60 protein-coding genes and 1 pseudogene (1 of these 61 only partly in view) are annotated in these 54187 nt (G+C 69.8%); 30 read left to right on the top strand and 31 right to left on the bottom strand.

Annotated features, from left to right (window positions below):
- Nucleotides 1-81: 81 nt before the first annotated feature.
- From B0I29_RS30465 to B0I29_RS30450, 4 genes are all read right to left on the bottom strand, one after another.
- Nucleotides 82-1320 carry a VanW family protein gene (locus B0I29_RS30465; RefSeq protein WP_111652561.1) on the bottom strand — a complete coding sequence of 413 codons (1239 nt, stop codon included), beginning with the start codon at nucleotides 1318-1320 and terminating at the stop codon, nucleotides 82-84.
- A 156-nt stretch (nucleotides 1321-1476) separates the two neighbouring features.
- Nucleotides 1477-3090, bottom strand: a complete 1614-nt coding sequence (locus tag B0I29_RS30460) for a xylulokinase (protein ID WP_245972825.1) — start codon at nucleotides 3088-3090, stop codon at nucleotides 1477-1479.
- A 116-nt stretch (nucleotides 3091-3206) separates the two neighbouring features.
- Nucleotides 3207-3881, bottom strand: a complete 675-nt coding sequence (locus B0I29_RS30455) for a response regulator (RefSeq protein ID WP_111652559.1) — start codon at nucleotides 3879-3881, stop codon at nucleotides 3207-3209.
- On the bottom strand, nucleotides 3874-5091 hold the full coding sequence (locus tag B0I29_RS30450) for a sensor histidine kinase (protein ID WP_111652558.1): 1218 nt from the start codon (nucleotides 5089-5091) through the stop codon (nucleotides 3874-3876). Before B0I29_RS30450 ends, B0I29_RS30455 begins: the two co-directional genes overlap by 8 nt.
- A 110-nt stretch (nucleotides 5092-5201) precedes the next feature.
- Here B0I29_RS30450 and B0I29_RS30445 point away from each other — a divergent pair, with 110 nt between their 5' ends.
- The 3 genes from B0I29_RS30445 (at nucleotide 5202) to B0I29_RS30435 (ending at nucleotide 7764) form a co-directional block, all read left to right on the top strand.
- Nucleotides 5202-5882 (top strand): ABC transporter ATP-binding protein, encoded by a 681-nt coding sequence (locus B0I29_RS30445; RefSeq protein WP_111652557.1) that lies wholly within the window; start codon nucleotides 5202-5204, stop codon nucleotides 5880-5882.
- Entirely contained in the window at nucleotides 5882-6640 is a 759-nt protein-coding gene (locus tag B0I29_RS30440; RefSeq protein ID WP_111652556.1) for an ABC-2 transporter permease, read from the top strand. Before B0I29_RS30445 ends, B0I29_RS30440 begins: the two co-directional genes overlap by 1 nt.
- 80 nt (nucleotides 6641-6720) lie before the next feature.
- Nucleotides 6721-7764: an NAD(P)-dependent alcohol dehydrogenase gene (locus B0I29_RS30435; protein WP_111652555.1), complete on the top strand. Its 1044-nt coding sequence runs from the start codon at nucleotides 6721-6723 to the stop codon at nucleotides 7762-7764.
- Between the two features lie 12 nt (nucleotides 7765-7776).
- On the opposite strand, the gene B0I29_RS30430 is transcribed toward B0I29_RS30435, so the two are convergent.
- The gene (locus tag B0I29_RS30430) at nucleotides 7777-8649 is read right to left on the bottom strand and encodes a helix-turn-helix transcriptional regulator (RefSeq protein ID WP_111652652.1); all 873 of its coding nucleotides are present in this window, start codon (nucleotides 8647-8649) and stop codon (nucleotides 7777-7779) included.
- Between the two features lie 55 nt (nucleotides 8650-8704).
- Nucleotides 8705-8854: a hypothetical protein gene (locus B0I29_RS45990; protein WP_181558048.1), complete on the bottom strand. Its 150-nt coding sequence runs from the start codon at nucleotides 8852-8854 to the stop codon at nucleotides 8705-8707.
- 167 nt (nucleotides 8855-9021) lie between these two features.
- Between B0I29_RS45990 and B0I29_RS30425 the strand changes: the two genes are divergently transcribed.
- Nucleotides 9022-10977, top strand: coding sequence for an elongation factor G (locus B0I29_RS30425; protein WP_245972851.1), 1956 nt, complete (start codon nucleotides 9022-9024; stop codon nucleotides 10975-10977).
- A gap of 102 nt (nucleotides 10978-11079) precedes the next feature.
- Here B0I29_RS30425 and B0I29_RS30420 read toward each other — a convergent pair whose 3' ends face one another.
- Nucleotides 11080-11499: a VOC family protein gene (locus B0I29_RS30420; protein WP_111652553.1), complete on the bottom strand. Its 420-nt coding sequence runs from the start codon at nucleotides 11497-11499 to the stop codon at nucleotides 11080-11082.
- Between the two features lie 95 nt (nucleotides 11500-11594).
- Between B0I29_RS30420 and B0I29_RS30415 the strand changes: the two genes are divergently transcribed.
- On the top strand, nucleotides 11595-12545 hold the full coding sequence (locus B0I29_RS30415; protein ID WP_111652651.1) for a helix-turn-helix transcriptional regulator: 951 nt from the start codon (nucleotides 11595-11597) through the stop codon (nucleotides 12543-12545).
- A gap of 139 nt (nucleotides 12546-12684) precedes the next feature.
- On the opposite strand, the gene B0I29_RS30410 is transcribed toward B0I29_RS30415, so the two are convergent.
- From B0I29_RS30410 to B0I29_RS30390, 5 genes and pseudogenes are all read right to left on the bottom strand, one after another.
- A complete protein-coding gene (locus B0I29_RS30410) occupies nucleotides 12685-13008 on the bottom strand; it encodes a hypothetical protein (protein WP_111652552.1) in 324 nt (107 codons plus the stop codon).
- 170 nt (nucleotides 13009-13178) lie between these two features.
- Nucleotides 13179-13379 (bottom strand): annotated as a pseudogene (locus B0I29_RS46990) (helix-turn-helix domain-containing protein); the annotation flags it as partial.
- 151 nt (nucleotides 13380-13530) lie between these two features.
- Nucleotides 13531-14283, bottom strand: coding sequence for a carbon-nitrogen hydrolase family protein (locus tag B0I29_RS30400; RefSeq protein WP_111652551.1), 753 nt, complete (start codon nucleotides 14281-14283; stop codon nucleotides 13531-13533).
- On the bottom strand, nucleotides 14280-14849 hold the full coding sequence (locus tag B0I29_RS30395) for an AAA family ATPase (protein WP_111652550.1): 570 nt from the start codon (nucleotides 14847-14849) through the stop codon (nucleotides 14280-14282). Before B0I29_RS30395 ends, B0I29_RS30400 begins: the two co-directional genes overlap by 4 nt.
- Nucleotides 14850-15443: 594 nt before the next feature.
- Nucleotides 15444-16949 carry an MFS transporter gene (locus B0I29_RS30390; RefSeq protein ID WP_111652549.1) on the bottom strand — a complete coding sequence of 502 codons (1506 nt, stop codon included), beginning with the start codon at nucleotides 16947-16949 and terminating at the stop codon, nucleotides 15444-15446.
- Nucleotides 16950-17083: 134 nt separating this feature from the next.
- Between B0I29_RS30390 and B0I29_RS47550 the strand changes: the two genes are divergently transcribed.
- Complete coding sequence (locus tag B0I29_RS47550; RefSeq protein WP_111652548.1) at nucleotides 17084-17704, top strand: TetR/AcrR family transcriptional regulator; 621 nt, start codon at nucleotides 17084-17086, stop codon at nucleotides 17702-17704.
- On the opposite strand, the gene B0I29_RS30380 is transcribed toward B0I29_RS47550, so the two are convergent.
- Nucleotides 17701-18132: a hemerythrin domain-containing protein gene (locus B0I29_RS30380; RefSeq protein WP_111652547.1), complete on the bottom strand. Its 432-nt coding sequence runs from the start codon at nucleotides 18130-18132 to the stop codon at nucleotides 17701-17703. The two genes, B0I29_RS47550 and B0I29_RS30380, sit on opposite strands and share 4 nt — an antisense overlap.
- Nucleotides 18133-18292: 160 nt before the next feature.
- Between B0I29_RS30380 and B0I29_RS30375 the strand changes: the two genes are divergently transcribed.
- The 4 genes from B0I29_RS30375 to B0I29_RS30360 are packed head-to-tail and all read left to right on the top strand — an operon-like array spanning nucleotide 18293 to nucleotide 22092.
- Nucleotides 18293-19300 (top strand): ABC transporter substrate-binding protein, encoded by a 1008-nt coding sequence (locus tag B0I29_RS30375; protein WP_181558046.1) that lies wholly within the window; start codon nucleotides 18293-18295, stop codon nucleotides 19298-19300.
- Nucleotides 19281-20291: a FecCD family ABC transporter permease gene (locus B0I29_RS30370; protein ID WP_111652545.1), complete on the top strand. Its 1011-nt coding sequence runs from the start codon at nucleotides 19281-19283 to the stop codon at nucleotides 20289-20291. The genes B0I29_RS30375 and B0I29_RS30370 overlap by 20 nt, the downstream gene beginning before the upstream one ends.
- Nucleotides 20288-21322 (top strand): FecCD family ABC transporter permease, encoded by a 1035-nt coding sequence (locus B0I29_RS30365; RefSeq protein ID WP_111652544.1) that lies wholly within the window; start codon nucleotides 20288-20290, stop codon nucleotides 21320-21322. The genes B0I29_RS30370 and B0I29_RS30365 overlap by 4 nt, the downstream gene beginning before the upstream one ends.
- Nucleotides 21319-22092 carry an ABC transporter ATP-binding protein gene (locus B0I29_RS30360; RefSeq protein ID WP_111652543.1) on the top strand — a complete coding sequence of 258 codons (774 nt, stop codon included), beginning with the start codon at nucleotides 21319-21321 and terminating at the stop codon, nucleotides 22090-22092. The genes B0I29_RS30365 and B0I29_RS30360 overlap by 4 nt, the downstream gene beginning before the upstream one ends.
- Before the next feature lie 170 nt (nucleotides 22093-22262).
- Here B0I29_RS30360 and B0I29_RS30355 read toward each other — a convergent pair whose 3' ends face one another.
- A complete protein-coding gene (locus B0I29_RS30355; RefSeq protein WP_111652542.1) occupies nucleotides 22263-23186 on the bottom strand; it encodes a DMT family transporter in 924 nt (307 codons plus the stop codon).
- Between the two features lie 42 nt (nucleotides 23187-23228).
- Here B0I29_RS30355 and B0I29_RS30350 point away from each other — a divergent pair, with 42 nt between their 5' ends.
- The gene (locus B0I29_RS30350) at nucleotides 23229-23741 is read left to right on the top strand and encodes a MarR family winged helix-turn-helix transcriptional regulator (RefSeq protein ID WP_111652541.1); all 513 of its coding nucleotides are present in this window, start codon (nucleotides 23229-23231) and stop codon (nucleotides 23739-23741) included.
- Here the strand turns inward: B0I29_RS30350 and B0I29_RS30345 are convergent.
- Together B0I29_RS30345 and B0I29_RS30340 are read right to left on the bottom strand one after the other, a co-directional pair.
- Entirely contained in the window at nucleotides 23730-24461 is a 732-nt protein-coding gene (locus B0I29_RS30345; RefSeq protein ID WP_111652540.1) for an FKBP-type peptidyl-prolyl cis-trans isomerase, read from the bottom strand. The genes B0I29_RS30350 and B0I29_RS30345 overlap by 12 nt on opposite strands.
- A 43-nt stretch (nucleotides 24462-24504) precedes the next feature.
- Complete coding sequence (locus B0I29_RS30340) at nucleotides 24505-25953, bottom strand: Ig-like domain-containing protein (protein ID WP_146616924.1); 1449 nt, start codon at nucleotides 25951-25953, stop codon at nucleotides 24505-24507.
- A 130-nt stretch (nucleotides 25954-26083) separates the two neighbouring features.
- Between B0I29_RS30340 and B0I29_RS30335 the strand changes: the two genes are divergently transcribed.
- Nucleotides 26084-26470, top strand: coding sequence for a VOC family protein (locus tag B0I29_RS30335; RefSeq protein WP_111652538.1), 387 nt, complete (start codon nucleotides 26084-26086; stop codon nucleotides 26468-26470).
- On the opposite strand, the gene B0I29_RS30330 is transcribed toward B0I29_RS30335, so the two are convergent.
- From B0I29_RS30330 to B0I29_RS30300, 7 genes are all read right to left on the bottom strand, one after another.
- On the bottom strand, nucleotides 26467-26724 hold the full coding sequence (locus B0I29_RS30330; protein ID WP_111652537.1) for a helix-turn-helix domain-containing protein: 258 nt from the start codon (nucleotides 26722-26724) through the stop codon (nucleotides 26467-26469). The two genes, B0I29_RS30335 and B0I29_RS30330, sit on opposite strands and share 4 nt — an antisense overlap.
- On the bottom strand, nucleotides 26721-27485 hold the full coding sequence (locus B0I29_RS30325; protein ID WP_111652536.1) for an enoyl-CoA hydratase-related protein: 765 nt from the start codon (nucleotides 27483-27485) through the stop codon (nucleotides 26721-26723). Before B0I29_RS30325 ends, B0I29_RS30330 begins: the two co-directional genes overlap by 4 nt.
- On the bottom strand, nucleotides 27482-28459 hold the full coding sequence (locus B0I29_RS30320) for an NAD(P)H-dependent flavin oxidoreductase (protein WP_111652535.1): 978 nt from the start codon (nucleotides 28457-28459) through the stop codon (nucleotides 27482-27484). The genes B0I29_RS30325 and B0I29_RS30320 overlap by 4 nt, the downstream gene beginning before the upstream one ends.
- Nucleotides 28456-29202, bottom strand: coding sequence for an SDR family NAD(P)-dependent oxidoreductase (locus B0I29_RS30315; protein ID WP_111652534.1), 747 nt, complete (start codon nucleotides 29200-29202; stop codon nucleotides 28456-28458). Before B0I29_RS30315 ends, B0I29_RS30320 begins: the two co-directional genes overlap by 4 nt.
- A gap of 72 nt (nucleotides 29203-29274) precedes the next feature.
- Nucleotides 29275-29889: a TetR/AcrR family transcriptional regulator gene (locus tag B0I29_RS30310; RefSeq protein ID WP_111652533.1), complete on the bottom strand. Its 615-nt coding sequence runs from the start codon at nucleotides 29887-29889 to the stop codon at nucleotides 29275-29277.
- A gap of 19 nt (nucleotides 29890-29908) precedes the next feature.
- Nucleotides 29909-30499, bottom strand: a complete 591-nt coding sequence (locus tag B0I29_RS30305; protein WP_111652532.1) for a TetR/AcrR family transcriptional regulator — start codon at nucleotides 30497-30499, stop codon at nucleotides 29909-29911.
- A gap of 21 nt (nucleotides 30500-30520) precedes the next feature.
- The gene (locus B0I29_RS30300; RefSeq protein WP_111652531.1) at nucleotides 30521-31282 is read right to left on the bottom strand and encodes an SDR family NAD(P)-dependent oxidoreductase; all 762 of its coding nucleotides are present in this window, start codon (nucleotides 31280-31282) and stop codon (nucleotides 30521-30523) included.
- 83 nt (nucleotides 31283-31365) lie between these two features.
- Between B0I29_RS30300 and B0I29_RS30295 the strand changes: the two genes are divergently transcribed.
- The 5 genes from B0I29_RS30295 to B0I29_RS30275 are packed head-to-tail and all read left to right on the top strand — an operon-like array spanning nucleotide 31366 to nucleotide 39146.
- Entirely contained in the window at nucleotides 31366-32523 is a 1158-nt protein-coding gene (locus B0I29_RS30295) for an acyl-CoA dehydrogenase family protein (protein ID WP_111652530.1), read from the top strand.
- On the top strand, nucleotides 32520-33527 hold the full coding sequence (locus B0I29_RS30290) for a phosphotransferase family protein (RefSeq protein WP_111652529.1): 1008 nt from the start codon (nucleotides 32520-32522) through the stop codon (nucleotides 33525-33527). Before B0I29_RS30295 ends, B0I29_RS30290 begins: the two co-directional genes overlap by 4 nt.
- 2 nt (nucleotides 33528-33529) lie before the next feature.
- Nucleotides 33530-34726 carry an acyl-CoA dehydrogenase family protein gene (locus B0I29_RS30285; RefSeq protein WP_111652528.1) on the top strand — a complete coding sequence of 399 codons (1197 nt, stop codon included), beginning with the start codon at nucleotides 33530-33532 and terminating at the stop codon, nucleotides 34724-34726.
- Nucleotides 34727-34736: 10 nt separating this feature from the next.
- Complete coding sequence (locus tag B0I29_RS30280) at nucleotides 34737-35849, top strand: hypothetical protein (protein ID WP_111652527.1); 1113 nt, start codon at nucleotides 34737-34739, stop codon at nucleotides 35847-35849.
- An 18-nt stretch (nucleotides 35850-35867) separates the two neighbouring features.
- The gene (locus B0I29_RS30275) at nucleotides 35868-39146 is read left to right on the top strand and encodes a PAS domain S-box protein (protein ID WP_181558045.1); all 3279 of its coding nucleotides are present in this window, start codon (nucleotides 35868-35870) and stop codon (nucleotides 39144-39146) included.
- 14 nt (nucleotides 39147-39160) lie between these two features.
- Here the strand turns inward: B0I29_RS30275 and B0I29_RS30270 are convergent, their stop codons facing one another.
- Complete coding sequence (locus B0I29_RS30270) at nucleotides 39161-39910, bottom strand: class I SAM-dependent methyltransferase (protein ID WP_111652525.1); 750 nt, start codon at nucleotides 39908-39910, stop codon at nucleotides 39161-39163.
- A gap of 4 nt (nucleotides 39911-39914) precedes the next feature.
- Entirely contained in the window at nucleotides 39915-40187 is a 273-nt protein-coding gene (locus tag B0I29_RS30265) for a hypothetical protein (RefSeq protein WP_111652524.1), read from the bottom strand.
- A 63-nt stretch (nucleotides 40188-40250) separates the two neighbouring features.
- On the opposite strand from B0I29_RS30265, the gene B0I29_RS30260 reads away from it, so the two are divergent.
- On the top strand, nucleotides 40251-41300 hold the full coding sequence (locus B0I29_RS30260) for a zinc-binding dehydrogenase (RefSeq protein ID WP_220091432.1): 1050 nt from the start codon (nucleotides 40251-40253) through the stop codon (nucleotides 41298-41300).
- A 17-nt stretch (nucleotides 41301-41317) separates the two neighbouring features.
- On the opposite strand, the gene B0I29_RS30255 is transcribed toward B0I29_RS30260, so the two are convergent.
- Entirely contained in the window at nucleotides 41318-42076 is a 759-nt protein-coding gene (locus tag B0I29_RS30255) for a hypothetical protein (protein WP_146616923.1), read from the bottom strand.
- 170 nt (nucleotides 42077-42246) lie between these two features.
- On the opposite strand from B0I29_RS30255, the gene B0I29_RS30250 reads away from it, so the two are divergent.
- Nucleotides 42247-43275: an NAD(P)/FAD-dependent oxidoreductase gene (locus B0I29_RS30250; RefSeq protein ID WP_181558044.1), complete on the top strand. Its 1029-nt coding sequence runs from the start codon at nucleotides 42247-42249 to the stop codon at nucleotides 43273-43275.
- Nucleotides 43276-43290: 15 nt separating this feature from the next.
- On the opposite strand, the gene B0I29_RS30245 is transcribed toward B0I29_RS30250, so the two are convergent.
- Nucleotides 43291-43923, bottom strand: coding sequence for a hypothetical protein (locus tag B0I29_RS30245; RefSeq protein WP_111652521.1), 633 nt, complete (start codon nucleotides 43921-43923; stop codon nucleotides 43291-43293).
- 251 nt (nucleotides 43924-44174) lie between these two features.
- On the opposite strand from B0I29_RS30245, the gene B0I29_RS30240 reads away from it, so the two are divergent.
- Complete coding sequence (locus B0I29_RS30240; RefSeq protein WP_111652520.1) at nucleotides 44175-44678, top strand: gamma carbonic anhydrase family protein; 504 nt, start codon at nucleotides 44175-44177, stop codon at nucleotides 44676-44678.
- Nucleotides 44679-44738: 60 nt separating this feature from the next.
- Here B0I29_RS30240 and B0I29_RS30235 read toward each other — a convergent pair whose 3' ends face one another.
- On the bottom strand, nucleotides 44739-44990 hold the full coding sequence (locus tag B0I29_RS30235) for a KRAB domain-containing protein (RefSeq protein WP_111652519.1): 252 nt from the start codon (nucleotides 44988-44990) through the stop codon (nucleotides 44739-44741).
- Nucleotides 44991-45028: 38 nt separating this feature from the next.
- Nucleotides 45029-45355 carry a hypothetical protein gene (locus B0I29_RS30230; RefSeq protein ID WP_111652518.1) on the bottom strand — a complete coding sequence of 109 codons (327 nt, stop codon included), beginning with the start codon at nucleotides 45353-45355 and terminating at the stop codon, nucleotides 45029-45031.
- 422 nt (nucleotides 45356-45777) lie between these two features.
- Between B0I29_RS30230 and B0I29_RS30225 the strand changes: the two genes are divergently transcribed.
- Complete coding sequence (locus B0I29_RS30225; RefSeq protein WP_111652517.1) at nucleotides 45778-45981, top strand: cold-shock protein; 204 nt, start codon at nucleotides 45778-45780, stop codon at nucleotides 45979-45981.
- 61 nt (nucleotides 45982-46042) lie between these two features.
- Here B0I29_RS30225 and B0I29_RS30220 read toward each other — a convergent pair whose 3' ends face one another.
- A complete protein-coding gene (locus tag B0I29_RS30220; RefSeq protein WP_111652516.1) occupies nucleotides 46043-46864 on the bottom strand; it encodes a class I SAM-dependent methyltransferase in 822 nt (273 codons plus the stop codon).
- Between the two features lie 64 nt (nucleotides 46865-46928).
- On the opposite strand from B0I29_RS30220, the gene B0I29_RS30215 reads away from it, so the two are divergent.
- The gene (locus tag B0I29_RS30215; protein WP_245972823.1) at nucleotides 46929-47564 is read left to right on the top strand and encodes a TetR/AcrR family transcriptional regulator; all 636 of its coding nucleotides are present in this window, start codon (nucleotides 46929-46931) and stop codon (nucleotides 47562-47564) included.
- 4 nt (nucleotides 47565-47568) lie between these two features.
- Here B0I29_RS30215 and B0I29_RS30210 read toward each other — a convergent pair whose 3' ends face one another.
- Nucleotides 47569-49290, bottom strand: coding sequence for a methyl-accepting chemotaxis protein (locus B0I29_RS30210; protein ID WP_111652515.1), 1722 nt, complete (start codon nucleotides 49288-49290; stop codon nucleotides 47569-47571).
- Between the two features lie 206 nt (nucleotides 49291-49496).
- Between B0I29_RS30210 and B0I29_RS30205 the strand changes: the two genes are divergently transcribed.
- The 8 genes in view from B0I29_RS30205 to B0I29_RS30170 are tightly spaced (at most 36 nt apart) and all read left to right on the top strand, a layout consistent with a single transcriptional unit that may run on beyond the window.
- A complete protein-coding gene (locus B0I29_RS30205) occupies nucleotides 49497-50075 on the top strand; it encodes a chemotaxis protein CheW (RefSeq protein WP_245972822.1) in 579 nt (192 codons plus the stop codon).
- A complete protein-coding gene (locus B0I29_RS30200; RefSeq protein ID WP_181558043.1) occupies nucleotides 50072-50908 on the top strand; it encodes a CheR family methyltransferase in 837 nt (278 codons plus the stop codon). Before B0I29_RS30205 ends, B0I29_RS30200 begins: the two co-directional genes overlap by 4 nt.
- Entirely contained in the window at nucleotides 50901-51389 is a 489-nt protein-coding gene (locus B0I29_RS30195) for a chemotaxis protein CheD (RefSeq protein ID WP_111652513.1), read from the top strand. The genes B0I29_RS30200 and B0I29_RS30195 overlap by 8 nt, the downstream gene beginning before the upstream one ends.
- A complete protein-coding gene (locus B0I29_RS30190; protein ID WP_111652512.1) occupies nucleotides 51386-52468 on the top strand; it encodes a protein-glutamate methylesterase/protein-glutamine glutaminase in 1083 nt (360 codons plus the stop codon). The genes B0I29_RS30195 and B0I29_RS30190 overlap by 4 nt, the downstream gene beginning before the upstream one ends.
- Nucleotides 52461-53489, top strand: a complete 1029-nt coding sequence (locus tag B0I29_RS30185; protein ID WP_111652511.1) for a methyl-accepting chemotaxis protein — start codon at nucleotides 52461-52463, stop codon at nucleotides 53487-53489. The genes B0I29_RS30190 and B0I29_RS30185 overlap by 8 nt, the downstream gene beginning before the upstream one ends.
- 36 nt (nucleotides 53490-53525) lie before the next feature.
- Nucleotides 53526-53894 carry a response regulator gene (locus B0I29_RS30180; protein WP_111652510.1) on the top strand — a complete coding sequence of 123 codons (369 nt, stop codon included), beginning with the start codon at nucleotides 53526-53528 and terminating at the stop codon, nucleotides 53892-53894.
- A complete protein-coding gene (locus tag B0I29_RS30175; RefSeq protein WP_181558042.1) occupies nucleotides 53891-54172 on the top strand; it encodes an STAS domain-containing protein in 282 nt (93 codons plus the stop codon). The genes B0I29_RS30180 and B0I29_RS30175 overlap by 4 nt, the downstream gene beginning before the upstream one ends.
- Nucleotides 54172-54187 carry the start of a chemotaxis protein CheA gene (locus B0I29_RS30170; RefSeq protein ID WP_111652508.1) on the top strand. It continues 2141 nt past the right edge of the window, so 16 of the gene's 2157 nt are visible here — the first part of the coding sequence; it begins with the start codon at nucleotides 54172-54174; its stop codon lies off the right edge, out of view. The genes B0I29_RS30175 and B0I29_RS30170 overlap by 1 nt, the downstream gene beginning before the upstream one ends.

Here is a 54187-nt window from a genome sequence, read left to right as displayed (position 1 = left end):
ATGGGCAGGGCAGCGCCGTAGCGCCGCCTGAACTCGGTGAAGCCGGGCAGCACGACCGGCGTACCCGATCTCATGTGACGGTCAATCCAGGCCGCGGTAGGTCCAGCGCAGCGTGTCGGTGCCGGCTGACGCACCGTCCTGATGGATCGTGCGCTGTACCCGCACGCTGAAGCCACCGCTGTCGCCTGCCTGCGCCTGCCGGGGCCCGGTCACCGAGTCGACCACCCGGTCGCCGGTGTGGCCGTAGAGGCCGACCGTGACCGACGTGTCGGTGGTCCGGGCGCGGATCACGATCGGGGCCTCCGTGTTGTTGACGAAGACCTGGTCGATGGACCGCCAGTCCAGCGTGGCCTCCCGGCCGGGCGGGTACCGGCTGATGTACAGGCTGTGCGGCTGGTGCCGGCGCAGGTCCAGCCCGGCGAACCAGGTGGCGTTGAACAGGGTGGTGGAGAACTGGGAGACCCCGCCGCCGAGCTGATCCTCGAGTTCGCCGTCGACGATCGCCGGCGCGGCGACGAAGCCGTTCGCCGCGGTGCGCTCACCGGCCGCGTCGTTGAGCGAGAACGTCGCGCCGGGCGCCACCACGGTGCCGTCGATCAGCCGGGCGATCCGGTGGATGTTGGTGACCCGTGGCGCGCAGCACGGGTGGTACGTGGTGAACGTCCCGATGAGCTGGTCCACGCCGGCCAGTTTCGGGGTGTCGTCGCCCGGAGCCACCCGGGTGACCGGCAACTGGACGGTGGTGTGCCCGGCCCGGACCGCCGTGGTCAGCAGGTCGGCCGCGGCCGCGGTGTCGACGGCCTGCCCCGCCGCGCCCTCGTCGACCGTCACTCCGCGTTGTGATGCGGTGTAGGACAGGTCCTGTTTGCCGTCGAGCACCACCTCCGGCGCCGCGAGCACGACCGACCGGTTGCGGGCCGGCCGCTGGAAATCGCGCAGCCGTTCGTCCAGCTCCGCCCGGGTCACGGTGGCGTCAACCGTGACGACCGGGGTCACGTCCCGTCGTTTCGAGGTGGGCCAGCGCAGCCACGACCGCTCGAGGGCGCGGCGGGTGGCGTCGGCGTCGAATCGGATGCCGAGCGTGTCCGGTCGTACCTCGATGTGGGTCTTGCCCACCCGGACGCGGACCGGCCGCTCGACCTGGCGCCGCACCGGGCCGTCGAGGGCCGCGCGCAGGGCGGCATCGCCCAGGCCACCCACCGCGACCCCGGCCACGAAGGTCTGCGACGGGACCGCCGCCGACGGGCGCACCAGCACGGCCGCGGCCGCGATCCCGGCCAGCAGCAGCGCTGCGGGCACTATCACCTTCGGTTTGATCATGAGTCGATCATGAAGGTCTGCCGGGGAGCGGGCATCGGTCAGTTGACTGCTACCAGCCTTGCGGAGGCGATCGGTTATTTCACTGATGGCAGCGAGCAGAGCAGTAGAGGCCCGGCCCGGCCATGCCAGGCCGGGCCGGATCATCCGCTGTCCGCGTCAGCTGTTGTCGACGGCTGCCTGCTGGATCGGCAGGGCGGCCACGTAGCGCTGCATGAACTCGTTGAAGCCGGCCACGTCGGCCGGGTCCGGGTTGGCGGTGTCCAGCTCGGCGCCGGCGAAGACCGCCGTGGTCAGGAAGTCGTCCAGGGACTGACCCTCAGCGCGGTCGCGGACGAATCCCGCCAGCACCGCGATGCCCCACGCTCCGCCCTCGGCGGCCAGGTTGCCCACCGAGACCGGGGTGTTGATCGCCGCTGCCAGCAGGTTCTGCGCCACGCCCTCGGTCTTGAACAGGCCGCCGTGGGCGAACATCCGGTCCAGCTGGACCGACTCGGACTTCTGCAGCACGTCCATGCCGATGCGCAGGGTCGCCAGGGCCGCGTACAGCTGAGTGCGCATGAAGGAGGCGAGCGACAGAGCACTTCCCGGCGTACGGAAGAAGAGCGGCCGGCCCTCGTGCAGTTTGGTGATCGGCTCGCCGGAGAGGTTGTTGAACGCCATCAGGCCGCCGCCGTCGGGGGCGCCGGAGAGGGCGGAGCGGAACAGCGTCTCGAAGATGGTGCCGCTGTCCGCCTCTACGCCCAGGGCCGCGGTGAACTCGGCGAACAGGCCGGCCCACGCGTTCAGCTCGGAGGCGCCGTTGTTGCAGTGCACCATCGCGACCAGGTCGCCGGCCGGGGTGGTGACCAGGTCGATCTCCGGGTGGACGCGGCTGAGCTCGCCGTCCAGGACGATCATCGCGAAGATGCTGGTGCCGGCGCTGACGTTGCCGGTACGCCGGGCGACCGAGTTGGTGGCGACCATGCCGGTGCCGGCGTCGCCCTCGGGCGGGCACAGCACGACGCCGGGCTGCAGGGTGCCGCTCGGGTCGAGCAGCAGGGCGCCGGCCTCGGTGAGCGTGCCGGCCTGCTCGCCGGCGGGCAGCACGGCAGGGAGCAGCTCGGCCAGCTTCAGCGGGAGGCGCCCGGCGGCCAGCTCGTCGAACTGGCTGAGCCGGCGGGAGTCGTAACCGCCGGTGGCGATGTCGATGGGGAACACGCCGCTGGCGTCGCCGACACCGAGGACCTGGCGGCCGGTGAGCTTCCAGTGCACGTAACCGGCGAGCGTCGTCAGGTGGTTGATGCTGCCGAGGTGCTCCTCGCCGTTGAGAACGGCCTGGTAGAGGTGGGCGATGCTCCAGCGGTGCGGGATGTTGTAGCCGAACAGCTCGCTGAGCGCCTCGGACGCGTCGCCGGTGTTGGTGTTGCGCCAGGTGCGGAACGGGGTGAGCAGCTCGCCGTCGGCGTCGAACGCCAGGTACCCGTGCATCATCGCGGAGACGCCGAGCGCGCCGGTGGTGCGCAGCTCGGTGCCGTACCGGGTGCGGACGTCAGCGGCGAGGGAGGCGAAACAGGCCTGGAGCCCGGACCAGATGGCCTCCTGGGAGTACGTCCAGACCCGGTCGACGAACTGGTTCTCCCAGTCGTGGGTGCCGACCGCGATCGCCTCGTGGTCCGGCCCGGTCAGCACGGCCTTGATCCGGGTCGAGCCCAGCTCGATCCCGATCGCCGTCCGGCCGCTTTCGATCGTGTTACGAATGCCGGCCGCCGGCCGTGCTTGTGTGTCGCTCATCGTCATGTTCTACCGCAGGCACCCCGGCCGGCGGGAGGGGGCCGGCCACACTTTGTTAACGCGAACCATAAGCCCCCGGCGTGCGAGACGGTTCCGCGATTGTGAACGCGAACATTTCACGCTGACCCCGGTGTGATCAGCCCGGACTCGTACGCCGTGATGACCAGCTGGGCCCGGTCCCGGGCGCCCAGTTTGTGTAGAAGACGGCCGATGTGGGTTTTCAGCGTGCCGACGGTGACGAACAGCTCCTCCGCGATCTCCTGGTTCGACCGGCCGCGGGCGATCAGGGCCAGCACCTCCCGTTCCCGGTCGGTGATGGTGTCCAGCGCCTGCGACTGCGATTGGGGCTGAGCCTGCCGGGCGAACGCCGAGATCAGCCGGCGGGTGATCCGGGGCGCCAGCAGCGCGTCACCGCCGGCGACGACGCGGATCCCGGTGAGCAGGTCGGCGGCGCTGCCGTCCTTGACCAGGAACCCGCTGGCGCCGGCCCGCAGAGCGGCGTAGACGTACTCGTCCAGGTCGAACGTCGTGAGGATCAGGACCCGGACCGCCGAGGTGTCCGGGGCGGCGCAGATCTGCCGGGTCGCCTCGATGCCGTCCATCCGTGGCATCCGCACGTCCATCAGCACCACGTCGGGCCGGTGCTGCCGAGCCAGGCGGACGGCTTCGGCGCCGTCGCCGGCCTCACCCACGGCAGTGAAACCGGGGGAGACGTCGATCAGGGCCCGGAAACTCTCCCGCATCAGCTGCTGGTCGTCGGCGAGGAGCACCCCGATGTCCGCGTCACTCACCGGCGGCGCCCGTCGCCTGAGCGGACGGAGACTCGGCGTACGGGATCTGGGCCTTGATCTTGAAGCCGCCCTCCTGGAGTGGGCCCGCGCTCAGCGTCCCGCCGAAGGCGGCGACGCGCTCGCGCATCCCGATCAGGCCTCGCCCGGTGCGTTGCCGGCCCGAGGCGGGAGTCCCGCGCCCGTCGTCGATGATCTCCACCAGCACTCCATGATCGTGTGAGGCGACGATGACCTCGCATCGTCCGGCATTCGCGTGCCGCAGCACGTTGGTCAGTGACTCCTGCACGATCCGGTAGACGGTGAGGCCGACCGACGATGGCAGCGGGTCCGGTGTGTCGGCACGCAGGTCCACCCGCAGGCCGGCCGAGCGCAGCGGCTCGGCCAGGCTCTCCAGATCGGCCGTCCCGGCGACCGGAGCGAGATGGGCGACCGGACCGAGCTCGGCGGCCGGATCGTCGTCGCGCAGCACGTCGAGCACCCGGCGGATCTCGGTGAGCGCGGCCCGGCTGGTCTGCTCGATCGTGACGAGGGCCGCTCGCGTCTCGGCCGGCCGCTGCTCGGCGATGTGGTTGGCGATCGTCGCTTTCACCGCGATCAGGCTCATGCTGTGCCCGACGATGTCGTGCAGTTCCCGGGCGATGCGCAGCCGCTCGGACATCATCGCGTCGCGGGCCAGCCGCTGGTCGGCATCCGCCCGGGCCAGCCGCCGGGACCGCACCACCCGGCCCGCCGCCCAGGCCGCCGTGACCATCACCGCGACCACACCCAGCTCCACCTGCCACCACAGCGGCACCTCGCTGGCCTGCTGATCCGCCGTGGTGATCACGGTGTGCCGATAGAGCCAGGGAATCGTGGCGGCCGGTGCCGCGAGGGCGGCGGCGAGCGCGCCCGAGGCGGTGGGCAGGCGCGCGGAGGCCGCCACCGTGTATGCCGCGAGGGCGACCGGCGCCCACATCGTCGCGACCACACCGATGCCCGCGACACCGGCGGCGGTCACCACCGCGGTGCAGAGCAGGACCACGGCGAGGACCGGCAGCGGCCATCTCCTGCGGGCCGCGAGCGGGAGCCCGACGGCCGCGCCGGCCAGCCACGCCACCCACGCCGGGCCGGTGAAGGCCGGGCCCGGGGGATCCAGCGCCGCCGACGCCGCGAACCAGGACAGCGCGACGGCGACCGCGACGTCCACAGTGGCCGCGCTGACTTTTGCCATCCGCCGACGCTATATCGAGGCGGTGCCGTCGCGCGTCTGACCCTGGTAGGACATCCGGGTCCGACCGCGGTCGGACGACCCGGGGCGGCGGAGTGGCGATCGTGGTAGCCATGATTGAGGTACACGAGCTGACCAAGCGGTTCGGGCCGGTGACCGCCCTCGACCGCCTGTCGTTCCAGGTCCGGCCCGGACAGGTGACCGGTTTCCTGGGCCCGAACGGCGCCGGCAAGTCCACCGCCCTGCGCATCATCCTCGGCCTGCACCGAGCCACCAGCGGCGAGGCTCTGATCGGCGGCCGGCGCTACGACCAGATCAAACACCCGCTGCACGAGGTCGGCGCGGTGCTCGACGCCGACGCCGCCCATCCCGGCCGGACCGCCCGCAACCACCTCGCCTGCCTGGCCCGCACGCACCGCATCGGCAGCGGCCGGGTCGACGCGGTCCTCGACCAGGTGGACCTGGCGACCGTGGCCGACCGCCGGGTGGGCACCTACTCGCTCGGCATGCGTCAGCGCCTCGGCATCGCGGCGGCACTGCTCGGCGACCCGGCCGTGATCGTGCTCGACGAGCCGGTGAACGGCCTCGACGCCACCGGTATCCGCTGGATCCGCTCGCTGCTGCGCGACCTCGCCGAGCAGGGCCGCACGGTGCTGCTCTCCAGCCACCTGATGAGCGAGATGGCGGTGACCGCCGACCACATCCTGATCATCAGTGCCGGGCGGCTGCGCGAGGACGTCGCCATGGACGAGGTCCGCGACAGCCTCGAAGACTTCTACCTGGGAGCGTTGTGATGCCGGCTGAATGGCTCAAGCTGCGTACCGTCCGGTCCACCTACGCGTTCCTGGCCGCCGCTGTCGCGGCCGGCCTGCTCGGGATGCTGATCCTGGTCCTGCTGATCGGCTCGTACGACCAGGCGCCGGCCGCCGACCGGGCGAACTTCGAGACCGCCGACATCACCGTGGTGGTGATGCCGTTCGTGACGTTCTTCCTCGCCGCGATCGCCGCCCTGTCGATCACCGGTGAATTCGCCACCGGCACCATCGGCCCGAGCCTGCTCGCGGTCCCGCGGCGGCGTGACCTGCTGCGCGCGAAGGTGGCGGTGGCGATGACCGGCGGGTTCGGCGCCGGCCTGCTGATCGCGGCGGCCACCACGGCCGGGGCGATGCTGCTGCTCGGCGCCCGCCCGGCCCCGCTCAACCCGTGGCCGCACTGGTCGGACGCGGTGCCGACGGTCCTGAGCGCGGCAGTGGTCGTGATGGTGACCAGCGCCGTCGCGGCCGGGCTCGGCACCATCCTGCGGTCCACCGCGACCACGCTGGTCACCCTGGGTGGCCTGATCCTGGTGGCGCCGGTCTTCGCGCACTTCCTGCCCACCGTGTGGCACCTCAGGTTCGCCTCGGTGCTGCTGCCGAATCTGACCCCGCAGCTGGCCGGTGGCGAGCACCCGTACGTGTTCTCCCCAGGCGGTGCGGCCGCGGTGGCCGCCGGCTACCTGGTCATCGCGCTCGGCGCGGCGGCGATCAGCCTCCAGCGAAGGGACGCTTCCTGAGTGGTGTACCACCAGTGACTCCCAGCCGTCCGCGACCTGTGATTTCGTAGAGGTGACCGCTTCAAGTCCGGAGGAAAACCATTCTCACCGTCAACGCCATCGCCGCTGTCTCCGCCACCGAACCGCTGGTCCGCACCACGGTCGAGCGCCGTGACCTCGGCCCGCACGACGTTCTCATCGAGATCGCGTACGCCGGCATCTGCCACTCCGACATTCACACCGTTCGCGGCGAATGGGGCACGATCGCCTACCCGCAGACCGTCGGCCACGAGATCGTGGGGCATGTCACCGAGGTCGGTGCCGAGGTCACCAAGCACGCCACCGGCGACCGGGTCGGCGTCGGCTGCATGGTCAACTCGTGCCGGGAGTGCGACAACTGCCAGGCCGGCCAGGAGCAGTACTGCCTGAAGGGCAACACCGGCACCTACGCCGCGGTCGACCGGGACGGCACCGTCACCCAGGGCGGGTACTCCACGCACATCGTCGTCGACCAGGACTTCGTGCTGCGCGTACCGACGTCGATCCCGCTGGAAGCGGCCGCGCCGCTGCTCTGCGCCGGCATCACCACGTACTCGCCGCTGGCGCACTGGAACGCCGGGCCGGGCAAGAAGGTGGCAGTCGTCGGCATGGGCGGCCTCGGCCACATGGGTGTCAAGATCGCTGTCGCGCTCGGCGCCGAGGTGACTGTGCTGTCGCAGACCCTCAGCAAGAAGGCCGACGGCGAGGCCTTCGGCGCGCAGCACTACGACGCGACCAGCGACCCGGCCACGTTCACGACGCTGAAGAACAGCTTCGACCTGATCATCAACACGGTCAGCGCGCCGATCGACATGTCCGCGTACCTGGGCCTGCTGCGCCTGGACGGCACCTTCGTCAGCGTCGGCGCCCCGCCGGAGCCGCTGCCCGTGCAGGTGTTCTCGCTGTTCAACAACCGGCGCTCGTTCGCCGGCTCCAGCATCGGCGGCATCGCCGAGACCCAGGAGATGCTGGACTTCTGCGCCGAGCGCGGCATCGCCCCCGAGGTCGAGGTCATCGACGCCGGTGCGGTGAACGAGGCGTACGAAAGGGTGTTGAAGTCCGACGTCCGCTACCGGTTCGTCATCGACATCGACACCCTGCGCTAAGAGGTCAAAGCCTCAGCGAGCCGGGGCGATCAGCTCCGGCTCGCTGGCCGCCCAGGACGCCAGCAGGCTCAGCCCGTGCGCGCTCGCCGACCCCGGGTCGGCCGCATAGATCGTCAGGGTCAGGTCCGGCTCAGCCCGGAGATCCATGCTTTCGTACGCGAGCTCGAGCCCGCCGACGACATGATGATGGAACGTCTTCACCCCGGTGCCATGCGTGCGGACGTTGTGCGCGCCCCACCGGCGGCGGAACTCGTCACTGCGCGTCGACAGCTCACCGACCAGGTCCTGCAGACCCTTGTCGTGCGGATCCTTGCCGGCGGCGGTCCGCAGATTGGCGACAAACATGTCGGCGGCCAGCGCCCAGTCGGGATAGAAGCGCCGGGCCGCGCTGTCCAGGAACGTGAACCTGCCGAAGTTCGGCGCGCCGCCCGCTCCGGCATAGAGATCGGCGAACATGGCCCGGCCCAGCAGGTTCGACGCGACCAGGTCCTGCCGGTTGTTGGCCAGGATTGCCGGGCTGGTGATCGCGTCGAGCGACCACTGCAGGCTGGGCCGCACGGTCCACTGTTTCGGCCGGCGCACCGGCCGCAGCAGTGCGCCGCTGCCGTTCGCCTCCTGCGCGAGCCGGACCAGGTGGGCGCGCTCCGCCTCGTCGAGCTGCAGCGCGCGGGCGATCGCGTCCAGCACGCTCGCCGACACACCGGCCAGCTGGCCGCGCTCCAGCTTGGCGTAGTACTCCACGCTCATCCCGGCGAGCGACGCCACCTCGCTGCGCCGCAGCCCGGCGACCCGCCGCTGGCCGAACGCCGGCAGCCCGGCCCGCTCCGGAGTGATCTTCGCGCGGCGGGTGGTGAGGAAATCCCGCACCTCGGCTCGGTTGTCCACGCTCACGACGGTACGTCGAACGGCCGTGACCTGCGATGCACTGCCGGTACACCCCTCAGTGCGCGGCCACCCGGATGACCCAGAACAGGGCCGCGCCGCCGACCAGCATCGCCAGCATGGTCAGCGCCACCATGGCGACGAACGCGCTGCTCAGCGAACTCTGCTGCGCGGGCTGATCCTCGGGCTCCGGCTCAAAATCGAACACAAACCTTATTGTACGACAAACCGGCTGAAATTTAATCGGTAGCGGTCCCACCGGCGGCCGTGCCAGGGTGGGTTGTCAGACAGCCTGCGACAAGGAGAAACCAATGCGAGCAGCTTCCACGCTCCGGACCCCTTTCCGTCCTACCGTGGAGTTCTGCTTTGTCATTGATGAACCTCGGCATCGTCGCGCATGTTGACGCCGGCAAGACCAGCCTGACCGAACGCCTGCTCTTCGAGGCCGGGGCCGTCGCCCTGCCCGGCAGCGTCGACGACGGCACCACCCGCACCGACTCGATGGATCTGGAACGCCGCCGCGGCATCACCATCCGCGCGGCCGTCACCACCATCCGCCTCGGCGCGCTCACCGTGAACCTGCTCGACACCCCGGGCCACCCGGACTTCATCGCCGAGGTCGAGCGCTCGCTCGCCGTCCTCGACGCCGCGGTGCTCGTGGTGTCCAGCGTTGAGGGCGTCCAGCCGCAGACCGTCGCCATCTGGCGGGCGCTGCGCCGCATCGGCGTACCCACCGTGTTCTTCCTCAACAAGATCGACCGCCGCGGCGCCGACGTCGACCGTGTGCTCGGCCAGCTTCGCCTGCGGCTCGCGGCAACCCCCGTCCCGCTCACCGCGGTCACGGGTCAAGGTCAGACCACAGCGAGGGTACGCGCCATCGCGCTGGACTCCGACCCCGTGGTCGAAGCCGTGGCGGAGGCCGACGACACCGTGGCCGCACGCTGGCTGGACGATGACCCGGGTGTGCCGGTCCGGGTCCGCGACGTCCGCCGCGCGATCCGCACCGGTGTCCGTGGCGGTCAGCTCAGCCCGGTCGTCTGCGGCTCGGCGATCACCGGTGCCGGCGTGCGGCAACTGCGCCACGTCCTCGCCGACCTGCTGCCGCGCTGCGACGAACCCGGCGGCCCGGTCGCCGGAACCGTCTTCGCCGTCGATCGGGACAGCCACGGGCGGCGGGCATGGTTACGGCTGTGGTCGGGGCGGTTACGCGTACGAGATCGGGTGGATCTAGGCGGAAGCCGGCCGCAGACCGTGACCCAGGTCGGGGTGAGCGCGCCGGAAGGCGTGCTCGTGCGCCCGGAGGCGACCGCGGGGCAGATCGTCGCGGTGCGCGGGCTGACGGCCCGGATCGGGCAGCACGTGGGTGACCCGCCGCGCCGGCATCTCTATCGATTCCCGCCACCGACCCGGCAGGCACTCGTCGAACCGATCGAGGCGTCCCAGCGGCTCGCGCTCTTCGCCGGCCTCGCCGAACTCGCCGACGAGGACCCGCTGGTCGACCTGCGCCTCGACGAGCACGAGGGGCAGGCGGTGATCCGGCTGCACGGCGAGGTGCAGAAAGAGGTGATCGCGTCGCTGCTGGAGGATCGGTACGGCGTCAAGGTCCGCTTCTCCGGCACGCTGACGGCGTGTATCGAACGTGTCGCCGGCAGTGGTGAGGCGGTGGATCGGGTGCGGGAGGGCGGCAATCCGTATCTTGCCGGTATCGGCCTTGGGATCGCGCCGGCGCCGGTGGGGCACGGGATCGAGTTCCGCGCCGGCATCGAACCGGGACGGCTGCCGCCGGCGTTCATCGCGGCGACCGAGGAGGGTGTGCGGGCGGCACTGCGGCAGGGTTTGCGCGGCTGGCCGGTCACCGACTGCGTGGTCAGCATGGTGTCGTCGCAGTACTGCCCGCGGCAGAGCAGGTCGCACCAGAAGTTCGACAAGTCGCTCTCCAGCGTCGGGGCGGATTTCCGGTACCTCGCCCCGGTGGTGGTGACCGCGGCGCTCCGCCGGGCGGGGAGCCGGGTTTGTCAGCCGGTGGAGCGGTTCGAGGTGAACATTCCGCACCATGTGTTCGACGCGGTGGCGGCGTTGCTCGGGCGGCACGGGGCTGTCGTCCGGGAGACCGTTGCTGCTGGGGGATATCTGGAGGTCAGCGGCGTGTTGCCGTCGTCGAAGGTGCCGCAGGTGGTGGCCGCTCTGCCGGATCTGACGGGTGGGGAGGCGGTGCTGACGGCGGAGTTCGACCACTACGCGCCGGTGGTCGGAGAGGGGGCGCCGGTGCTGCCGCGGCGCGGGCCGGACCCGGGGGATCGGGAGGGGTGGTTCCGCGCGGTGCCGCGATAGGGGGCGGGGCTGTTGCTCTGGCCGGCCGTGCGGCAGGGCTGGTCCAAAGCCGGTGCGTGTCGATTTCGGGTGCGGATCGAACCCTTAATCGACACAGGCTCCTCACCTGTCATTGATGGCGACGTCGAGTACCCACGTGACGCCGAACCGGTCGGTCACCATTCCGTACAGCGGCGCCCACCCCGCCGGCCCGAGTTCGACCACGACGGCCGACCCCTCGCTCAGCCGCTTCCAGTAACCGGTGATCTCGTCGGCGTCGCTGCCCCGGACCGAGACGAAGAACGGGCTGTCCCCGGCACTCCACGGCCGCGACGACGGCACGTCGTACGCCATGATCTGGAATCCCTCGGGCGAGGTGACCTGACCCCACATGATCTGGTCGGCTTCGTCGGGCGACGGGACGCTGTGCGCGTCGGCGTAGGTGACCGCGACCAGGTCCCCGCCGAACACCGTCCGGTAGAACTCGAGCGCTTCCCGCGCGGTTCCCCGCAGGTTGATGTGCGCGACGGTGCTGATGCCCATGACTGCTCCTTGCTGGATCCTGCCGTGCTGACGAGGAGGACGATGTCAGCGGTAGAGGACAGGGAGTGGCCGCTACTTCCGGCATGATCGGATTCATGCCCACGACGTCCGCGCGGCTGCTGTCGCTGCTGTCCCTGCTGCAGGCCCGCCGTGACTGGCCCGGTGGCCTGCTCGCCGAACGGCTGGAGGTCAGCGCGCGCACCGTCCGCCGTGACGTGGACCGACTGCGCGAACTGGGTTATCCGATCCGCACTGTCAAGGGTCCGGACGGCGGCTATCGCCTGGACGCCGGCACCCGGATGCCGCCGCTGCTCTTCGACGACGACCAGGCCGTGTCCATCGCGGTGGCACTGCAGCTCGCCGGCGTCTCCGGCGCGGGCATCGAGGAGGGTGCGGCCCGAGCCCTGAACACGATTCGGCAGGTGATGCCTGCCCGGCTGCGGCACCGCATCGACGCCCTCCAGATCACCGCGGTGGAACCGCCGGGTGATCGGCCGTCGTCCGAGGTCGGCAGCGGTGTGCTGACCGCCATCGGCGCGGCCATTCACGCCCAGGAGATCCTGCGATTCTTCTACAACGACGATCAGGCACGCCGGGCCGAACCCCATCACCTGGTCGCCTGGAAAGGCCGCTGGTACCTCCTGGCCTGGGACCTCGACCGCGCCGGCTGGCGCACCTTCCGCGCCGACCGGATCACCCCGCGCACCCCTGCCGGCCCGCGCTTCGCTGCGCGAGCGCTGCCGGCCCCCGACGTCGCCTCCTTCATCGCGGCCCGGTTCCGCGGCTCCGAGGGTACGAGTGAATGGCCCTGCCACGGAGAAGTGATCATCGATCGTCCGGCTTCCGACGTGGCCACCTATGTGCGCGACGGTCTCGTGGAGGAGCTCGGGCCGGACCGCTGCCGGGTCGTGCTCGGTTCCTGGTCGTGGACCGGTCTCGCCGCCTCCTTCGGCAGGTTCGACGCCGGTCTCGAGGTGGTCGGTCCCGAGGAGCTCCGCGCCGCGTTCACCACCCTCGCCGAGCGCTACACCGCGGCGGCAGGATGACCGGGTGCATCACGTGACCGACGACGAACTCCGCGCCCGGCTCGCCCTCCGGCACGTGGAGGCGTCGTGAAGGCGTCGTGGATGGCTTAGCGGTGGGGGCTTTTTAGTGATTAGGCCGGAAGTTAGCGATTTCATCGCCCTAGGAGTTCTTCCATCGGAGGATCTCCAGCCTGATGATGTTCTGGAGATGGCTGTCAGGCATGCCGGAGAACTTCTGGATCGTATTGGGCGGCCAGTGTCCGATGAGGAAGCCGGCGCATTGGCCGAATGCTTCGGCAGTGATGAATGTTTTGGATTGGCGCATACGTTGCGACACACTATCGAGACTGCTCCGAGCGGCGGGGCTGAGGGCGTGAGGCGTTGGCAGGACAGGATGCTGGGCAACTGACAGATGCGGTTCGTCGGTCCGGCCGAGTTCGGCCGCATCCCCATCCATGAAACTGTCCGGCTTCACGCCGAACACTGCGCCCCTGTTCTACCGGATAGCCCCGCCAGAACTGCCTGGCGGCCGTCAACGTCGATGGCGTACTCGGGCTCGGCGGGCGTCAACGTGTGCTCCTCGGCTCGCGGGTGGAGAAGCCGTTCTGAGGTGAGGGCGTCACGGAGTGTAGTCGGGAGTTGCGCAAAGTCCGCGTGATGGCGCCCGCCGTCGGCGACGACGTAGCGGGCGAGCACGTCTTGGCCGGAGACTTTGCCTTGCTCGATCTGGGAGACGCGGCCTTTGGCGACGCCTATGCGGTCGCCGACCTGCTGCTGCCTCAACCCTCAGCTGCGGCGGATCTCGGTGAGCCGGCGTGCGGCGACAGTCGCGAGCAGTTCCTGCTTGCCCGACTCGCCGAGTGATACGCCGTGGCGGCAGGATGACCGAGGTGCGCCAGCAGGTTGACGCGACCCATCGCACGGCGAGACCGGCGAGCTGGTCGCGCTACTCCGGCAGGTGGCCGAGGAGGAACCCGACCCGGAACGCCGCAAGGCCCTTGCCGCCCTACCGGAAACCCTGGGCTTCGTCGTCGCCGAATAACTCGGCTATCGCCGTTCCTGTGGTCAGCAGCGGAACCTGGGTAACCACCACGCCCGTCGGGGAGATCACGCTGGTCGGGCCGTACCCGATCCGGTCCTCGCCCCGGGTGCCGGTGACGTCGGAGGACACCAGCCACATCCCGGTCTCGCGGGCTCGCTCGATGCGCATCCGGTGGTGTTCGTCCTTCCACCGTTCCGCGGTGGGGCGGCGCATCATGTTCTGCGCCGAGACGAGCAGCATCCGTGCACCCTGGGCCGCGACGTGGGCGGCCGGCTCGGGGTGCTGGGTGTCGGAGCAGATGCTGATGCCGTACCGAATGCCGTTGATCTTGAATGTCGGGTATTCGGTGCCGGGGGTGAACACGGATTCGCCCGGCATCAGGCACGTCTTGCGATAGCGGCCTTCGAGCCGGCCTCGGGTCACGACGACGACGCTGTTGAAGTAGTCGCCGGCGTCCTCCTCGATCATGCCGAAGACGAGCGTCGGTCCGATGGGTTCGAGGCGCTTTCGTATGGTGGCGAACCGTGCCGATTCCAGGTTGATGGCGTGGTGGATCACGTGGGCGGGGTCGACGAGGTAGCCCTGGAGGAAGCACTCCGGGAACAGCAGCAGGTCGGCGTCGGTCCGCCGGGCGAAGTCCTCGATGTAGGTCAGGGCCGCTTCCGGGTCGCCGAGGATTTCCGGGGTCTGGCAGGCGGCTACGCGCAGGGTGGTCATTTGGCGGCGCATCGAGGGCAGCGGGTCGGGCAGGGTGTCAGTGCGGCGGCCTTGGCCAAGCCGCTGAGGTGCAGGATCGTCGCGACGGCCTCGTCGAAGGTGGTGGTTTCCTCAAGGACGTGTTCGCCGTCGGTGCCGAGCAGATCGCGGGGCTGGTGCCACTCGCGCATCTGATCCGCGGTCACCGGGATCGGCTCGGCACGGGTGTGGTGGCGCCGCACGGTCTCGTCGAACGACACGTCGAAGTAGAAGACAGCGCTCGGCCCGGTGTGTTCGGCGATGAGCCGGCGCAGGAGCGGGCCGTGGCTCTTCGCGTCCAGGATGCCTTCGAGGATCACGTGATAGCCGGCGTCGAGAGCGGCTCGCACGGTCCCGGTGATGAAGGCCGGTGCCACCGGGTTGCCGCCGTGCTCGCGGAGGATCACCCGCCGGAGGTAGTCCTGCTCGACGAGGGCACACCCCCGCCCGAACCGCCGCCGCACCTCCCGCGCGGTGGTGGTCTTCCCCGACCCCGAGTTCCCCCGGATCACCACAAGCGTCGGCTGACCTTCACTGATGCCGCCCACGAGCCCTCCCGCCAAATTTTCGTCCGACCCTCCGCGTCCAGCCTGAACGACCACGCCCCGAAAAGCGCCCCACCAGCCCGGGTGCGCCGCACCCCGCAGCCGGCTCGCGCTCACGGTCGCATTCGCCGGCGCCACGCGACCACATGCGCGAGCCGGCCGGGAGTGGCTTGTGCTCGTGGTCGTGTTTGCGGCCGCTGCGCGACCGTAAGCGCGAGCCGGCCGGTGCGCGAGGTGTGATCCGGCATGGTCGACCTTGTTGACGTGGGGCGAGCCGTCGCTTGGACGCGTTATCCAGGGCCGATAACGCGTCTGGACTACGGCTCGCACCTCTAAGCCGTAGTCCAGACGCGTTATGAGGGTCCGATTACCTCGCTGCGCTACGGCTCGGTTCGGAGACCGGCTCCCGCCAGCACCGCCGCACCGAAATTCGACACGCGCGCTGGAAACGGTCCGTGCGTGTGAAGGCGGGGTTCGATACGCACCCGAACTCGGCACGCGGCGAGTGGTCGCATCCCGCGCGCTAGCTGGGATCTTGCGGAAGTGGCTGTGGCCGCCGGGAGACCCCGGCGGCCACAGCCATGAAGAGAGCGAACGTCAGGCGTTGGTGCGGTGCAGCACGTGGATCTCGTCGGGCTCGGGCGGGAGGTCGCTCACGCCCGCCTCGACGGCTTCCTCGTGGCGCTTGTGGGCGGCCGGCAGCAGCAGCGCCGCCACCACGGCCAGCACCGCGACACCCGCGCACACCCAGAACCCGTTGGTGAAGGCAGCGTCCGTCGGCAGGCCCTGCGGGGTGGTGTTCGAGGTGATCACGGCGGCCACGACCGCGGTGCCGATGCTGCTGCCGATGGTGCGGGCGATGGTGTTCACGCTCGTCGCCTCACCGGTCTGGGCGGCCGGGACGGCCTCGATGATGGCGTTGGACATCGCCGCGAAGGCGAAGCCGATGCCGGCACCGGTCAGAACGCCGGACCCGAGGACCTGCCAGATGGCGCCGTGGCCCAGGGCGGGCAGCGTGAACGCGGCGACCACGAAGACGGCGCCGAGGAACATCGGGAGCTTCGGGCCGTACTTGCGGGTCAGGATGCCGGCGATCGGGCCGAAGATGACCATCATGACGACGGTCGGCAGCAGGAACAGGCCGGCCTGGGAGACCGACTTGCCGAAGCCGTACCCGGTGGCCTCCGGCAGCTGGAGCAGCGTCGGGACCAGCAGGAACGTGCCGAACATGGCGAAGCCGAGGATCAGGGCGACCAGGTCGGTGGCCCAGACGCCGCGGATCTTCATGAGCTTCATGTCGATCAGCGGCTCCTTGACGCGGAGCTCGACGAGGACGAAGACGATCAGGCCGACGACGCCGAGGGCGAGCAGGCCGATGGCCTTGGCCTCGCCCCAGCCCCACGACTGGCCCTTGCTGATCGCGAGCAGCAGCGCGACGAGCGACACGGACAGGATCGAGGCGCCGATGACGTCGAGCTTGCCGGGGGTGCGTACCGGGGATTCCTTCATTCCGAAGATCGCGCCGATCAGGGCGATGACGACCAGGACCAGCGGCAGCCAGAAGAGCCAGTGCCAGGAGAGGTGCTCGACGATCGGGCCGGCGGCCACGATGCCGATGCCGGCGCCGACACCGAAGATCGCGGAGATCAGGCCGACCGTGGTGGCGACCTTCTCGCGGGGGAGTTCGTCACGGACCATGCCGATCGACAGCGGGAGGATCGCGCCCGCCGCGCCCTGCAGGATGCGTCCGACGATCAGCACCGCCAGGTTCGGCGCCAGGGCGGCGACTACCGTGCCGGCGGCGAGGATTGCCAGGACGCCGATCAGCACCTTGCGCTTGCCGGCGATGTCACCGAGCCGGCCGAGGATCGGCGTGAGCACCGACGCCGAGAGCAGGTACGACGTGACGACCCAGCTGACGTCGCTGGTCGACGCGTTCAGCTCGTGGCCGATCGTGGAGAGCGCGGGGGAGACGAGGGACTGGAGCACCGCGAACGCCAGGCCGCCGAGTGCCAGGTAGAGCACCAGCAGGTTGCCGCCCGTACCCCGGCCTTCGGTCTTCGCGGATCCGGAGGATCCGGTCTCTTCGATGGATTGGGTCATGGTGTCCTCGGATGCTAGAAGTAAACGCTTGCTGACTTATTATCGGCAGCTCAGGCCGTTAGTAAACGGTTGTTTACGTCACACTCCGTCGGGTGACGGCGTGATTGCGGCCGCGATCGAGGGGAGAGGGTCACGTGACCACGAGTGGGGCGCTGCCGCGGCGCCGCCGCGACGCTGCGCAGACCCGGCTGGACCTGCTCGACGTGGCGCGCCGCCGGTTCGCGCACGACGGGTACGCGGCCACGACGGTCCGTCACATCGCCGACGAGGCGGGCGTCAACGTGGCACTGATCAGCCGCTATTTCACGTCGAAGGAAGGCCTGTTCCAGGCGTGCCTGACCGACGCGGTCACCGACGTCGGCCGCGGCACCGACGACCTCGGCCACGGTGAGATCGCGGCCCGCCTGGCCCGCCGGCTCAGCGACACACCCGGAAAAATAGAGCCCGGCGAGAATCGGTTGCGGGACGGGCTGCTCCTGCTCGTCCGGACCTCCGGCGACGAGCGCATCGACGACCTGCGCCGCGACTTCCTGCGCGCCCTGAGCGAGAAGGTCGCGGTGAAGACCGGCAACACGATCGACGAGTCCACGCTGCTGCGCGCCCAGATCCTGCTCGCCGCGGTTCTCGGCATGGTGCTGCTGCGGTCCACTCTCGGCATTCAGCCACTGAGTGCGGCCGGCGAGGACGAGCTGCGGCAGCCGCTCGCCGACCTCATCGACGCGCTGCTGGGAACGCGAGGGCACGACAGGCGCTAGCCGGCCATCACCCGGACATCGTGCATCGTGCCGGACATCATGTGCAGCCGTTGCGTGGACACATGGCGGCGCAGCAGCGGAAACTCGTCCCTCTCCTGGCGCGTCACATGGTCGAGCAGTGCCCGGTTCACCGCCGCGAGTCCGTCGTCGAAGCCGCGGCGTTCGAGTTCGGTGACGGTCCGTTCGAGCTCCGCCCCCTGTGCCTGGCAGGCGCGGGCGATGGCGTCGCCGGCCGGCCCGCTGTTGCGCACGGCCGGATGAGCCACTGCGGACTCACCGAGTTGGTGCAGGTGGACGGCGTGTCGTAAGGCGGCGAGCGCGCCCCGTTTCTGGTCGCGGACGTCGTCGCACAGCTGCCGGATCCGCAGATGTTCGGCGCGCAGGACGTCGACGATGTCGGGCGAGACGATTGTCTGAAACGCTTCCATGGCGGGCCCTCGGCGTGGATGGCGGCGCCGGGGTCCGGGGCGATGACAAGCACGACAGTACGCGGCCGGGAAGCATCCGGGAGGGCCGCCTATGCAAAACCTGTGACCTGTGGTTAGCCTAACCTAATCACCGAGTCGACCTTGAATGGAAAACCCGCATATGCAGACCTGGCGTTCAGTACTGGCCGTCGCGACTCTGGGCGCTGTGCTCGCCGGGTGCGGCAGCAACGACGCCCCCGCCGACGAAACCGCCGCCGCCTCCGGGCCGTGGTCGTTCACCAGTGGAAACGGCGACGTCGTCAAGGCCGACAAGACCCCGAGCCGGATCATCGCGCACGCCGGCGAGGCCGCGGCGCTGATCTCGTTCGGCATCAAGCCGGTCGGCATCTACGCCGACGAGCCGGTCAAGACCGACCTGAACCTCAAGGACCTCGACCTCACCGGGATCACCATCCTCGGCGAGGAGTGGGGCAAGATCGACGTCGAGAAGGCGGCCTCCCTCGCCCCGGATCTGATCGTCGGCGACTGGTGGCCGGCCGAGAAGGCGTACAGCGGCCTGGAAGAGGGAGTGGACGAGAAGAGCAAGAAGCTCGCTGAGCTCGCGCCCATCGTGGGTGTCTCCCAGGGTGAGTCGATCGTCGACCTGGCGGAAGGCTACGAAGCGCTCGCCACGAGCCTCGGTGCCAAGGTGGACGACCCGCAGATCGCGGCGAACAAGAAGCGTTTCGAGACCGCGGTGACCGCGTTCAAGGCCGCGACCGCCGCGAAGCCGAACTTGACCGCCGCGGGCATGTCGCCCACCGACGAGAAGGTGTACGTCGCCAACCCGAAGTACGCCCCCGAGCTGCTCGACTTCCAGCGCTGGGGCCTCAAGGTCCTCGACCCGGCCGCACCCGACAAGGACTTCCCGTACTGGGAGACGCTGAGCTGGGAGAACGCCGACAAGTACCAGCCCGACCTGATCCTGTGGGACGGTCGCGCGTACAAGGACACGCTCAACGCCGAGTTCGGCAAGAAGCAGCCGACCTGGTTCGAGATCAAGGCCGCCAAGGCCGGAGCCGTCACGGCGTGGCCGGCGTACTGGCTGCACACCTACGGCGACTTCGCGACCGAGCTGGAGAAGCTGACCACCGCGATCAACGGCGCTGATGAGAACATCGGCAACTAACCGAGCCTCCGGGCTCGTCCTGCTCGTCGCTCTGCTCGCCGTCGTCGCGTTCCTCAGCGTCACCCAGGGATCCCGGTCGATCGACCTCACGGATGTCCTGCGGGCGCTGGGGAATCTCGGCGACGACGGTACGATCACCAGCACGGTCACCCTCGAACTGCGGGTTCCGCGTACGCTCGTCGGGATTCTCGCCGGCGCCGCCCTCGGCGTCGCCGGCGCGATCCTGCAGGGCGTGACCCGCAACCCCCTCGCCGACGCGGGCATCATGGGCATCAACTCCGGCGCGGCCGCGTGTGTCGTCTTCGCCATCACGGTGCTCGGGATCCAGGGCGTGAGTTACTACGTCTGGTTCGCGTTCGGCGGGGCGATCATTGCCACGTTCCTGGTCTACACCATCGCGTCGATGGGCCGCGAAGGCGCCACACCGGTCAAGCTGGCCCTGGCCGGCGCGGCCGTGACCGCCGGGCTCACCTCGGTGACCTCGGCGATCGTGATGACCAACATCGACGCCCTGAACGAGCTGCGGTTCTGGCAGGTCGGCTCGCTCGCCGGCCGGTACACGCCGATCCTCGTCGGTGTCGCCCCGTTCATCCTGCTCGGACTCGTCGCGTCGCTCGGTCTGGGCCGGGTCCTCAACGGGCTCGCGCTCGGCGAGGACACCGCCCGCGGCCTCGGCCAGCGGGTCGGGCTGACCCGGGCCGCCGCGTTCGGCGTCGTCGCGATCCTGGCCGGCGCCGCCACCGCCGCCTGCGGGCCGATCGTCTTCATCGGCCTGGTCGTGCCGCACCTGGCACGGTTCATCTGCGGGCCCGACTACCGGTGGATTCTGCCGTACTCGATGCTGCTCGCCCCGATCGTGCTGCTGCTCGCCGACGTGCTCGGCCGGATCGCCGGCGCACCCGGCGAACTCCAGGTCGGCGTGGTCCTCGCCGTACTGTGCGCGCCGGTGTTCGTGGGCATCGTCCGATACGCCAGGCTGGTGGAGGCATGACCCTGACGCTTGTCGCGGTGAAGGCGACCCATCGCCGCCGGACCGTCCGCTCGCTCGCCGTGACCATTGCACTGGCCTGCGTGGTCGCCGCCCTGTTCGTGGTGACCATGATGGTCGGCAGCTTCCGGCTGACCGCCCTCCAGGTGATCACCTCGGTGCTGCACCTGGAAGCCAACCCCGGCGTCGACTTCGTGGTGCGCGGCCTGCGCCTGCCGACCGCCACGGCCGGCCTCACCGTCGGCCTCGCCCTCGGCGCCTCCGGAACGATCTTCCAGCAGCTGCTGCGCAACCCGCTCGCCTCACCGGACTTCGTCGGCGTCACCTCCGGCGCGAGCCTCGCCGCCGCCGGCGGCATCGTGTTCCTGCAGGCCGCCGGGCTCGTCGTCTGCGCGTTCGCCCTCGGCGGCGCCCTCCTCGCCGCGTTGCTGATGTACGTGCTCGCCTGGCGCGACGGCGTCAGCGGGTACCGCTTCATCCTGATCGGCATCGGCGTCGCCGCGTTCTTCGACGGCCTCGTCGGATATGTCCTCAGCCGCGCCCGCCTGACCGAGGCACGCCAGGCCATGCACTGGCTCACCGGCTCCGTGGGTCAGGCCAGCGATCAAGAACTTCAGATCCTTCTGTACGCCTTACCGGCGCTGCTGTTGCTCGCCATCGGACTGCAACGACACCTCAGAGCACTCGAGCTGGGCGATGACACGGCACGGGCCTTGGGTACGCGTACCGAACTGAGCCGCGCCGCCCTGCTCGGCACCGCGGTCCTGCTCGTGGCCCTCGCCGTGGCCGTGGCCGGCCCGGTCGTCTTCGTGGCCCTGGTCGCCGGCCCGGTCGCGAACCGCCTGCTCGGCCCGGCCACCGGCGGCATCCTGGCGGCCGCGCTGGTCGGCGCGGCACTGCTGCTCACCGCTGATCTCGTCGCCGTCCATCTGCTCCCGGTCTCGCTGCCCACCGGCGTGGTCACCGGGGCGGTCGGCGCGCCCTACCTGCTGTGGCTGCTCGCCACCACGAACCGGAAGGGAGCCGGAGGGTGACACGGCTCAACGCCCGAGACCTGACCCTCGGATACGACGACCGACCGGTCGTGCACGACCTTTCCCTCGACGTGCTCGACGGCAAGGTGACCGCCATCGTCGGCGCCAACGCCTGCGGCAAGTCCACGCTGCTCCGCGGCCTGGCCCGGCTGCTGAAACCCCGCGGTGGCGCCGTCCATCTCGACGGCAAGGCGCTCACCGAGATGAGCACCGTCGACGTGGCCAAGGTGCTGGGCCTGCTGCCGCAGTCCCCTCTGGCGCCGGACGGTGTCACGGTCGCCGACCTGGTGTCGCGGGGACGTTATCCGCATCAGGGCTGGTTCCGGCGCTGGACCGACGACGACCACGCGGCAGTGGCGTCCGCGCTGGAGGCGACCGGGACGGCCGATCTGGCGTCGCGGCCGCTCGCGCAGTTGTCCGGCGGCCAGCGCCAGCGGGTGTGGGTGGCGATGGCCCTCGCCCAGGACACCGACCTGCTGCTGCTCGACGAGCCGACGACGTTCCTGGACATCAACCACCAGGTCGAGCTGCTCCGGTTGCTGCGCACGCTGAACGAGGAGTCCGGCAAGACGATCGTCGCGGTCCTGCACGACCTGAACCTGGCCAGCCGCTTCTGCGACCACATCATCGCGATGTCCGGCGGCGCGATCGTGGCCGAGGGCCCGCCGTCCGAGGTCATCACTGCCGAACTGGTCGAGAAGGTCTTCGGCCTGACCTGCGTCATAATCCCCGACCCGATAGCCGGCACCCCCATAGTCGTCCCCGCCTGACCCGAAGCGACCCAGCCACAACCGCGCGGGCCCAACGGGTGTGTCGATTTCGGGTCCGATCCGCGCCCAAACTCGACACGCGCTCCGCGGTTTGCTGGCTTGTGTCGAATTTGGGTGCGGTCCGCGCCTTAACTCGACACGGAGTCTGGGGTTCGCTGGGTGCGGGTGGGTCACTTGCTGGGGGCGGCGGGGGCGGGGGTGGGGACTCGCGGGGCTTTGGGCGTACCCGAGGGGGTTGAAGGGAAGCGCGAGCTGACCGCCTGGCCCAGGAGGATGCCGGCGAAGACCAGCGTGAGGCCCAGCAGCTGGCGGGGGCTGAGGGTTTCGCCGGCCAGGACCACGCCGAGCAGGACGCCGGTGACCGGGTTGAGGAGGCCGATGAGGCCTACCGTGCCGGCGGTCAGGTGGCGCAGGCCGGTGAACCACGCCGCGAACGCCAGGGCTGTCGCGACGACCGTGACGTAGGTGAAGGCGGCGAACTCCTGCCCGCTGACCCGCGGCGGTGTGCCCTCGACGGCGACGGCGGCGATGGTCAGCATCAGGCCGCCGGCGATCAGTTGCCACGAGGTCAGGGAGAAGACGTCGGTGCCGGCGCTCCATTTTTTCGCCAGGATGTAGCCGAACGACGACATCACCATGGCCGACACCGAGGCGAGGACGCCTGTCGCGTTGACGGCCACCGGACCGGTGAACAGCATGAGGCTGACGCCTGCGATGCCGATCGCGGCTCCGGCCAGGTGGGCCGGTCGCGGTTTCTCGCGCAGCGCGCTCCAGGCGAAGAGCATGAGTACGACCGGAGAAAGCGCCATGATCGTCGACGCGATGCTGGTCGGCAGGGTCTGCGCGGCCAGATAGATGAGGGCGAAGAACGCGCCCATGTTGAGGGTGCCGAGGACCAGCGATTTCCACCACCAGGATCCGCGGGGGAGCCGGCGGTTGATCAGCAGGAGCAGCAGGCCGGCCGGGAGGGCTCGCAGGGCCGCGCCGTACAGCGGGTGGTCGGCGGGCAGGAACTGGTGCGTGACGTAGTACGTCGTGCCCCAGGTGATCGGCGCCAGCGCGGTGATCAGCGTCCAGCGCAGTTTAGCTTCCATGGAAGACAATGTAGCTTCCCGGGAAGATATATAGTCAGGGCTGTGACCGAGAACCTTGACCACGTCGGCCGGATCCAGCGTGAGTGGGCCCGGGAGCGGCCGGACCTCGACGTGTCGCCACAGGGCGTCATCGGGCGGCTGCACCGGGTCGCCGCCCATCTCACCGAGCAGCTGTGCGTGGTCTACCGGCGGTACGGGCTCGGCGAGGGGGAGTTCGACGTCCTCGCCGCTCTGCGGCGTGCGGGGGAGCCCTTCGAACGCGCGCCGGGAGAGCTGGCGGTGTTCACCATGGTCACCACCGGGGCGATGAGCAAACGGATCGACAGGCTGGAGCGCGACGGGCTGGTCACCCGCCGGGTGAGCTCGACCGACGGGCGCGGGCGCGTGGTGGCCCTGACGACGGCCGGGCGCGAGCTGATCGACCAGGCGTTCGCCGAGCACATGCGCAACGAGAGGCGGCTCCTCGAGGAGTTGAAACCCGAGGAGGCCGCCCAGTTGGAAGCGTTGCTGACCACCTGGCTGGGGCGCTTCGAAGCGCCCCGATCAGGAGGCTGACAGGACGTCGACGATGAAGCGCAGCGCGCCGGCCGGCTGGCCGCCGGTCGGGTTGTCGCCGTACGCCAGGTCGGCCGGGATGTCGAGCTGGACCCGGCTGCCGACCTTGACCCCGATCAGGCCCTGGTCCCAGCCCTGGATGACGCCGCCGCTGCCGATCTGGAAGCTGAACGCCTCCGAGCGGCTCCAGGACGAGTCGAACTCCTTGCCGTCGGCGTAGGTGACGCCCACGTAGTTCACGTTGATCGTCTGGCCGGACTCGACCGCCGCGCCCTTGCCCTCGATGAGGGTCTTCGTCGTGAGCTTGCTGAGCGTGCCGGAGCCCTTTGTCGCGGCCGGCTTCGTGCTCAGGGCCGGGTCGGCGCCGTCCGGCACCGGCGGGAACGCCGCGGCCGGCTCGGTCGCGGCGGGCTCGGTCGCAGTGGGAGCGGCGGCGGCCTCCGCGCTCGCGGCGGCCGGGGCCACCGTCGAGTTCGACGACGTGTTGCTGATCCACGCGATCAGCCCGACGACGAGAGCCAGCACGACCACCGCGGAGCCGACCACGGTCAGCGTCTGGTTTCGTTTCTGCCGGGCCTGGGCGCGCGCCTTGTTGGCCTTGGCCTCGGCGCGTTTCTCGGCCTTCGTCTTGAGCGGCTGGCTGAGGGCGCTGTTGCGCAGCGGGCCGGCGGCAGGACGCTTGGTGGCCGCGCTGCTGCGGCTGGTCACGGGATCGGGCACCGTCCGACAATACGACACGCGGGCCCGATTCGCCTTCACCCGTTTATCGACGCCAGGTCCGGGTTTTGGTCTTCGTGACGTTGCCTGCCTTGTCGTACACACGGATCTGGACCTTGATCTTCTTCCCGTACTTCTTGGTCTTGACGGAGAAGGTGTACGGCCCCTTGGCGTCCTTCGCGACGACCTTGCCGTTGATCAGCAGTTCGACCCGGTTGATGCCGTTGCGGTCGGTGGCGGAAACCGCGATCTTGACAGTTCCCTTGACCTTCGCGCCGCCGGCCGGGGCTTTGGTGATCTTCGCCTTCGGCTTGGTGTTGTCCACGACGACGACCCGTCTGGCCGTGGTCGTGTTGCCGAGCCGGTCGGTGAGCGTCCAGGTCAGCGTGCGCAGGCCGTCCTTACCGGCCGAGGCCTGGATCGTGTATGGCGGCGTGGTCACGGTGTAGGCGTCCAGCAGGTACGCCTCACGGATGCCGGACGGGTCGGCGCCCTGCACCGTGGTGCGGATCGTGCCACCGCGCACGAGGGCCCGGTTGCCCGGCGTGATCGCGGTGATCGCCGGTCCGGTGTTGTCGATGGCGATGCGGCGGGTGATGGTCGCCCGATGGCCGAGCGTGTCGTAGGCGCGGACCTGGAGCACGGCCGTCCGGTTCTGGCCCCGGGTGTCCCAGTCGAAGAAGGGAGCCGGGTACGAGCCGTCCTCCGGAGTGCGGTTCGTCGACCGCAGCGTTCCGTCCACCCACCATTCGACCCGGTCGAGCGGGGAAGGGCCGTAGACCCCGGCGGTCAGCCGGGACCGGCCGCTGATCCGGCCGTCCACGACGCTGCCGTCCGGTTGCCGCGGGAATTCAAGCCGGGAGATGGCCGGTCCGGTGTTGTCGATGGCGTAGAAGCCGGAGATGAGGGCGACGTTTCCCACCTTGTCGGTGAGTTGGAACTGCACCCAGGCCCCACCGTCGCGTCCGGCCGTGTCCCACGTCATCGTCCAGGGGGCGGCCGTGGCCGAGGCCACCTCGCGCCCGGTCGCGTAATCCCAGAGGGAGATCCGCGCGAGGTCGCTGGAGACGCCGGTCGCGGTGAAGGTGGTTACGCCGCCGATGAACGACTCCAGCGGTGGCGAGACGGTGGCCAGCGGGTTCTGGGTGTCGACGCGGACCCGGCTGGTGGCCTCGCCGTGGTTTCCGGCCGCGTCGAAGGCCCGGACCGTGACGTCCGCGTCGGTGCCGTGCAGCTTGGCCGGCACCGTCAGGTAGACGCCCTGGTTCTGCTTGCCGTCCGAGTAGGTGCGGACGACGACGCCGTTCAGCAGCAGGTCGACCTTGGTGACGCCGGAGTCGTCGGTCCAGATCGGGTGGAGGCGCTGACCCCGTCCGACGGACTGGCCGTCGGAGAGACCGGTGGAGGTCACGACCGGAGGTGTGATGTCGTCCGGCGCCGCGGCGACCGATGGACCGAGCAGCGATACCGCCGCGAGAAGATGAAGCGAACCCATGATGTAGCCCCCGTGTCGTGAATGCCGCCCGAGGATACGGCCCTTGATCATCTTCTGTCGATCCCGCGGCCGCGCGGCGTCGTCCTGGCCGATAGGCGCCGCTCGATCGCGTCCATGGGACGATCTTGTGATGGTCTCCTATATCGATCACACCAACGTGGACTGCACCGACGCGTACGCCCTGTCCCGGTGGTGGCAGGGCGTTCTGGATTACCGGGAGGACCCGGAGGACCCGAACGAGCCGGGTCACGAGGAGTGCCTGATCTTCTCCGCGGACGGGCGGCACCGGCTGCTCTTCGTCGAGGTGCCGGACGCGAAGCAGGGCAAGAACCGGCTCCACTTCGACCTGCGCCCCGCCGACGGCACCCGGGACGAGGAGCTGGCGCGGATCATCGAGCTGGGCGCGACCGTGGTGGACGACCGGCGCAAGCCGGATGGAGCGGGGTGGGCGGTGCTCGCCGACCCGGAGGGCAACGAGTTCTGCATCATGCGCGGCAAGGCCGAGGCCGCCCTCTAACGGCCCGGGACCAGGCGCCGATCGTCGCCGGGCCGGTCGGTCAGCTCGCCCACCGGGATCTGCAGGACCCGGGCGAGCGACTCCCGGGTGGCCCGGCGGTCCAGCGGCGCGAGCCCGTTCTCGATCTGTGCGATGTATCCCTGGGTGTAACCGGCGAGTTCGCCGAGGACGCGCTGGGTGAGCCCCCGGCGGAGCCGCCAGCGCCGCAGCCGGGCGCCTACCTCGTCACCGTCCATCAGGGTCTCTCCGGTCATCGGCCCGCGAAGTACGGCGTCTGCTTGTCCCGGAAGGCCGTCACCGCGGACTGGAAGTCCTCGCTGCCCAGCAGCGCCGACTGGCCGATCAGCTCGCGCTCCAGGCTGTCCTCCAGGCCGCCCAGCGTCGCCGCGTTGACCGCCCGTTTGGCGGCGGCGAGGGCGAGTGGAGCGGCCCGGGACAGCCGGGTGGCGAGCTCGTCCACGGCGCCGGCGAGTTCCGGCGGCTCGACGACCTGGTGGATCAGGCCCCAATCGGCGGCGAGAGCCGCGGGCAGGCGTTCGCCCAGCAGCGCCAGGCGCAGGGCTCGGGCGCGGCCGATGTTCGCCGGGACGAGCAGGGTCGCGCCGCCGTCCGGCATCAGGCCGATGTTGACGAAGGCGAGCTGGAAGAACGCGGTCGTCGAGGCCAGCACCAGGTCGCAGGCCAGGGCGATGGACGCGCCCACTCCGGCGGCCGGGCCCTGCACGGCGGCGACGACCGGCTGCGGGAGGGTGCCCAGGCAGCGGATCAGCCGGTTCGCGGCCTGCAGGGTCGCTTCCGGTGGCAGGTCGGAGACGGCCGTGAGATCGGCGCCGGAGCTGAACGCCCGGCCTGCCCCGGCGAGCACGATCACCCGGACCGACGGGTCCTCGGCGGTCTCGGTGAGCAGCTCGGTCAGGTCGTCGAGGACGGCCGGGGTCACGGCGTTGAGCACGTGCGGCCGGTTGAAGGTCAGACGCAGGACCGGCCCGTCCCGGTGGCAGCTGATGTCACTCATGCGACCAGCTCGCTCAGGCGCCGCGAGATGATCGAAGACGCCTCCGCGATGATGCGGTCCACCAGGACGGCACACGTCGGGATGTCGTTGATCAACCCCTGCACCATGCCCACGGTCCAGATCCCGGCGTCCAGGTCGCCGTCCTCGAAGACCTTGCGGCCCCGGGACCCGGCGACCAGCGGTGCGATGTCCGGGAAGGTACCGCCGCCCTGCAGGATCTCCACGACGTCCCGGCTGACCGCGTTGCCGGCCACCCGGGCGGTGTTGCGCAGCTGCCGGAAGATCAGCTGGGTGCCGCGTTCGTCGCCGTCGACGATGGCCTGCTTGACCTTGTCGTGGATCGGGGACTCGACGGTGCACATGAACCGGCTGCCCATGTTGATGCCGTCCGCGCCGAGCGCCAGGGCCGCGACCAGGCCGCGGGCGTCGGCGAATCCGCCGGAGGCGAGGACCGGGATGCTGAGCCGGTCGGTCGCGGCCGGGATCAGGACCAGGCCGGGGATGTCGTCCTCACCCGGATGGCCGGCGCACTCGAACCCGTCGATGCTGACCGCGTCGACGCCGACGGCCTCGGCTTTCCGGGCGTGCCGGACACTCGTACATTTGTGAATGATCTTGATGTTGTTGGCGCGGAACATCTCCATGTGGGGTTCCGGGTTGGAGCCGGCGGTCTCCACGATGGTGACGCCGGAGTCGACGATGACCCGGCGGTATTCGTCGTAGGGCGGCGGCGTGATCGCGGGCAGGATCGTCAGGTTGACGCCGAACGGCTGGTCGGTGAGTTTGCGGCAGCGCTCGATCTCGGTCGCCAGAGCGGCGGGCGTGGGCTGGGTCAACGCGGTGATCATGCCGAGGCCGCCGGCCTGGGAGACGGCGGCGGCGAGTTCGGCGCGGCCGACCCACTGCATGCCGCCCTGCACGATGGGGTGGCGGATCCCGAAGGCCTCGGTGAAACGCGTCTTCAAAGCGCTCATCGCGGTGCCATCCGGATCGCGCCGTCGAGCCGGATCGTCTCGCCGTTGATCATCGGGTTGCCGACGATGAAGTTGACGAGATCGGCGTACTCGGAGGGTTTGCCCAGCCGCGCCGGGTGCGGGACCTGCGCGCCGAGCGAGAGTCGCGCCTCCTCGGGCAACCCTCCCAGCAGCGGTGTCTCGAACAGCCCCGGCGCGATGGTGACGACCCGGATCAGCGACGAGGCGAGTTCGCGGGCGATCGGGAGGGTCATGCCGACGATGCCGCCTTTGGAGGCGGAGTAGGCCGCCTGGCCGATCTGGCCCTCGAAAGCGGCGACCGAGGCGGTGTTGACGATGACGCCGCGTTCGCCGTCGACGGGAGTGGCATCGGCCAGCAGCGCGGCTGCCAGCCGGATCACGTTGAAACTGCCGATCAGATTGACCTCGACGGTCCGGCGGAACAGATCGAGGGGGAACGGCCCGTTCTTGCCGCGCACCCGGGCCGGCGTGCCGATGCCGGCGCAGTTCACCACGACCCGCAGTTGCCCCAGCCCGGCGGCGAGTTCGAGCGCGGCACTCACCGACTCCTCGCTGGTCACGTCGCCGGCGTGGAAGTGAAAACCGAGTGCTTTGCCGTCGGAGGACGGCAGGTCGACGATCACCACCTGAGCGCCGGTCGCGGCGAGGGCCCGGGCGGTGGCGAGGCCGAGACCGGAGGCGCCGCCGGTGACAAGGGCGACGTCGTGCTGACTGAGTCTCACAGAGATCCCCTTCGAAGTCTGGACGACCCCGAGTCTCACCCGTCAACGCGGAAACAGTCAAGACTGTCTGTTTCAGGAAAGCAGCACATGCCGCGCGATCTCTTTCCAGTGCTCCAGCAACGGCTCCGACCCCGGATCACGGGCGTCGAACGCATAACTCAGCGCCGTCCCCCGCATGCTCGTGAACAGCACCGGCCGCACCGGCAGATACAGCGGCCGCCCCACCAGGTCCGGCCCGAACAGGTCATCCATCCGCGTCCAGATCGCCCGGCCCAGGCGTTTCTCGGCCGGCCGGATCGCCTCGGCCAGGGCCGGTTCGGTACGCGCGGCGACCCACAACTCGGTAGCCGCCCAGAAACTGGGCTCCTGAAACGTCGCCCACAATACGTCCACCACCACGGCGATCCGCTCACCCGGCCCGCGGGCGTCAGCGATCTGCTCGGTCAGCCCGACCGGCACCGGCTGCTCCAGCTGCGCCGCGAAGATGTGGTGTGCCGCCGCGACCAGCAGCTCCTCCTTGGACGGGAACTGATGCAGCATCCGGCCCCGTGACATCCCGGCCTCGGCCTGGATGGAGATCGTGCTGGTCCGGGCGTACCCGTCACGCAGCAGGCAGGTGACCGCGGCGTCGAGGATCCGGGACCGGGACTCCCGCGTGCGGTCGGCCCGGGAGCTGGTAATCGTCATGGACACAGACAATAACGGTCTACGCTGACTCCACAGCGGCCAGCGCGATCCGGACGTAATCCGCCGCGGTCTCCTCGGCTTTCTTCGGGCCGCTCGGGTCGAACCAGCCGGCCACCCCCTGGCACATCGCGAGGATCGCGCGCCCGCAGACCGCCGGCGCCGGGGTCCGGAAGACACCGGCACGGCACCCGGAGACGATCGCGTCGCGCAGCAGCCCCTCGATCCGATCGCGGTGCTCCACGTACCGCGCCAGGTTCGCCGGGCTCAGCGACCGGCGTTCCGAGTCGAGAAACGCCAGGTCACGGTGGTGGGCCATGTAGAGCACGATCGCCTCGACCGCGCCGCTGAGCCGGGCCACCGGATCGGGTCCGGCCTCGGCGACGGCGGCGTCGACATGCGCGGTCACCGTCGTCATGGCGTGGTCGAGCAGCGCCATCAGGATGGCCTGCTTGTTCTCGAAGTGGTAGTACAGCGCGGGCACGGTCACCCCGACCTCGGCGGCGATCTTGCGGACGCTGGTGGCGTCGTAACCGTGCCGGACGATCTGATCGAGCGACACCGCGAGAATCGGCGACAGATCGAGAGCGGGATAGTGCGTCCACTGCCTCAAGTAACCCTCCCTGGGAAAATCCTAGAGGGCGGCCATGCCACCGTCGACGATCAGGCTGGTCCCGGTCACATAGGACGACGCGGACGACGCCAGGAACAGCAGCGCCCCGTCGAGTTCGCCCTGTTCCCCGAACCGCGCGAGCATGCTGTTGCGCGCCACCATCTCGCGCAGCTGGGCATCGTCGTTCTCGGTCATCTCACTGGCGAAATAGCCGGGGCACAGAGCGTTGACCCGGATGCCCTTGCGCGCCGACCACTCCTGGGCCAGATCGCGGGTCAGCCCGAGCACGCCGGCCTTGCTCGCGGCATAGGCCGCTTGCGGGAACGGCGGCGCGATGTGCCCCAGCACGCTGGCGACATTGACGATCGACGAACCGTGCGGCATGTGCGGCGCGCAGGCCTGCGCCATCCAGAACGGCCCGCCCAGATTCACCCGCAGCACCGCCGCGAACCCCTCCGGAGTCTCCCGCGACGCGGGCACCGCATGCCCGATCCCGGCGTTGTTGATCAGCACGTCGACCCTGCCGAACTCGGACACGACCGCCGCCACCGCCGCCCGGCACTGCTCCGCGTCCCCGACGTCGGCAGCGTGGGTGATCACGCGCGTGCCTGCGGCCCGCAACTTCTCCGCGAGCTCCGCGAGTCTCCCGGCCCGGCGCGCGACGAGCGCCACGTCCGCGCCTGCGGCGGCGAGGGTACGCGCAAACCCCGCACCCAGCCCGGCACTGGCCCCGGTGACCAGGGCAACCTTCCCGTCCAGCCGGAAAGCGTTCAGGACATCCATCGACGACTCCTCTTGACGGTTCCCGATCCGCCCAGAATTCTAGTTAGCGCTCGCTAAGTCAATCTCGCTGAGAGGCACTGGTGATGACCGACCTGTACGAGCGGCGTTCCCTGTTCGACGACGAGCACGAGGCGTTCCGGGACAGCGTGAAAGCGTTCGTGGCCCGCGAGGTCGCCGCGAACGTGGACGACTGGGAGGAGGCCGCCGACATTCCGCGCGACATCTGGCTGCTGGCCGGCCAGCTCGGCTATCTCGGGCTGCCGGTGCCGGAGGACTGCGGCGGCAGCGCCATCACCGACTATCGCTTCCGGATGGCGATGATCGAGGAGACGGCCCGGGCCGGTGCCAACTCCCTGGCGGCCGGGTTCGCCGCGCAGACCGACGTCGTCCTGCCGTACTTCATCGACCTGGCCGCCGGTGAGCAGCGCAAACGCTGGCTGCCGAAGCTGGCCTCGGGCGAGTGGATCGGCGCGATCGCGATGACCGAGCCCGGTACCGGCTCCGACCTGAAGGGCATCCGCGCCACCGCGGTCCGCGACGGCGACGGCTGGCTGCTCAACGGCTCCAAGACCTTCATCACGAACGGCATCAACGCCGACCTGGTCATCGTGGTGGCCCGCACCGGCGAGGGCGCCTTCAGCCTGTTCGTCGTGGAGAACGGAACCACGGGGTTCACCCGGGGCCGCAAGCTGCGCAAACTCGGCCTGAAAGCACAGGACACCGCGGAACTGCACTTCGACGACGTACGCCTCGACGCCGGCGCGCTGCTGGGCGAGGAGGGCCGCGGCCTGCACGCGCTGATGTCCCACCTGCCCCTGGAACGGCTCAACATCGCCGTCACCGCGTGCGCCGGAGCCCGCGCCGCCCTCGCCTGGACGATCGATTACGTCCGGGACCGCCGGGCGTTCGGCAAGCAGCTCGCCGAGTTCCAGAACACCCAGTTCGCCGTCGCCGAGATGGTCACCGAACTGGAGGTCACCCAGGCGTACGTCGACGACGCGGTGCTGCGCTTCAACCGTGACGAGCTGTCCGCGGTGGACGCGGCGAAGGCCAAGTGGTGGGCCACCGAGATGCACAAACGCCTGGTGGACCGCTGCCTGCAACTGCACGGCGGGTACGGCTACATGCTCGAATATCCGATTGCCCGCGCGTACGCCGACACCCGGGTCACCACCATCTACGGCGGCACCACCGAGATCATGAAGCTGATCATCGCGCGTGACGTGCTGGAGACCCGGTGACCGCCGCGCTGGTGCGCCCGGAGAAGCTCGGCCCGGCGCTCGCCGCCGCGCTGCACGACAACGCCTGGCGGGACTTCCGGGCCGAGCTGATCGCCGGGGGCAAGTCCAACCTGACGTTCCGGCTCCGGTCCGCGGCCGGCGAGGTGATCCTGCGCCGCCCGCCGAGTGGTGAGCTGCGGCCCAGCGCCCACGACATGGGCCGGGAGTGCCGGGTGCAGCAGGCTCTCGCCGGTTCGGGCGTACCCGTGCCTGATGTTCTTCTCGCCGATCCCGAGGGTGACCTGCTCGGCGTGCCCAGCTACGTGATGTCCGCGGTAGCGGGCATCGTCGTGCGGGACGCGTTCCCACCCGGATTTTCCGTAGATTTCCGAGAGCTGTCCGGGAACCTCGTCGACACCCTCGCCGCAATCCACACCGTTGACATCGCGGCGGCCGGCCTGGGCGACTTCGGCCGGGCCGAGGGGTTTCTCGCCCGGCAGATCCGGCGCTGGAGCGCCCAGTGGCAGGCCGTCAAGAAGGAGGACGTCACCGCCGTCGACTGGCTGATCAGCAAGCTGACGGTCCCGCGGCACACCACCCGGGCCCTCGTGCACGGCGACTTCCGGCTGGACAACTGCGTGCTCGACGCCCGCCGGCCCGCCGTGATCAACGCGGTACTCGACTGGGAGATGTCCACCCTCGGCGACCCCCTGGCGGACCTGGCGTTGCTGCTCTTCTACTGGCGCGAACCGGGGGAGCAGCCCTGGAAACTCGCCCCGGCGATCACCGCGACGCCCGGTTTCCCCCGCCGGACCGAGATCGCCGAACGGTACGCCGCGACCACCGGCGCCGACCTGTCCGACCTGACGGTCTATCTGGCGTTCGCGCACCTCAAGTTCGCGGTCATCACCCAGGACACCATCGCCCGGGTCCGCGACGGCGCGATGGCCGGCCAGGACTTCGGCGACCTGAGCGGCGAGGTCGCGCGCATCGCCGCGGCCGGGCTCGACATCCTGGAGGATTGATCATGGACTTCGCTCCGAGCCGTCTCTCCGCCGACATGGTCGACGCGATGTGGCAGTTCATGCACGACCGGGTCTTCCCCGCCGAACCCGTCTGGAAGGCGCAACTCGCCGAACTCGGCCCGCACGCCACCCCGCCGGTCCTCGCCGACCTGAAACGCGACGCCCGGCACCGCGGCCTGTGGAACCTCTTCCTGCCCACCGTCTCCGGCCTCAGCAACCTCGAATACGCCCCGGTCGCCGAGGTCACCGGCTGGTCCCCGGTGATCGCGCCGGAAGCGATCAACTGCCAGGCGCCGGACACCGGCAACATGGAGCTTCTGCACCTGTTCGGCACACCGGAGCAGCGGAAACGCTGGCTCGAACCACTGCTTGCCGGAGATCTGCGCTCCGCCTACGCGATGACCGAACCGCAGGTGGCGTCCTCCGACGCCACCAACATCGAGACGTCGATCGTCCGCGACGGCGACGACTACGTGATCGACGGCGTCAAATGGTGGATCACCGGCGTCGCCGACGAACGTTGCCAGGTCTTCATCGTGATGGGCAAGACCAATCCGGAAGCGCCGCCCCACCAGCAGCAATCCATGATCATCGTGCCTCGGGACACCCCGGGCGTGGAGGTCGTCCGCTCGCTGCCGATCTTTGGCTACCAGGATCAACATGGGCACTGCGAGATCACATTCACTGCGGTACGCGTACCGGCCGCCAACCTGCTCGGCGAGGAGGGCGCCGGTTTCGCCCTGGCGCAGGCCCGCCTCGGACCCGGGCGGATCCACCACGCGATGCGGGCCATCGGGATGTCCGAGCGGGCGTTGTCGCTGCTGGTCGACCGGGCGCGGAGCCGCACCGCGTTCGGGACCGTCCTCGCTGATCAGGGTGTTGTGCAGCAGCTCATCGCCGACTCCCGGATTGAGATCGACCAGGTGCGGCTGCTCGTCGAGAAGACCGCCTGGCTGATCGATCACCACGGGGCCAAGGGTGCGCGTACCGAGATCGCCGCGATCAAGGTGGCCGCCCCGGCCGTCGCCACCCGGGTCATCGACCGCGCCATCGAGGTCTTCGGCGGCGCCGGCGTCAGCGACGACACCCCGCTCGCCTACTTCTACGCCTGGGCCCGCGTCCTGCGCATCGTCGACGGTCCCGACGCGGTTCACCGTCGCACGATCGCGCGACAGGAGTTCCAGCGCCCGAGACGATAACGTCAGTCCGGTGGAGACCACCGCGACCCTGTCCGGCCTGCTCGGCGTCCCGCCCGACCAGGTCACCGCCGCCCTGAGCGACATCGCCGGCACACCGATCGACCCCTCCACAATCACGATCAATCCCTTTCCGTACGCGTATGGCTCACCCACCACGGGCGGACTCTGGCGGGTGAGCGGCGACGGCTGGTCGATGTTCGTGAAACAGCTGCACCACGTCCGGCACTGGCCGGGTCTGGCACACATGCCGCCGCACATCGCCGCGACGTTCGCTGACGAGCTGCCCTGGCGTACCGAGACCGAACTGTGGGACCCGCGTATTCAGGCGTCACTGCCGGACGGGCTGCGCAGTCCGATTCTGCACAGACTTGTCGAGCTCGGCGACGACCGGATCGCGCTCTGGCAGGAGGACGTGGCCCAGAGCCCGGTCGGCTGGGACATCGATCGATACGCTCTGGCCGCGTACCGTCTGGGCTCGTGGAACGCGCGCTCGATGGCGCCGGAAGTCCTGGCGGTGAGCGATTTCCCGGCCGGTTTCGCCCTGCGGATGTACGCGGAGCGCGCGGTCACCTTCCGCGGTCTCGGGCCGCTGCGCAGCGACGAGCTGTGGGATCACCCGTGGCTGCGCGAGCACGGTGATCTCCGCGCTGACCTGCTCGAACTCGGGGCACGGATCCCGGAACTGCTGGACCGGCTGGACGGTTTCCCGCAGGCGCTGCCGCACGGCGACGCCAGTCCGCAGAACCTGCTCGTCCCGTCCGGCGGCGGCGCCGACTTCGTGGTGATCGACCTGTCGTTCCGCACACCGCACGCGCTCGGCTTCGACCTCGGTCAGCTGCTTGTCGGGCTGGTGCACGCCGGCGAGACCCCGGCGTCGAGCATGCCGGCGATCAGCGCGGCGATCGTCCCGGCGTACCTGGATGGTCTTGGTGTTGCGGGAGTGACCGGTCTTGATCAGGTGGTGCGGGAGGGGTTCGCCACCTCGGTCCTGCTGCGCAGCGGGTTCGACGGGTTCCTCTACGACGTGGTGGGCGACGACGGCTCCCGGCACGCCTTCGACGAGCGGGTCGCGATGGCGCGATTCCTGCTGGAGCAGTACCGCACGCTCAAGTCGCTCGGATAAATGCCGACTTTGCGGGTAATGGAAACCACCGCTGTCGCGCATCCCGCCCGCCCTGACGCGATCGCCGACCCGGTCCGGCTGGCCGCCGTGGCCGGTACCGGGCTGATCGACGGCGTGCCGTCGCCGGTCCTCGACGAGATCACCGCGCTCACGATGCGCCTGCTCGACGTCCGTGTGGCGCTGCTGAACCTGGTGGACGCCGCGTCGCAGTGCTCGGTCAGCCGGGGCGACGGCCCGGTGGCGCCGGAGCTGCGGCATCTGCCGATCACGCACTCGTACTGCCGGCACGTCGTCGAATCGGGCGAGCCGCTCGTCGTCGACGACGCCCGCGAGCATCCGTTGCTGCGCGACAACCCGGCGGTGCACGAGTACCACGCGGTCGCCTATGCCGGGATGCCGGTGCGTTCACCGGACGGTTCGGTGCTGGGCACGCTGTGCGTTTTCGACACCGAGACGCGTACCTGGTCGGAGACGGACCTGGCCACGCTCAAAGGTCTGGCCGCCGCGGCGTCCGGTGAGATGGCCGCCCGGATCGCGGTCTCGCAGGAGCGTCACGAGGCGAAGCAGCAGCTCAGGTGGGTTCTGGACAGCGCCCTGGAGGCGTTCGTCGCGACCGACGCGACAGGCCGGGTGACCGGCTGGAACCTGCAGGCCGAGCAGATGTTCGGCTGGAGCGAGGCACAGGCGCTCGGCAGGCCGGTCAGCGAGCTGCTGATCGTCTCCGGACAGCGGCCTTCGTTCACCCGCTGGCTGACCGAGGTCGTCGGCACCCGCGCGGAAGGCCTGCGTGGCGAGTTCCAGGCGCTTCACGAGGGCGGCCGGCAGTTCCCGATCGAGCTGTCGGCGACCGCGCGCGACCCGCAGGACCCCACCGCGATGCACGCGTTCATCAGGGACATCAGCGCGGCTCGCCGCAGCGAGCAGTTGCGCAGACTGGAGTACGCGGTAGCCGGTGCCCTCGCCGCCGCGCAGAGCGCCGAACACGCCGCCGAGGCCGTGGTGGCCCGCGTCGGCGAAGGCCTGCGCTGGCCGTACGTCGAGTACTGGCACCTGGAGACCAACGGCACCGAGCAGCTCGTCCGCCTCGCCGACTGGTCCCGGGACGCCTCGGTGACCGCGCCGATGCGGACCACCCGCGCGTTCGGCCGCGAGGACGGCGTTCTCGGCGCGGTCTGGCGTAACGCGGCGCCGCGCTGGATCACCGAGCTGCCCGGCAACGACACCACCCGCTCCGAGGCCGCGCACGCCGCCGGACTGCACACCGCCGTGGCCGTTCCGGTGCGCAACGGCACCGACGTCGTGGGGATCCTCGCCGTCTTCGACCGGCGCGACACCCCGGCCGACCCCGAGCTGGTGGCCGCCCTGGAGTCGGTCGCCGCGCACATCGGCCAGTACGTCCACCGGCGCCGCGCGGTCGACCTGGAACTCGAGCTCAGCCGTGCCCAGCGGCACTTCGACCAGATCGTCGGCAACCTCAGCGACTTCCTCTGGACCGTACGCATCACCCCGGACGGCGCCGTCCGCATGGTGTACGCGAGCCCCAACAACACCGGCATCTTCGGCGGCCCCGCGCCGGCCGGCGGTGACCTGGGCCGGGCCATGGCCGGCATGATGCACCCCGAGGACCGCGACACGTTCCTGGAGTTCCGCGAATCCCTGGTCACCGGGCAGACGGCGGAGGTCGTCAGCCGGCTGATCGGCCGCGACGGCGTGACCCGGTGGGTGTGGACCCGCGGGCACCCGCGCCGTGAAGGCGGCAACCTCTTCGTCGACGGCGTGTGCAGCGACGTTACCGAACGCCACCGCGACAACGCCCGCCTGCGGCAACAGGCCGAACTGCTCGACCTGGCGCCCACCGCGGTGATCGTCCGCGACCTCAACCACCAGGTCACGTACTGGAACCGTGGCGCCGAAGCGGTGTACGGCTGGAACTCGGCGGCCGTCCTCGGCCGCCGCACCCATCGGTTGCTCGACACCCGGTACCCGATGTCCCGGGAAATCGTCGACCAGGCGCTCGCCGACCACGGCCAGTGGCAGGGCGAACTCGACCACCTGCGCAGCGACGGCAGCCGCATCATCGTGCTCTCCCACCAGGGCGTGCAGTACGACGACGACGGCCAGCCGATGGCGATCCTCGAAGTCAACGTCGACGTCACCGCCCGCAAATACGCCGAACGGCAGCTCGCCGACGGCGCGAAACGCCTGCGTACCCAGTTCTCACTGGTCACCGTCGGTCAGGCGGCGCTGTCGCTGGAAGGCCGGTTCCAGCAGGTCAACCCGGCCCTCGCCGACATTCTCGGGCGTACCGTCATGGACCTGGAGAACGGCACCCTCGACGACATCACCCACCCTGAGGACCGCGCCGACAACCACCGCACCGCCGCGTACATGTTCACCGAGGACCAGCCGACCGGCCGGTACGTGCGCCTGCTGCACGCCGACGGCCATGTCGTCGACGCCGAGGTCGGCATGTCCCTGGTCCGCGACAGCGACGGCCAGCCGGTCAGCTTCATCGCCGTCGTCCAGGACGTCACCGCACGCCTGGCCGCCGAGCGGGAACGCGACGCCGCCGCGGCCCAGCTCGCCGAACGCAACGCCCTGCTCCAGGACACCAACGGCCAGCTCGCCGACGCGAACGCGCTGAAGCTCGACCTGATGGGCATGCTCTCGCACGAGATCGGTACGCCGCTGAACACCATCGGCGGGTACGCCGACATGCTCCTCGCCGACCTCGACCAGCTGGTGCCGTCGCACCGCAAGGCGATGGAGGTGATCGCCCGCTCGACCCGGCGCCTCAACCAGCTGCGCGCCGAGATCCTGACGATGTGCACGATCGACGCGGGTCAGCTCCAGGCCACCCCGGAACCTGTTGATCTCGCGGCGGCGCTGACCGAGATCGCCGGCAGCCTGGATCTCAGCGTGGCACTGCACTGCCCGGACGACATGACGGTCCTGGTGCACCCCAGCCACCTGCACCAGATCATCACGAACTTCTGTACGAACGCCGCGAAGTACGCCGGTGGTGCCACGGCGATCACGGTGGAGCAGCTGGACGATCGCGCCCGGATCTCGGTGCACGACAACGGGCCGGGTATTCCGTCGCTGCTGCGGCCGCATTTGTTCGACCGGTTCACCAGGGCGTCCGGCAACGACCCGACGATCCAGGGGCACGGGCTGGGCCTGTACATCGTGAAAGGCCTGGCCGAGGCGAACAACGGCTCGGTGGGTTACCAGCCGGGCAAGCCGGCGGGCAGCACGTTCACGCTGACGCTACCGCTGGGCTCGCCGGGGCTCTGAGCTTTTCTTGGAGTTCAGCTTTCTTGGAGTCTCAGTACGCAGGTCAGCATCGGCAGGGTGAATTCGCCGTTCGCGGTTTCCGGGCGGCTCGCGAGGAAGTCGCGGATCCGGCCGAGTGCGGCGCGGCGTTCCTGCTCCGGCATGACCAGCATGCCGGCGCGCGTAGCGAGAGTGGCAACGAGAGACGCGGCGGTGCGGGTCTGGCCGTGCGGGAACCCGGCCTGCTCGGCCACCGCGGTGCCCGGCAACCGCAGGCCGGCCGTCTCGGCGCGCCAGCTCACGGGCGTGTCGCGCGGCCCGATCGCGGCGGGGCCACTGATGCGTGCCAGCTCGGCGACCCAGCCGACCTGGTCGTCGAGCACGTTCCACAGGCCGGCCAGAACACCACCGGGCTTGAGCACCCGGCCGATCTCCGGCCCGGCGACGGCCATGTCGAACCAGTGCATGGCGTTCCCGGCGACCACCGCGTCGACGGATGAGTCCGCGAGCGGAATCGACTCAGCACCGCCCGGCAACGCCCGGACGCCGGGCAGCGCGCGTCGCAGCTCAGCCAGCATCGCCGGGTCGGGCTCGACCGCGGTGACGTCTGCGCCGGCCGCCACCAAGGTGGCGGTCAGCTTCCCGGTCCCCGCGCCGAGGTCAAGCACCCGCGGCCCGGGAGCGGGTTCCAGAGCCCAGCGCACAGCAGCCGGCGCGTAGTCGGGCCGGTGCTCGGCGTAGGCGACGGCCGCCGCCCCGAACGACAGCCGTTCGTCGTGTTTCACCTGGTCAATCCTTCCGCGTCGCGAGGGTCGTTCCGTCAGCGCTGCGGCACCAGTACGTGGTGCTGGTCGCGGTGTAGGTGTATGACCTGTTGTTGCCGTCGAAGGCGCTGACGAGGTAGCTGCGAGATTGGGACTCGACGTGGCCGCCCCGGTCACGGCACGAGCTCTCGAATCGTTTCTTTTCCCAGTCGTTCTGCACGTAGAGCGCGCCGGTGAGCAGACCGGAGAAGAGGACGAAGGCGTACAGCAACCAGTAGTCCGAAAAATGGTCCCGCAAAGGCCGACCTCCCGCCGATATCGTCGTCCATCAGTATGACTTTTCCGGGCAAGAGCTGACAGGATGCGCTCTGTGCGTGCCCTAGTCGTTGATGATGTTCGTGCCCGGCCTCAGGTGCGGGTGGTGGCCGAGCCGGTCGCGCCGGCCGGCGGGGTGGTCGTCCGGGTCGTCGCCACCGGGCTGTGCCGTAGTGACTGGCACGGGTGGGCCGGGCATGACGACGACATCGTGTTCCCGCACGTGCCGGGGCATGAGCTGGCCGGGGTCGTCGCCGAGGTCGGTGCCGGGGTTCGGCACTGGAAGGCCGGTGACCGGGTGACCGTGCCGTTCGTCTGCGGGTGCGGGCGGTGTGCGTGGTGCCTGGCCGGGGACGCTCAGGTGTGCCCTGACCAGCAGCAGCCCGGGTTCACCCACTGGGGGTCGTTCGCCGAGTATGTCGCGTTGCACGCTGCGGACACCAACCTCATCGCCATCCCGGAGACGGTCGGCTTTGCGGCTGCCGCGGGCCTCGGGTGCCGGTTCGCTACGGCGTACCGTGGGCTGGTTGGTCGTGCTCGGCTCGCCGGAGGCGAGTGGGTGACCGTCGTCGGAGCCGGCGGCGTCGGTCTGAGCGCGGTGATGATCGCGCGGGCGCTGGGTGGGCGGGTGATCGCCGTGGACCGGAACCCGGAGGCGCTCGCGGTTGCCGCTGAACTGGGCGCGGAGCACACGCTGCTGGCCGGGAGCGCTGATGTTCCGGCGGCTGTCGCCGCGCTGACCGGGGGTGGCAGCCATGTCGCGATGGACGCCGTCGGCAGTGAATCGACCTGCGCCGATGCGATTCTGAGTCTTCGGCGGCGGGGGCGGCACGTTCAGGTGGGGCTGCTGCCGCCGATCGGCGGTCATCCGAGGGTGCCGATGGCGCGGGTGATCGGGTGGGAGATCGACGTGCTGGGCAGTCACGGGATGGCGGCAGCTGACTATCCGGGGATGCTCGCGCTCATCGAGCAGGGGCTGCTGCGGCCCGAGCGGCTGATCGAACGTACCGTCGGGCTTGAGGAAGCGGCGGCGTTGCTGCCCGGTTTTGATCAGGCGACGGTGGCCGGCATGACCATGGTGGATCCGTCGCGCTGACCGATTCGCGCGGCGGCCTATTTCGTCTCGATCTCCTCGCGCATGCCGGGGAAGTCGCCCTTCACGTCCACCGCGGTCTCGTAGAAGTACAGGATCATGCCGACGCTGCCCTCGTCGGCCCAGCCGCAGATCGCCACGTCCTCCTTCTCGATCTCGCTGCTGCCGCACTGCGCCACACCGCCGAGCGAACCGGTGCTGGCGGGGGAGACGCCGGTGAGCTGGCTCTCGCCGCTGAACGACTGGAACAGCGTGTCGAGCATCTGCTGCGGATCGTCGACATCGACCTCGGAGGCGAGAACGGCGATCATCTTCTGGTCTTCGAGGGAGCCGTAGACGGCCCCGAACGCGTTCGCCGCGCCGGGATACCCCGAGACCACGTTCTCCAGGTCGGTGGTGAGCGACGACAGCTCCTCGGCCTCGATCTTGGAGTGACCGTTGAGGGTGTCCGGTTCGCTGATGCTGATCGTGGACTCTTCGGTGGTGCCGCCGGAGAGCTTCTCGCCGATCAGATAGAAGACGACACCGCCGCCGACGAGGACTACGAACGCGATGGCTACCGAGAGGAGGGTGATCGCCACGGCCCGCGACTTCGCGGGAGGAGCGGGAGGAGCGGGAGGAGCGGGAGGAGGAGCAAACGCCGCGGCCATCGGATAACCCGGCTGACTGAAATCGGGCTGCTCATAGAGCGCCTGCGTGTACTGCGGCGTCTCGAACGGATCAACGGCCGGCGGAAGCGGGTCACCCGGTGACGACGGATGATGTGGCGGGTATGTCATCAACGCTCCAGTACTCTGCCTGTCGGGCGATCCTATGACGCCAGTGATCGCCCCCCACAGCCTGCTGCCTGCCGCGGTCACAGCCTGATCAGGCCGGCGACCTCCTCAGCCAGACCGGGAGACGTCAGCGCATGGCGGCACGATAGCCGGGATTGATAACGTCGACCACCGTGAAGATCGCGGTCATCGGGGGAGGGGTCGTCGGTCTGTCGGCGACCGTGGAGCTGGCGCGCCGAGGCGTAGACGTCGTCTGTTACGAGCCCGGCCCGCCGATGGGCGAGCGCTCGGCCGGCGACACCCGGATCTTCCGGCTCGCGCACGCGTACCCGGACATGGTCGAACTCGCCGCGCGATCCCGCCGCCTCTTCGCCGGCTGGAGCGAGCGCGCCGGCGAGCCCTTGATCGACAACGTCGGCACGGTCGTCAGCGGCGACATGGCCGCCGACTGGGCTTCCGCCATGGCGATGTCCGGTGCTGATCACCAGGTCGTCGATCCCGGATCATCGCTGCTGCGGCTCCCGGCGACCGATTTCGCCGGTCCCGCCTTGATCGATCCGGCGGGCGGCATCATCCGCGTCGACCGGGTGCGCGCCTTCCTCACCGCGGCCGCCGCGCCCCACATCCGCCAGGCGTCCGTGGACACGATTCAAGAGATCAAGGGCGCGAGGGTACGCGTAACCGCCGGCGAATCCGTAAACGACTTCGACGCGGCCCTGATCTGTGCCGGAGCCGCCACGTCCGGGCTGGCCGCCGGCGCCGGGATCGAAACCCCGTCCGCGCTGGAGCACCACGTCCGCTTCAGCTTCCCGCTGAGGGTGGACACGCCACTCCAATGCTGGATCACCGACGGCACCTACCAGCACGTCGCCGCCCCCGGCACCTGGTCGATCGGCGCCGACGTCGACCCGGCCCTGGTGACGTGGGACGGCGGCCGGGAAGCCGCGGAACAGGCGTCACTGGACGTGGTCACCGCGTACGTCGCCCGGGAACTGCCCGGCGTCGAACCCCGCGCCGTCGGCCGGCTGTACTGCACGCACAACCCGGACCTCAGCGACGGCCTCCAGTTCGTGCGGCGCGGTCAGGTGCTCGCCGTCCACGGGGAGAACCTGTTCAAGTTCGCGCCGCTGCTCGGCGACTGGCTGGCCGAGGCCTGTGTGGACGGCTCCACACCCGGCGACGCGGGCCCCGGCCGGGTCTGATCGGTAGCTCGCGGTTCACACCGCGAGCTTCTGTACGGCCTTGCGGGTGACCGTCTTCAGCACGACACCGTGCTTCTCGTAGTACCCGAGCAGGACCACGGTGACCGACACGTCCCGCCGGGCGACGACCGAGATCTCGGCCTCCATGACGTCGACATAGCTGGTGGGGGAGCTGGCGGCCTTCATCCAGAAGACCACCCGCAGCGCGGTCGACGCGTCCCCGACACGGGGCATCACCGCCGGCGTGACGCGGATGGTGTATTCCGGCGTCTCGAAGGTTGCGCACCGCTTCGGCAGGCCGGCGGCCGCGGCGACGAGATCCCGTGCGGTGCCGGTCTTCGCCACGACCTCGGTGAGCGTCTCGACATCGAGGGCGTACTTGTCCTTCGTGACGAACAGCGCCCGACGGGACTGCTCCGGCAACGCCAGCCCGCAGGCCTTGTCACTGGTGAAGAGCGTTGCGAAGACGTGGGCGTACGGATCCTGGGTGGCCTGTCTGTACCGCTGCGGAAGATCCTTCTCGGTCAGCAGTCCGCTCTGCGGCGTACCGGAAGGGCTGGTGGTCGGCGCGGCGGCGGCCGCGGGCAGGGCCGGGGACAGGACGGCCGCGATGGCGAGGGTGAGCGCGGAACGGGTGAGGAGTCGCATGGTTGATCACGCTATGGCCGGGCCCGCACAATCCCACGCCGAAACCCCGACATTCAAGATCTTTCGCCCTTTCAGGGTACGAACGGGTTTATCCGTCCGAGCCCTGCTTTCGCCGCGGATCTCCAAGATCTGCGACCGCGAAACACGCCCCTTATCGGCGTGACACCGGGCTCCCCGCTGGGCTGGAGGTCAACGAGACTGAGGGCGGGCCGCGGGACCGTGGCCCGGGGCATTCTCGGAAAGGCGGCAACATGATCGAGATCGGCGGGCACGCGCCTCGGGTGGCACCCACCGCCTGGGTGGCACCGGGCGCCGTTGTGGCGGGCCGGGTCACGCTCGGGGCCGACGTGAGCGTCTGGTACCAGACGGTGGTGCGCGCTGACCTGGAGGATGTCGCCATCGGCCCGGGCACGAACCTGCAGGACGGCGTCGTCGTGCACGCCGATCCCGGGTTCCCGGTCAGCGTCGGCTCCGGCGTCAGTGTCGGACACCGGGCCGTCCTGCACGGCTGCACGATCGAGGATGACGTGTTGATCGGCATGGGCGCGATCGTCATGAACGGCGCGCACATCGGGACCGGGTCGATCGTCGCGGCCGGGGCGCTGGTTCCGGAGGGGAGCCGGATCCCGGCCGGTTCGCTGGTTCTCGGGATGCCGGCCAAGGTTCGCCGCCCGATCACCGAGGGTGAGCGCGCCTCGATCGCGGCCAACGCCGAGGTCTACATCGAGCTGGCGAAACTCCACCGCCAGGGCTGAGCCGCGGCTGAGAACGAAACGGCCTGCCGGATGGGGTGATCCGGCAGGCCGGCGCTTCGGTCAGGCCGGATCGTCGAGCTGCTCGGTGAGCGACTCGTCCATGATCCGGCCCAGGGCAGCGCGGTGTTCTTCCTCGGTGATCTGGCCGGCCCGGAGGGCGTCCGTCAGGGCAGTGGCGCGAGCCAGCGGTGATCCGGGCGGAGGCGGCCCGTCGCTGATCCGGGTGCCCGTCATCTGCTCGATGAACCGGAGGCTCTCCCGCTGCTCGGGTGTCAGCTGCTCCCAGCCCTCTTCACTGAACTCGATCGGCATGCCGCCGACAGTAACCGGCCATGATCACGCGGTCGTGATCAAGAGAGCTCGGTGTCGCCTTCCGCAGCCGGCGCCGCGGTCCGCTGACGCACGTTCAGCGGGGCGAGCTGCACGGTCCACGTGCGGGCGGTGCCGACGACCGCGATGGCCCGGCAGAGCATTTCGCAGCCCAGTTCGGGCGTACCCTCGGCGAAGCCGCGGTTGATGAAGTTGACTGCCTTGACGTGGTCGCCGGTGGCGAGAGCTTCCTCGAGCCCCGCGGTCAGGACGGCGGCGAGTGCGGCGTGGAAGCTGTCCGCGCCTCGCTCCCGGAGGGTCTTCTTGGCGGGCTGGCGCAACGGTGACGGAGTGGCCGTGAACGTCATGAGGTGCTCCTGTGGTGTCGGTGTCGCTCAGCAGAACCAAGTAGGACCGGTGCTCATCAGCCATGAGTCACCGCCGGCGCAGCGGCGGGTGAGATCGCTGAAGGGGGCGCCAGTGGGTCATCGCGGCTTTACCAGTGCGCCGGTGAGAGCGCCGGGCCGCCGATGATGCTGACGAACTGGTCCTGCACCCAGCGTACGCGAACTCGCCGGTTCCCTCGTTGTGGGCAGACAGCGGCCGGTTCTGTGATACGGTTCCCTCGTTGCAGTTTTGATTTCAGTAGACGTTTTTGGCGCCTGATGGGTCATCTGATGATTCCGTTTAGGCGCTTTTTCGTTGGTCGTGTCGGTTCAGACGCGGGTGAATCAACGCGGCGGCGTGAGAGATCGCACAGTGTGGTCTCCGAGCTCGCGAAGGAGCAGACATGGCTACAGGTACCGTGAAGTGGTTCAACGCCGACAAGGGCTTCGGCTTCATCAGCCAGGACGACGGCGGCGCTGACGTCTTCGCCCACTTCTCCGCCATCTCCGCGAGTGGCTTCCGCAGCCTCGAGGAGAACCAGCGGGTGGAGTTCGAGATCACCCAGGGCGCCAAGGGCCCGCAGGCGTCGGACATCCGCGTCATCTGATCTTGGTTTAAGACCGAATGGCGGTTCGCTGAATTTCAGCGGGCCGCCATTCGGCGTTTCATCAGGCGATCGCGGTGATCGACCAGAGGCCGGACGGCAGCCGATATCCGCCGTGGCGCCGGAAAGGTTCGAGCAATCCCGCCACCCCGGCGCGGGCGGATCGCTGCGCGTCCGGTGCGGCCCGGCGGTACGCGCCACCGGCCGGACCCACCTCGATCAGCCATTCGGCCACAATGTCCGGCTCGTCCGGTGCGTCGAGCATGACGTCGTGCGGCTCGATCGTGATGGTGTTGAAACCTGCCGCTCCGAGAATCCGGGTCACGCGCGCCGGATCCGCGAACGCGAACGGCCCCGGCTCGTCCCCGGCCGGCATCGGCGGCAACGGCCCCACATGAGGCGCCGCGCCACGAACCGCCGCCGGTAGCCACGGGTTCGCCCCGCCGTCGCGGAACACCGTCGCGGCCAGCCGGCCACCCGCGCGCAGTGACCGCCGGACCGTGGACAGCCCGGCGACCGGGTCGCTGAGCAGCATCAGCGTCATCCGCGAGTACGCCGCGTCGAACGGCGCCCCGGGCACGACCTCCAGGGCCTCGATGTCGCCGACCAGGAATTCCGGGCCGAGCCCGAACCGCTTCCGCGCGGCCCGCACCATCTCCTCGGCGAAGTCGAGCCCCACCGCACTGCCCTCCGGCCCGACCAGGCGTGCGATCTCGGCGGTGGTGCCGCCGCATCCGCAGCCGACGTCGAGGATCCGCTCACCGGGCCGGGCCCGGAGCTGATCCAGCGCCACCGCCCCCAATGGCCGGCCGATCTCGTCCTGCCGGTCGGCCTGGGTGATCCAGCCGGGGGCCGCTTGCGCCCAGAAAGCCGCGGTGCTGGTCATGAGAACCACCTCGCTGTTATTGGATAGAGCCGTGCTCTATCCAATAGTGGACTACCCTGCCGGGGTGACTGTCAACCGGCGTTATGTGTCGCCGCGCCGCGAGGAGCAGGCCCGGCAGACCCGCCGCGCGATCCTCGACGCGGCCGCCACGCTGTTCGTCGCTCCCGGGTACGCCGCCACCCCGCTCACCGCGGTCGCCGCCGAGGCCGGTGTCGCCGTGCAGACCGTGTACGCGGTGTTCGGCAGCAAACGTCAGCTGCTCTCCGACCTGGTCGACGTCACCCTGGCCGGCGACGACGAGCAGGTGCCGCTGCCGGAGCGCGCGTTCGTCGCGGAGATCCGTGCGGCAACCGGCCTGCGGGCGAAACTCGACAGGTTCGCCCGGCACCTCACCGAGATCCACGCCCGGCAGGCAGACGTCATGCTGGCGCTGGCCGGCGCGGCGACCGCGGACACCGACGCCGCCGCGATCTGGCGCAAGAACCTCGACGAACGCCATCGCGGCATGCTGATGTTCGCCGCCGACCTGGTCGCGACCGGCGAGGTCCGGCTGGACACGGAACAGGCGGCCGACGTGTTGTGGCTGGCCCAGGACGTCCGCAACTACGACTGGCTGGTGCGCCGGCGGGGCTGGCCGGCCGAGCGGTTCCAGCAGTGGTTCACCGACGGCGTCGCCGCACAGCTGACCGCGGCACGCTGAGGGCTCAGAACCGGTCGAACTTGTTCTCCAGATCGAGGGTCTGTGTGCCGGCACCGCTCATCACCGGCGCCGAGTTCTCGTTGTAGGCGCCGCCGCGGTCCCACCCGGCTCGGTACGGGCTGTTGGTGGCGCCCCAGCGCGCTCCGCCGCTGCCGCCGTCGAACGTGCGCGGGGCCGACGCGCGGGCCGAACCGCCGACGTGGAAGAAGTCCATCAGGGCGGTGAGCTGGGCGGTCTGCGCCGACATCTGCTCGGCGGTGGCCGCCAGCTCCTCACTGGACGACGCCGTCTGCTCGGTGACCTTGCCGATCTGCGACATCGCGATGTTGATCTGGCGTACCCCGGTGGACTGCTCGCCGCTCGCGGCGGCGATCTCCTGCACCAGGTCGGACGTCCGGATGATGCTCGGGATCATGGTGTTGAGCAGATCGCCGGCGCGTTCCGCGGTCTGCACGCTCCCGGCCGCCAGCTCGCTGATCTCCTGGGCGGCGACCTGGCTGCGTTCGGCCAGCTTGCCGACCTCGGTGGCGACCACGGCGAAACCCTTGCCGTGCTCGCCGGCGCGGGCCGCCTCGATGGTGGCGTTGAGCGCCAGCATGTTGGTCTGGAACGCGATGTCGTCGATGATCCCGATCTTGCTGGTGATCTCCTTCATCGCGGCCACGGTGCGCTGCACGGCGTCGCCGCCCTCCTGAGCCTCGGCCGCCGTGGTGGTGGCGATGCCCTCAGTGGCGGTCGCGTTCTCGCTGTTCTGGCTGATGCCCGCGGTCATCTGCTCCATGCTCGCGGTGGTCTCCTCGACGCTGGCGGCCTGTTCGGTGGCGGCCTGCGAGAGGCTCTGCGAGGCGCCGCTGATCTGCAGCGACGCGCTGTTGAGCTGGGACGCGGACTCCACCACGGTGCTGACGGTGTCGCTGAGCCGGTCGAGGGCGCTGTTGAGCGCGGTGCCCATCCGGCCGACCTCGTCGCGGCTGGTGACGTCGACCCGCTGGTCGAGGCGTCCCTGCGCGAGCGCGGTGAGCACGGTGACGGTGTCGCGCAGCGGCCGCCCGACCGCGCGGATGATGAACTGGACCACGGTGAACGTCAGTAGCAGCGCCGCGACCATCAGGCCGATCAGCACGATGCGCGCGGTGTCGTAAGCGTCCGCCGACTCGTCCAGCGACGCCTTCGCCGCCGCATCGTCCCTGGTGATCAGGTTGTCGAGCGACGTGTTGATGGCGTTGGACAGCGGCGTCACGCTCTCACTGACCGTCTTGTTGAACTCCGCGATGCGACTCGCTGCGGCCAGCGGCCGCAACTTCTCGGTCAAGAGCGTTTTGTACGCGGACCAGGCCGTGACAAACGCCTGCTGATCGACGTCGTTCTGCGGCGACGGGGCGAACTCGGCCCACACCTGGTCCAGCGCGGCGACCGAGGCGTCCAGAGTCTGGAGGGAATTGGTGTTCTCCTCCTCGGTGGTGGCCAGCGCCACGGCCCGCAGCCGCAACCTGACTTCCTTGTAATCGGTGGCGATCTCGCCGAGCAGACGTACGTCGTGCAGGTTGCTGTTGTAGAGGTGCGCCAGCCGGTCCTGGGTGTTGCTGAGCTGGACGATGCCGACCACGCCGATCAGGACCAGCAGAGTGCAGACGATCCCGGCGAGCCCGCGCAGTTTCCAGGCGATCGGCAGGTCCCGGAACCCGCCCCTGCCGCGCTGTTGGCGTGCTTCCGACGACTCGGCCATGGAAAGAATCCCCCGTCCGGCATGGCGGCCCCGCCACGACCGGCCCAGCTTATCGACGCGGGCATCACGATTTGGCGAAACGTATTCAACCCCGATTCGCGAACCGGACAGGGAACGGCATTCACGTCTAAGTCCTCGATCCACCGCGCCGCACCGGAAGAATCTGATCAAATGCGATGAGGGGAAAACCGGGGGAGGGACGCGCAGTGAACACGGTTACCGAAGCCGGGCGGTACCTGACGTTCACGCTCAACGGCGAGGCTTACGCGCTCGACATCTTCCACGTGACGGAGATCCTCGAGTACCGCGCGCTCACCGTGGTGCCGATGATGCCGGACTTCATTCGCGGCGTCATCAATCTGCGCGGCCGGGCGGTCCCGGTCATCGACATCGCCATCCGGTTTGCCCGGGGCAGCACCACCATCGCCCGGCGGACCAGCATCATCATCGTGCACATCCAGGATTCGTCGCTGGCCGAGATCGCCGACCTGGACTCCGATGACCGAGGCGCCGCGGACGGGCAGGACATCGGCATCCTGGTGGATTCGGCGACCAAGGTCGTGACGCTGCAGCCCGACGACATCGAGCCGGCGCCCGCGTTCGGCGCCGGGATCCGCGCGGATTACATCAGCGGCATGGCCCGCCGCGACAACGATTTCCTCATTCTTCTGGACATCAGCCATGTGTTGTCCATCAGCGACATGGTCCGGCTCAGCGATCTCGCGCAGCAGTCGTCCTCGCCGATGGAAAGTGGTGGCGTGCCGGTCGAACCGGGATCGCCGTGACCGCCCCGAACGCCGTCGCGCGCACGATCAGCCGCGCCGACTTCGACTACATCACCGGTGTGCTGCACGAGCACACCGGCATCAGTCTCGCGCCGGGCAAGGAGGCGCTGGTCTCCAGCCGGCTGGACAAGCGGGTCCGGGCGCTCGGGCTGGCCGGGTTCTCCGACTACGTGCGGCTGCTGCGGGACCACCGCGACGAGCGGGAGCTGCGGCAGCTCGTCGACCTGCTCACCACCAACGAGACGTTCTTCTTCCGCGAGCCCCGGCACTTCGAGTACCTGCGGCGTGAGGTGCTGCCGAAACGGGCCGCCGGGCGCACGTTCCGGCTGTGGAGTGCGGCCAGCTCGACCGGCGAGGAGGCGTACACGGCGGCGATGGTCCTGGCCGACACGCTGCCCGGCGGGACCTGGGAGATCGTCGGCACGGACATCTCCACCCGGGTCGTGGAGGGTGCGCGTACCGGGCTGTATCCGATCGCGGCGGCCGAGAAGATCCCGCGGCAGATGCTGCGCCGGTTCTGCCTGAAGGGTCGCGACGAGTACGAGGGCCTGATGACGGTGAACCGCGAGCTGCGGTCCAAGGTGCGGTTCCACTGCCGCAACCTGATCCAGGACTTCAGCGGGCTCGGCCGCTTCGACGTGATCATGCTGCGCAACGTGATGATCTACTTCGACGTGGAGACGAAGAAGTCGCTGATCCCGCGGCTGCAGGACATGCTGGTGCCCGGCGGCCACCTGATCATCGGCAGCTCCGAGTCGCTCAACGCGATCCCGTCGAAGCTGCGGATGGTGGAGCCGTCGATCTACCGGCTGGACGGCGACGGCCGTGCCTGAGGTCCTCCTGCATCCCGGTGACTACCACTTCGGCGGCGCCGACACCCGCATCCACACGGTGCTGGGCTCCTGCGTCTCGATCACCATCTGGCACGCGGCGCTGCGGATCGGCGGCATGTGCCACTACATGCTGCCGGGCCGGTGCCCGGCCACCGAGCCGTCCGACGCCCGGTACGCGGACGGCGCCATCACCTGCTTCCTGCGCGACATCAAGCGGACGAACACCACTCCCGGCCAGTACGAGGTGAAGATGTTCGGTGGCGGCAGGCAGTTCCCGCATCTGCGTACCCCGGCGTCGCTGGATGTCGCGGCGAACAACATCGAAGCGGGCATGTGCCTGCTGGAGGCGCACGGCTTCCCGCTGACCGTCCGCGAGCTCGGCGGCACCGGCGCCCGGCGGCTGGTCTTCGACATCGCCACCGGCGCGGTGTGGCTGCGGGCCCTCGACCGGGTCCGCGACGGGGACGGGGCCACCGCATGACCGCGTCCATCGGGGTGCTGATCGTGGACGACTCGGCGGTGGTCCGCCAGGTCCTCTCCGCCCGGTTACGGGAGCATCCGGGCATCGAGGTGATCGGTGCCGTACCCGATCCGATCTTCGCCATGGAGCACATGAACAAGTCCTGGCCCGACGTGGTGGTCCTGGACCTGGAGATGCCCCGGATGGACGGGCTCACGTTCCTGCGCAAGATCATGGAGGTCCGGCCGACGCCGGTGGTCATCTGCTCGACGCTGACCAGCCGCAACGCCGAGATCTCGATGGAGGCGCTGTCGGCCGGAGCGGTGTCGGTGATCGCCAAGCCGCAGACCGGGCTGAAGAAGTTCATCGAGGACGACAGCGGCGACATCGTGGCGGCCGTCCGCGCCGCGGCCGCCGCCGGCCAGCGCCGCAAGGCCCGCGGTGTGCCGGTCGGCGCGGGCGCCGGCCGTCCGGGAGCCAGGACCGCGGTGCTGACCGCGCCGTCGGCGCCCCGCCCCCGGTCGATGGCGACAGTCGAGGAACGGCTGATCGCGATCGGCACGTCCACCGGCGGCACCCAGGCCCTGGAGAAGGTGCTGCCCGCCCTGCTGCCGGGGCGGCCGGGCGTCGTTGTGGTGCAGCACATGCCGGAGAAGTTCACCGCGGCGTTCGCGGCCCGGCTCGACACGATGTGCCGGGTACGCGTACGCGAAGCCCAGGACGGTGACCCGGTGCTGCCCGGTGAGGTGCTGATCGCGGCCGGTGGACGGCACCTCGAAGTCGTCCGGATGGATACCCGATTTCGGGTACGGGTCTTCGACGGGCCACCGGTCAACCGGCACCGGCCCTCGGTGGACGTGCTCTTCCGGTCGGTGGCGAAGGCCGCCGGCCCGGACGCGGTCGGCGTGATCATGACCGGCATGGGCGACGACGGGGCACGCGGGCTGCTGGAGATGCGCCGGGCCGGCGCGTTCACGGTGGCCCAGGACGAGGCGACCTGCGTGGTGCACGGGATGCCACGGGAGGCGGTCGCGCTCGGCGCGGCCGACCGCGAGTCGCCACTTTCCCAGATAGCGGAGGTGATTCACCAGCATGGCTGAGCTGCTCATCGCCGTGATCGCGCTGGTCATCGGGGCCGGCGCCGGATATCAGTGGCGGGCCCGCAAGGCCGCCGGCGCGGCACCCACACCGGCGGCCGACCCGGCACAGGAGAGCCTGACCACCTTCGCCGGCGCGGTCGCGCCGGTCTGGTCGGCGCAGATCGACTCGTCGCGGAGCCAGATGGAGGACGCGATCAGCCAGCTGACCGAGAAGTTCGCCGGCATCGTCGAACACCTCGACACCGTGCTGACCTCGTCCTCCGGAGCCCTGGACGACGGGCAGGGTGGCGCCTTCGACCGCAGCCGCCAGCGGCTCGGCGAGGTGGTCGGCACGCTCGACGAAGCCCTCACCGCCAAACGCGAGTCGCTGTCCGAGCTGCACTCACTGCTCGGCCTCAACGAGGAGCTGCGCAAGATGTCCGGCGAGGTGACCCGGATCGCCGCCCAGACGAACCTGCTGGCCCTCAACGCCGCCATCGAGGCGCAGCGGGCCGGCGCGGTCGGCGCCTCGTTCGGCGTGGTCGCCCTGGAGGTGCGCCAGCTCGCCGACCGGTCGCAGACCACCAGCTCACGCATGGTGGAGAACGTGGACCGGGTGGCCGCCGCGATCACCTCGGTGCTCGCCACGGCGGAGGCCAGCGCCGAGCACGAGGGCGCCGCGGTCGCCCACGCCAACGGTGAGGTGCAGGCCGTCCTGGACGACCTGATGACCACCCTGTCCCGGATGCGGGACTCGTCCCAGGATCTGGAGCAGGCCGCCGTCGGCATCCGCGGCGAGATCGGCGACTCGCTGGTCAGCCTGCAGTTCCAGGACCGGGTCAACCAGATGCTGGAGCACCTGCGCGACAACATCGACCGGTTCCCGGAGGTGGCCGCCGCCGCGGCCTCCGGGAAGGCCCCGCTCGACGCGCATGTGCTCCTGGACGAGCTGTCCTCGCGTTACACGATGGTCGAGGAGCACCACGCGCACCGGTCCGGCGCACCCGCGAAGGTCCAAGAATCCGAGATCACGTTCTTCTGATCTTCTGAGTTCTGATCTCCTGAGGAGGAGACGACGATGGCCAAGACGATTCTCATCGTGGACGATTCCGCTTCGGTGCGGCAGGTCGTCAGCATCGCCCTGAAGGGCGCCGGGTACGAGGTGATCACCGCCAACGACGGCAAGGACGCCCTGGCCAAACTGAGCGGCCAGCGCATCCACCTGATCATCTCGGATGTGAACATGCCGAACATGGACGGCATCACGTTCGTGGCCGAGGCCAAGAAGCTGCCGGCCTACAAGTTCACCCCGATCATCATGCTGACCACCGAGTCCCAGGAGGACAAGAAGAAGCAGGCCCAGGCGGCCGGCGCCAAGGCCTGGGTGACCAAGCCGTTCCAGCCCGAACAGATGCTCAGCGCGGTGTCGAAGCTGGTGGCCCCGTGACCGCTGCGGCCACCGGGGCCGCGCTGCGCCGGTTCGTCTTCGACGACGAGCTGACCATCGTCACCGCGGCCGAGCACCGGGACCGGTTGCTGGCCTTCCTCCGGGACGGCTCCGGCGTCCGCGTCGACCTGTCCGGCATCACCGACCTGGACACCGCCGGGCTGCAGGTGCTGCTGCTGGCCCGTGACGAGGGCGTACGCCGGCACCTGCCGGTCGAGTTCGTCGAGCCGAGCCCGGCCGTCGCCGACGTGCTGGCGCTGACCCGCCTGGAGCTGTGATGTCGCTCGACGACG

This window comes from Actinoplanes lutulentus (assembly GCF_003259845.1).
GTDB classification, from domain to species: Bacteria; Actinomycetota; Actinomycetes; order Mycobacteriales; family Micromonosporaceae; genus Actinoplanes; species Actinoplanes lutulentus.
This window is presented reverse-complemented; position numbering and strand designations above follow the sequence as displayed.

Bases quoted from the DNA above. Each gene is read 5' to 3' on its own strand.
- B0I29_RS30465 (WP_111652561.1), bottom strand. From the start codon at position 1,320: ATGATCAAACCGAAGGTGATAGTGCCCGCAGCGCTGCTGCTGGCCGGG.
- B0I29_RS30460 (WP_245972825.1), bottom strand. From the start codon at position 3,090: ATGAGCGACACACAAGCACGGCCGGCGGCCGGCATTCGTAACACGATC.
- B0I29_RS30450 (WP_111652558.1), bottom strand. From the start codon at position 5,091: ATGGCAAAAGTCAGCGCGGCCACTGTGGACGTCGCGGTCGCCGTCGCG.
- B0I29_RS30445 (WP_111652557.1), top strand. From the start codon at position 5,202: ATGATTGAGGTACACGAGCTGACCAAGCGGTTCGGGCCGGTGACCGCC.
- B0I29_RS30440 (WP_111652556.1), top strand. From the start codon at position 5,882: ATGCCGGCTGAATGGCTCAAGCTGCGTACCGTCCGGTCCACCTACGCG.
- B0I29_RS30425 (WP_245972851.1), top strand. From the start codon at position 9,022: ATGAACCTCGGCATCGTCGCGCATGTTGACGCCGGCAAGACCAGCCTG.
- B0I29_RS30420 (WP_111652553.1), bottom strand. From the start codon at position 11,499: ATGGGCATCAGCACCGTCGCGCACATCAACCTGCGGGGAACCGCGCGG.
- B0I29_RS30415 (WP_111652651.1), top strand. From the start codon at position 11,595: ATGCCCACGACGTCCGCGCGGCTGCTGTCGCTGCTGTCCCTGCTGCAG.
- B0I29_RS30400 (WP_111652551.1), bottom strand. From the start codon at position 14,283: ATGACCACCCTGCGCGTAGCCGCCTGCCAGACCCCGGAAATCCTCGGC.
- B0I29_RS30390 (WP_111652549.1), bottom strand. From the start codon at position 16,949: ATGACCCAATCCATCGAAGAGACCGGATCCTCCGGATCCGCGAAGACC.
- B0I29_RS30380 (WP_111652547.1), bottom strand. From the start codon at position 18,132: ATGGAAGCGTTTCAGACAATCGTCTCGCCCGACATCGTCGACGTCCTG.
- B0I29_RS30375 (WP_181558046.1), top strand. From the start codon at position 18,293: ATGCAGACCTGGCGTTCAGTACTGGCCGTCGCGACTCTGGGCGCTGTG.
- B0I29_RS30370 (WP_111652545.1), top strand. From the start codon at position 19,281: ATGAGAACATCGGCAACTAACCGAGCCTCCGGGCTCGTCCTGCTCGTC.
- B0I29_RS30365 (WP_111652544.1), top strand. From the start codon at position 20,288: ATGACCCTGACGCTTGTCGCGGTGAAGGCGACCCATCGCCGCCGGACC.
- B0I29_RS30355 (WP_111652542.1), bottom strand. From the start codon at position 23,186: ATGGAAGCTAAACTGCGCTGGACGCTGATCACCGCGCTGGCGCCGATC.
- B0I29_RS30340 (WP_146616924.1), bottom strand. From the start codon at position 25,953: ATGGGTTCGCTTCATCTTCTCGCGGCGGTATCGCTGCTCGGTCCATCG.
- B0I29_RS30335 (WP_111652538.1), top strand. From the start codon at position 26,084: ATGGTCTCCTATATCGATCACACCAACGTGGACTGCACCGACGCGTAC.
- B0I29_RS30330 (WP_111652537.1), bottom strand. From the start codon at position 26,724: ATGACCGGAGAGACCCTGATGGACGGTGACGAGGTAGGCGCCCGGCTG.
- B0I29_RS30325 (WP_111652536.1), bottom strand. From the start codon at position 27,485: ATGAGTGACATCAGCTGCCACCGGGACGGGCCGGTCCTGCGTCTGACC.
- B0I29_RS30320 (WP_111652535.1), bottom strand. From the start codon at position 28,459: ATGAGCGCTTTGAAGACGCGTTTCACCGAGGCCTTCGGGATCCGCCAC.
- B0I29_RS30310 (WP_111652533.1), bottom strand. From the start codon at position 29,889: ATGACGATTACCAGCTCCCGGGCCGACCGCACGCGGGAGTCCCGGTCC.
- B0I29_RS30300 (WP_111652531.1), bottom strand. From the start codon at position 31,282: ATGGATGTCCTGAACGCTTTCCGGCTGGACGGGAAGGTTGCCCTGGTC.
- B0I29_RS30295 (WP_111652530.1), top strand. From the start codon at position 31,366: ATGACCGACCTGTACGAGCGGCGTTCCCTGTTCGACGACGAGCACGAG.
- B0I29_RS30285 (WP_111652528.1), top strand. From the start codon at position 33,530: ATGGACTTCGCTCCGAGCCGTCTCTCCGCCGACATGGTCGACGCGATG.
- B0I29_RS30275 (WP_181558045.1), top strand. From the start codon at position 35,868: ATGGAAACCACCGCTGTCGCGCATCCCGCCCGCCCTGACGCGATCGCC.
- B0I29_RS30260 (WP_220091432.1), top strand. From the start codon at position 40,251: ATGCGCTCTGTGCGTGCCCTAGTCGTTGATGATGTTCGTGCCCGGCCT.
- B0I29_RS30255 (WP_146616923.1), bottom strand. From the start codon at position 42,076: ATGACATACCCGCCACATCATCCGTCGTCACCGGGTGACCCGCTTCCG.
- B0I29_RS30245 (WP_111652521.1), bottom strand. From the start codon at position 43,923: ATGCGACTCCTCACCCGTTCCGCGCTCACCCTCGCCATCGCGGCCGTC.
- B0I29_RS30240 (WP_111652520.1), top strand. From the start codon at position 44,175: ATGATCGAGATCGGCGGGCACGCGCCTCGGGTGGCACCCACCGCCTGG.
- B0I29_RS30235 (WP_111652519.1), bottom strand. From the start codon at position 44,990: ATGCCGATCGAGTTCAGTGAAGAGGGCTGGGAGCAGCTGACACCCGAG.
- B0I29_RS30230 (WP_111652518.1), bottom strand. From the start codon at position 45,355: ATGACGTTCACGGCCACTCCGTCACCGTTGCGCCAGCCCGCCAAGAAG.
- B0I29_RS30225 (WP_111652517.1), top strand. From the start codon at position 45,778: ATGGCTACAGGTACCGTGAAGTGGTTCAACGCCGACAAGGGCTTCGGC.
- B0I29_RS30220 (WP_111652516.1), bottom strand. From the start codon at position 46,864: ATGACCAGCACCGCGGCTTTCTGGGCGCAAGCGGCCCCCGGCTGGATC.
- B0I29_RS30210 (WP_111652515.1), bottom strand. From the start codon at position 49,290: ATGGCCGAGTCGTCGGAAGCACGCCAACAGCGCGGCAGGGGCGGGTTC.
- B0I29_RS30190 (WP_111652512.1), top strand. From the start codon at position 51,386: ATGACCGCGTCCATCGGGGTGCTGATCGTGGACGACTCGGCGGTGGTC.
- B0I29_RS30185 (WP_111652511.1), top strand. From the start codon at position 52,461: ATGGCTGAGCTGCTCATCGCCGTGATCGCGCTGGTCATCGGGGCCGGC.
- B0I29_RS30180 (WP_111652510.1), top strand. From the start codon at position 53,526: ATGGCCAAGACGATTCTCATCGTGGACGATTCCGCTTCGGTGCGGCAG.